The organism is Leptospira barantonii (genome assembly GCF_002811925.1).
Classification (GTDB): domain Bacteria; phylum Spirochaetota; class Leptospiria; order Leptospirales; family Leptospiraceae; genus Leptospira; species Leptospira barantonii.
In genome coordinates this window covers 1-57,671 of record NZ_NPDS01000006.1, presented here as the reverse complement: position 1 = coordinate 57,671, position 57,671 = coordinate 1, and the positions used below count along the sequence as shown (strand labels likewise).

General features: G+C 44.7%; 52 protein-coding genes and 1 pseudogene (1 of these 53 running past the window's edge). 25 read left to right on the top strand and 28 right to left on the bottom strand.

The window, feature by feature from the left end:
* The 5 genes from fliP to asd form a co-directional block, all read right to left on the bottom strand.
* A protein-coding gene (gene fliP, locus CH367_RS13745) for a flagellar type III secretion system pore protein FliP (protein ID WP_208862003.1) crosses the window boundary here: on the bottom strand, positions 1-249 show its 5' portion. Its footprint begins 549 nt before the window's first position; the window shows 249 of its 798 coding nt (coding positions 1-249); its start codon is at positions 247-249; its stop codon lies off the left edge, out of view.
* A gap of 39 nt (positions 250-288) precedes the next feature.
* A complete protein-coding gene (gene fliO / locus CH367_RS13740) occupies positions 289-1,104 on the bottom strand; it encodes a flagellar biosynthetic protein FliO (protein WP_100763314.1) in 816 nt (271 codons plus the stop codon).
* A gap of 2 nt (positions 1,105-1,106) precedes the next feature.
* On the bottom strand, positions 1,107-2,171 hold the full coding sequence (gene fliN / locus CH367_RS13735; RefSeq protein WP_100763082.1) for a flagellar motor switch protein FliN: 1,065 nt from the start codon (positions 2,169-2,171) through the stop codon (positions 1,107-1,109).
* A 267-nt stretch (positions 2,172-2,438) separates the two neighbouring features.
* Positions 2,439-2,768, bottom strand: coding sequence for a DUF971 domain-containing protein (locus CH367_RS13730; protein ID WP_100763081.1), 330 nt, complete (start codon positions 2,766-2,768; stop codon positions 2,439-2,441).
* Positions 2,765-4,996, bottom strand: a complete 2,232-nt coding sequence (gene asd / locus CH367_RS13725; protein WP_100763080.1) for an archaetidylserine decarboxylase — start codon at positions 4,994-4,996, stop codon at positions 2,765-2,767. Before asd ends, CH367_RS13730 begins: the two co-directional genes overlap by 4 nt.
* Positions 4,997-5,059: 63 nt before the next feature.
* Here asd and CH367_RS13720 point away from each other — a divergent pair, with 63 nt between their 5' ends.
* Complete coding sequence (locus CH367_RS13720) at positions 5,060-5,941, top strand: LIC_11366 family protein (RefSeq protein ID WP_100763079.1); 882 nt, start codon at positions 5,060-5,062, stop codon at positions 5,939-5,941.
* On the opposite strand, the gene CH367_RS13715 is transcribed toward CH367_RS13720, so the two are convergent.
* The 3 genes from CH367_RS13715 to CH367_RS13705 form a co-directional block, all read right to left on the bottom strand.
* Positions 5,938-8,064: a 7TM diverse intracellular signaling domain-containing protein gene (locus CH367_RS13715; protein WP_100763313.1), complete on the bottom strand. Its 2,127-nt coding sequence runs from the start codon at positions 8,062-8,064 to the stop codon at positions 5,938-5,940. The two genes, CH367_RS13720 and CH367_RS13715, sit on opposite strands and share 4 nt — an antisense overlap.
* An 80-nt stretch (positions 8,065-8,144) precedes the next feature.
* Positions 8,145-9,341 (bottom strand): sterol desaturase family protein, encoded by a 1,197-nt coding sequence (locus CH367_RS13710; RefSeq protein ID WP_100763078.1) that lies wholly within the window; start codon positions 9,339-9,341, stop codon positions 8,145-8,147.
* Between the two features lie 6 nt (positions 9,342-9,347).
* On the bottom strand, positions 9,348-10,133 hold the full coding sequence (locus CH367_RS13705; RefSeq protein ID WP_100763077.1) for an SDR family NAD(P)-dependent oxidoreductase: 786 nt from the start codon (positions 10,131-10,133) through the stop codon (positions 9,348-9,350).
* Between the two features lie 175 nt (positions 10,134-10,308).
* Here CH367_RS13705 and CH367_RS13700 point away from each other — a divergent pair, with 175 nt between their 5' ends.
* Positions 10,309-10,974 (top strand): glutathione S-transferase, encoded by a 666-nt coding sequence (locus tag CH367_RS13700; protein ID WP_100763076.1) that lies wholly within the window; start codon positions 10,309-10,311, stop codon positions 10,972-10,974.
* 76 nt (positions 10,975-11,050) lie between these two features.
* Complete coding sequence (locus tag CH367_RS13695; RefSeq protein ID WP_100763075.1) at positions 11,051-11,287, top strand: hypothetical protein; 237 nt, start codon at positions 11,051-11,053, stop codon at positions 11,285-11,287.
* Between the two features lie 10 nt (positions 11,288-11,297).
* Here CH367_RS13695 and CH367_RS13690 read toward each other — a convergent pair whose 3' ends face one another.
* Positions 11,298-13,253: a M3 family metallopeptidase gene (locus CH367_RS13690; RefSeq protein WP_100763074.1), complete on the bottom strand. Its 1,956-nt coding sequence runs from the start codon at positions 13,251-13,253 to the stop codon at positions 11,298-11,300.
* On the opposite strand from CH367_RS13690, the gene lsa23 reads away from it, so the two are divergent.
* Together lsa23 and CH367_RS13680 are read left to right on the top strand one after the other, a co-directional pair.
* The gene (gene lsa23 / locus CH367_RS13685; RefSeq protein ID WP_100763073.1) at positions 13,237-13,956 is read left to right on the top strand and encodes a surface adhesion protein Lsa23; all 720 of its coding nucleotides are present in this window, start codon (positions 13,237-13,239) and stop codon (positions 13,954-13,956) included. The two genes, CH367_RS13690 and lsa23, sit on opposite strands and share 17 nt — an antisense overlap.
* A 121-nt stretch (positions 13,957-14,077) precedes the next feature.
* Positions 14,078-15,256 carry a MaoC family dehydratase gene (locus tag CH367_RS13680; RefSeq protein WP_100763312.1) on the top strand — a complete coding sequence of 393 codons (1,179 nt, stop codon included), beginning with the start codon at positions 14,078-14,080 and terminating at the stop codon, positions 15,254-15,256.
* Between the two features lie 264 nt (positions 15,257-15,520).
* Here the strand turns inward: CH367_RS13680 and CH367_RS13675 are convergent, their stop codons facing one another.
* A complete protein-coding gene (locus tag CH367_RS13675) occupies positions 15,521-16,120 on the bottom strand; it encodes a TetR/AcrR family transcriptional regulator (RefSeq protein ID WP_244284579.1) in 600 nt (199 codons plus the stop codon).
* 121 nt (positions 16,121-16,241) lie between these two features.
* On the opposite strand from CH367_RS13675, the gene CH367_RS13670 reads away from it, so the two are divergent.
* Positions 16,242-17,024: a crotonase/enoyl-CoA hydratase family protein gene (locus CH367_RS13670; protein ID WP_100763071.1), complete on the top strand. Its 783-nt coding sequence runs from the start codon at positions 16,242-16,244 to the stop codon at positions 17,022-17,024.
* A gap of 37 nt (positions 17,025-17,061) precedes the next feature.
* The gene (locus CH367_RS13665) at positions 17,062-18,090 is read left to right on the top strand and encodes a zinc-dependent alcohol dehydrogenase (protein ID WP_100763070.1); all 1,029 of its coding nucleotides are present in this window, start codon (positions 17,062-17,064) and stop codon (positions 18,088-18,090) included.
* Positions 18,091-18,385: 295 nt separating this feature from the next.
* Here CH367_RS13665 and CH367_RS13660 read toward each other — a convergent pair whose 3' ends face one another.
* From CH367_RS13660 to metK, 3 genes are all read right to left on the bottom strand, one after another.
* Positions 18,386-18,706, bottom strand: coding sequence for an ATP-dependent Clp protease adaptor ClpS (locus CH367_RS13660; RefSeq protein ID WP_100763069.1), 321 nt, complete (start codon positions 18,704-18,706; stop codon positions 18,386-18,388).
* A 116-nt stretch (positions 18,707-18,822) separates the two neighbouring features.
* A complete protein-coding gene (locus tag CH367_RS13655) occupies positions 18,823-19,785 on the bottom strand; it encodes a transketolase family protein (protein WP_100763068.1) in 963 nt (320 codons plus the stop codon).
* A gap of 7 nt (positions 19,786-19,792) precedes the next feature.
* The gene (metK, locus tag CH367_RS13650) at positions 19,793-20,953 is read right to left on the bottom strand and encodes a methionine adenosyltransferase (protein ID WP_100763067.1); all 1,161 of its coding nucleotides are present in this window, start codon (positions 20,951-20,953) and stop codon (positions 19,793-19,795) included.
* Positions 20,954-21,141: 188 nt separating this feature from the next.
* On the opposite strand from metK, the gene CH367_RS13640 reads away from it, so the two are divergent.
* From CH367_RS13640 to CH367_RS13620, 4 genes are all read left to right on the top strand, one after another.
* Complete coding sequence (locus CH367_RS13640; RefSeq protein WP_010574461.1) at positions 21,142-21,540, top strand: ParB N-terminal domain-containing protein; 399 nt, start codon at positions 21,142-21,144, stop codon at positions 21,538-21,540.
* 223 nt (positions 21,541-21,763) lie between these two features.
* Positions 21,764-22,582 carry a major surface lipoprotein LipL32 gene (lipL32, locus tag CH367_RS13635; protein ID WP_100763066.1) on the top strand — a complete coding sequence of 273 codons (819 nt, stop codon included), beginning with the start codon at positions 21,764-21,766 and terminating at the stop codon, positions 22,580-22,582.
* A gap of 339 nt (positions 22,583-22,921) precedes the next feature.
* Positions 22,922-24,682, top strand: a complete 1,761-nt coding sequence (locus tag CH367_RS13630; RefSeq protein ID WP_100763065.1) for an acyl-CoA dehydrogenase family protein — start codon at positions 22,922-22,924, stop codon at positions 24,680-24,682.
* Positions 24,683-24,948: 266 nt separating this feature from the next.
* Positions 24,949-27,267, top strand: coding sequence for a SpoIIE family protein phosphatase (locus tag CH367_RS13620; RefSeq protein WP_100763063.1), 2,319 nt, complete (start codon positions 24,949-24,951; stop codon positions 27,265-27,267).
* Here the strand turns inward: CH367_RS13620 and CH367_RS13615 are convergent.
* Positions 27,235-27,894, bottom strand: coding sequence for an oxidoreductase (locus CH367_RS13615; protein ID WP_100763062.1), 660 nt, complete (start codon positions 27,892-27,894; stop codon positions 27,235-27,237). The two genes, CH367_RS13620 and CH367_RS13615, sit on opposite strands and share 33 nt — an antisense overlap.
* A gap of 185 nt (positions 27,895-28,079) precedes the next feature.
* Here CH367_RS13615 and CH367_RS13610 point away from each other — a divergent pair, with 185 nt between their 5' ends.
* Complete coding sequence (locus tag CH367_RS13610) at positions 28,080-29,363, top strand: adenylate/guanylate cyclase domain-containing protein (protein WP_244284577.1); 1,284 nt, start codon at positions 28,080-28,082, stop codon at positions 29,361-29,363.
* Positions 29,364-29,457: 94 nt separating this feature from the next.
* Here CH367_RS13610 and CH367_RS13605 read toward each other — a convergent pair whose 3' ends face one another.
* From CH367_RS13605 to CH367_RS13580, 6 genes are all read right to left on the bottom strand, one after another.
* Complete coding sequence (locus CH367_RS13605) at positions 29,458-29,943, bottom strand: hypothetical protein (protein WP_100763060.1); 486 nt, start codon at positions 29,941-29,943, stop codon at positions 29,458-29,460.
* Positions 29,944-30,207: 264 nt separating this feature from the next.
* Positions 30,208-30,807, bottom strand: a complete 600-nt coding sequence (locus tag CH367_RS13600) for a HEAT repeat domain-containing protein (protein ID WP_100763059.1) — start codon at positions 30,805-30,807, stop codon at positions 30,208-30,210.
* Entirely contained in the window at positions 30,808-31,122 is a 315-nt protein-coding gene (locus CH367_RS21015; RefSeq protein WP_244284576.1) for a hypothetical protein, read from the bottom strand. It abuts the gene before it with no gap.
* Between the two features lie 141 nt (positions 31,123-31,263).
* Entirely contained in the window at positions 31,264-31,608 is a 345-nt protein-coding gene (locus CH367_RS13590) for an Mpo1-like protein (RefSeq protein WP_100763058.1), read from the bottom strand.
* A 70-nt stretch (positions 31,609-31,678) separates the two neighbouring features.
* The gene (locus CH367_RS13585; RefSeq protein ID WP_100763057.1) at positions 31,679-33,310 is read right to left on the bottom strand and encodes a TPR end-of-group domain-containing protein; all 1,632 of its coding nucleotides are present in this window, start codon (positions 33,308-33,310) and stop codon (positions 31,679-31,681) included.
* Between the two features lie 143 nt (positions 33,311-33,453).
* On the bottom strand, positions 33,454-34,974 hold the full coding sequence (locus CH367_RS13580; RefSeq protein ID WP_100763056.1) for a deoxyribodipyrimidine photolyase: 1,521 nt from the start codon (positions 34,972-34,974) through the stop codon (positions 33,454-33,456).
* Between the two features lie 209 nt (positions 34,975-35,183).
* Here CH367_RS13580 and groES point away from each other — a divergent pair, with 209 nt between their 5' ends.
* The 9 genes from groES to CH367_RS13535 all read left to right on the top strand — a co-directional run bounded on the left by groES (position 35,184) and on the right by CH367_RS13535 (position 44,164).
* Positions 35,184-35,474: a co-chaperone GroES gene (gene groES / locus CH367_RS13575; RefSeq protein ID WP_010574451.1), complete on the top strand. Its 291-nt coding sequence runs from the start codon at positions 35,184-35,186 to the stop codon at positions 35,472-35,474.
* A gap of 14 nt (positions 35,475-35,488) precedes the next feature.
* Positions 35,489-37,126: a chaperonin GroEL gene (groL, locus tag CH367_RS13570; protein ID WP_100763055.1), complete on the top strand. Its 1,638-nt coding sequence runs from the start codon at positions 35,489-35,491 to the stop codon at positions 37,124-37,126.
* A 103-nt stretch (positions 37,127-37,229) separates the two neighbouring features.
* A complete protein-coding gene (locus CH367_RS13565; protein WP_100763054.1) occupies positions 37,230-37,901 on the top strand; it encodes an SIMPL domain-containing protein in 672 nt (223 codons plus the stop codon).
* A 94-nt stretch (positions 37,902-37,995) separates the two neighbouring features.
* Positions 37,996-38,493 (top strand): DUF1579 family protein, encoded by a 498-nt coding sequence (locus CH367_RS13560; RefSeq protein WP_100763053.1) that lies wholly within the window; start codon positions 37,996-37,998, stop codon positions 38,491-38,493.
* Positions 38,494-38,639: 146 nt separating this feature from the next.
* Positions 38,640-39,101, top strand: coding sequence for a hypothetical protein (locus tag CH367_RS13555; protein ID WP_100763052.1), 462 nt, complete (start codon positions 38,640-38,642; stop codon positions 39,099-39,101).
* 44 nt (positions 39,102-39,145) lie between these two features.
* On the top strand, positions 39,146-40,405 hold the full coding sequence (locus CH367_RS13550) for an ATP-grasp domain-containing protein (protein WP_100763051.1): 1,260 nt from the start codon (positions 39,146-39,148) through the stop codon (positions 40,403-40,405).
* Positions 40,392-41,048: a class I SAM-dependent methyltransferase gene (locus CH367_RS13545; protein ID WP_100763050.1), complete on the top strand. Its 657-nt coding sequence runs from the start codon at positions 40,392-40,394 to the stop codon at positions 41,046-41,048. Before CH367_RS13550 ends, CH367_RS13545 begins: the two co-directional genes overlap by 14 nt.
* A complete protein-coding gene (locus CH367_RS13540) occupies positions 41,024-41,911 on the top strand; it encodes a class I SAM-dependent methyltransferase (protein ID WP_100763049.1) in 888 nt (295 codons plus the stop codon). The genes CH367_RS13545 and CH367_RS13540 overlap by 25 nt, the downstream gene beginning before the upstream one ends.
* Positions 41,912-41,914: 3 nt before the next feature.
* Entirely contained in the window at positions 41,915-44,164 is a 2,250-nt protein-coding gene (locus tag CH367_RS13535; RefSeq protein ID WP_100763048.1) for a YhjD/YihY/BrkB family envelope integrity protein, read from the top strand.
* Positions 44,165-44,170: 6 nt separating this feature from the next.
* Here the strand turns inward: CH367_RS13535 and CH367_RS13530 are convergent, their stop codons facing one another.
* The 6 genes from CH367_RS13530 to CH367_RS13505 all read right to left on the bottom strand — a co-directional run bounded on the left by CH367_RS13530 (position 44,171) and on the right by CH367_RS13505 (position 49,566).
* Positions 44,171-44,659 (bottom strand): rod-binding protein, encoded by a 489-nt coding sequence (locus CH367_RS13530; protein WP_100763047.1) that lies wholly within the window; start codon positions 44,657-44,659, stop codon positions 44,171-44,173.
* The gene (locus CH367_RS13525) at positions 44,656-45,798 is read right to left on the bottom strand and encodes a flagellar basal body P-ring protein FlgI (protein ID WP_100763046.1); all 1,143 of its coding nucleotides are present in this window, start codon (positions 45,796-45,798) and stop codon (positions 44,656-44,658) included. The genes CH367_RS13530 and CH367_RS13525 overlap by 4 nt, the downstream gene beginning before the upstream one ends.
* Entirely contained in the window at positions 45,795-46,529 is a 735-nt protein-coding gene (locus tag CH367_RS13520) for a flagellar basal body L-ring protein FlgH (protein WP_100763045.1), read from the bottom strand. The genes CH367_RS13525 and CH367_RS13520 overlap by 4 nt, the downstream gene beginning before the upstream one ends.
* Positions 46,526-47,422, bottom strand: a complete 897-nt coding sequence (flgA, locus tag CH367_RS13515; RefSeq protein WP_100763044.1) for a flagellar basal body P-ring formation chaperone FlgA — start codon at positions 47,420-47,422, stop codon at positions 46,526-46,528. The genes CH367_RS13520 and flgA overlap by 4 nt, the downstream gene beginning before the upstream one ends.
* A gap of 18 nt (positions 47,423-47,440) precedes the next feature.
* Entirely contained in the window at positions 47,441-48,235 is a 795-nt protein-coding gene (gene flgG, locus CH367_RS13510) for a flagellar basal-body rod protein FlgG (RefSeq protein WP_002619713.1), read from the bottom strand.
* A 179-nt stretch (positions 48,236-48,414) separates the two neighbouring features.
* On the bottom strand, positions 48,415-49,566 hold the full coding sequence (locus tag CH367_RS13505) for a class I SAM-dependent methyltransferase (protein ID WP_100763043.1): 1,152 nt from the start codon (positions 49,564-49,566) through the stop codon (positions 48,415-48,417).
* A 259-nt stretch (positions 49,567-49,825) separates the two neighbouring features.
* Here CH367_RS13505 and CH367_RS13500 point away from each other — a divergent pair, with 259 nt between their 5' ends.
* The 4 genes from CH367_RS13500 to CH367_RS13485 all read left to right on the top strand — a co-directional run bounded on the left by CH367_RS13500 (position 49,826) and on the right by CH367_RS13485 (position 56,361).
* Complete coding sequence (locus tag CH367_RS13500) at positions 49,826-50,344, top strand: hypothetical protein (RefSeq protein WP_100763042.1); 519 nt, start codon at positions 49,826-49,828, stop codon at positions 50,342-50,344.
* Between the two features lie 15 nt (positions 50,345-50,359).
* Entirely contained in the window at positions 50,360-51,214 is an 855-nt protein-coding gene (locus CH367_RS13495; RefSeq protein WP_100763041.1) for a penicillin-binding transpeptidase domain-containing protein, read from the top strand.
* An 86-nt stretch (positions 51,215-51,300) separates the two neighbouring features.
* Complete coding sequence (locus CH367_RS13490; RefSeq protein ID WP_100763040.1) at positions 51,301-53,529, top strand: cation:proton antiporter; 2,229 nt, start codon at positions 51,301-51,303, stop codon at positions 53,527-53,529.
* A gap of 153 nt (positions 53,530-53,682) precedes the next feature.
* The gene (locus CH367_RS13485) at positions 53,683-56,361 is read left to right on the top strand and encodes an ATP-binding protein (RefSeq protein ID WP_100763039.1); all 2,679 of its coding nucleotides are present in this window, start codon (positions 53,683-53,685) and stop codon (positions 56,359-56,361) included.
* Here CH367_RS13485 and CH367_RS13480 read toward each other — a convergent pair.
* Entirely contained in the window at positions 56,304-57,536 is a 1,233-nt protein-coding gene (locus tag CH367_RS13480) for a multiheme c-type cytochrome (RefSeq protein ID WP_165783294.1), read from the bottom strand. The two genes, CH367_RS13485 and CH367_RS13480, sit on opposite strands and share 58 nt — an antisense overlap.
* A 41-nt stretch (positions 57,537-57,577) precedes the next feature.
* Positions 57,578-57,671: pseudogene (locus CH367_RS21170) on the bottom strand (alpha/beta hydrolase); the annotation flags it as partial.

Genomic DNA, 57,671 nt, shown 5'->3' with positions numbered 1-57,671 from the left:
CGTGAAAGAAGTTAAGGACATCACGATCGCGGGCGCTAAGGAAAGAATGGTGACCAGAAAGAGAACCATCAAAGACAAACTGGTTTCTCTCGGACTCTTCGCCTCGTTTACGTTGATGTTTAGGTTCGGAATCGGAATCCGAGTTCCCGAAGATTGCGCTTCCAAAGAAAAGAATGAGGAACCCAAAGACAAACCTGCGGCTAGCAAGAGTATCCAGGTTATGTTCTTTATAAATTTTTTATGTCTCATTCTCACTTGAAAAACAATCCTTTCTAATTCCTTAACAGGCTATCTCAAATCGAAAAGCCCGCTTTCGAGCGAGCTTGTTTTTTCTTTGAGTTCATCCAACTTCTTGCGGGCCTGCCTTCGTTTTTCTTCCCGATTAGCCCCGCCCTTCTCGCCCGTATCCGGCGGACCCTCTTGGGTTCCGGAAATCCGAGAATTCAAGTCCTTGATTTGCTCGAGGACCGTTACTAAAAATCCGCCTTCGGGCGGTTGAAAGCTTTCTTTCTTCTGAAGAATTCTGTGTTTTACTTCCGGATCTTCGATCTCCGTAATCAGATTGATCCCGTTGTCCGCGACTCCGAGAACCAACAGTTTTCCCGAAATCTCCACGATCTGGAGTTGTTTGTTCTGCCCGAGCATCAGACTCGAAAGAACGTTCATCTCGCCTCGAACCGGAAGTCTTCCTTCCCGATTCTTAGATACGTATTTTAGAATATAATAAAGTGCCGCACAAAGAAGTCCTAATATAAAAACGACTCGAAACAGGGTTCCTGCGATACCGGGCCCCTCGTCGCTCGGACGGTATCTTTCCTCAACCGGGTTCGGTGCGGTTTGGGTTTCCGATGCGGGAGTTTTTGCGCCCGCATTTCCGGTCGTGCCGGAGGTCGAGGAAGAATCGGTCTTCTTTTCTCCCGAATCCGAACTTTTCTTTTCGTCCTTGGAGGAAGGAGATTGACCCAATTCTTTTTTGAGGGCCTCGTCCATAAGCTCCCTTTCGGATTGAGCCGATAGGGAAACAAAAGCAATATTGAATATAAGAAATATCGCAAGAACGGATGAGAAAACTTTCCCGTCCGCCGCTCGGAAGGCCCCGAAAATTTTCACTTGCCCTCCGGCTTGATCCGATCGGTGGGGCTTACGATATCCGTTACGCGCACACCAAAGTTTTCGTCGATGACCACAACCTCGCCCTTGGCGATCAGCTTTCCGTTTACCAAAAGATCGACCGGTTCACCCGCGAGTTTATCCAACTCGATGATAGAACCTTCTCCCAAACCCAGAATGTCCTTGATATACATTTTGGTTCTTCCGAGTTCCACCGTGACGCTCATCTGAACGTCCATGAGAAGGTTTAAGTTCGGAGTGTTGGAAGCGCCGCTCGCGGTTCCCAGATTCGGGAACGCAACGGACTTAACGGACATGGAACCTGCGGACATTCCCATTCCGCCCATGCCCCCCATTCCCATTCCGCCCATATCTCCCCCCGCACTTCCGGAACGACGATACAGGTTTAAAAGATCGGCGGCCGTAGAAAGGGAGAGTAAGAATTGAACTCTAAAAGAAGGAATACTTTCGATCGTAAGATTGAAAAATACACGAACGATACTTTCTCCATCCGGCAAAACCAAGGCCGCTGGAGAAGTTACGTTTCTTGTTTCGGAAGGAGATCCGTTGACCCCGCCCCCGGTTTTGGTGCTGATCTGAGAAATCAAAGCTCCCATTACTGGCGTAAGAGAATCGCGAAGAGTTTGCATCTGCGCCTCGTCCAATTCTCCCGAATCAAAACCGCCCATCATGGAGTTGGCGATCTTTACCGCGTTTTCCGCGGACATGGCGAGAACCACTCTACCGTTTACGCTTCCGGATAACGTGGAATACAAAAGAAAAGAACCCGACTTGAGTTCGGATTCGATATCCTTACGAGATTTGGATTCTACGTTCGGATTTAAGAATGCGGAGGATCGGGAAAGAACGGCGCCTAACGTGTTCCCGGCGACTTGAAAACAGGAAGCTAAAAGATCCGACAGGATATCCCGGTCCACGGGTGACATCCCCGGAACGTCTTTTTGCGCGGCCGCAGATGCTACCGCCCCCGGATCAAACGAATCGCTCGCTCCGGCTAATAATGCGTCTATCTCTTCCTGTGAAAGGGAACCTTCGCCCATTTTGGGAACTCTCCCGGGAATTTTAGTTAATGGGACATAAGAAAAGAGTTTTTGTCACTTCATTTTTTTCTTCCCAACTTGATTCCACCCAATTTTCGGGGTAAAACAACCTTTTTTCGGAAAAAAACCAAAAGATCGCCGACCGATGAACGATTCAGGACAAAATTCAACGGATCTTGATTGAAACTTGTCCTTTAACATTAGAAATGTATGAGTTCCCACAATCGATCTTCGTATTTCGCAAGACTTCGACCAACTCCAAAAAATCTAAAGAGTCAGATCGCCACCCAAACCATCCGCGAGCATTCGAAGTGCGTCGAAGGAATAAATTCCCGTGATATGATTGTCGCTCCAAACGGGATTGATCGCATATCTTCCGACTTTATTGATCGAATAGAGTTGGATCGATTGGATTCCACCCGTGGTAGTTCCTACTTTTCCTCCGTGTCCGCCCTTGCATACGACGCACGGACAACGTTTTCTGAGATCGAGAAGTTCGAACGTGGACGTAACTCCGTCCTTCCAGGTGATTTTTAGATGATTCTCATCAAAATCAATTTGGTCGGGAGTGGTCGCCTTTAAACTGAGTTGGGTCATTTCGGAAGATTGCACTTCTTTGCTAAAAACTTACCGATCGTTGTCCCGTAGAGGATCTTCTCGTTTACCGACAACGTATCGAACTGAAAGGTATCTTTTTCCATTAAAAGAATCACGGTCGAACCCATCTCAAAACGACCGAGTTCGGCGCCCTTGTCGATCATGATCGAAACGTCCTTGTATTCGACCGTCCTTGCGGTTCGGATGAGTGTGTTCGTAACGATCCTGTTGTCGTAAGTCACACGAATTCTCCCGACATTCGATGCCCCGACCTTGATGACCGCGACCTTTCCGTATTCGGTTTGCAGATACGTAATCAATCTTTCGTTCTTCGGAAACAGTCCTCGAATCCCGAAAACCGCGAGTTCGTTCACCGGAAATAATTTTCCGGGCTCGTAGTAATAACCTAAAATTTTTCCATACGCGGGAGAATGAATTCTATGATAATCCTGAGGAGAAAGATAGAAGGTGATGTATTTCCCGTTCGTAAAATCGTCGATGAACTTGGAAGCGCCTCCTCCCAAAAGTTCCTTGAGATTGTAATCCACACCCTTCGCTTGAATGATGATTCTTTGGTTGATATCTCCGTAACCGGTGATCTTTGCGTCGACGGGAGAAACCATTTCGTTGTCCGCGGAGTCGATGATTCTCGCTTCCGCCTTTAAGGCTCTTGTAAAGAATGCGTTGAGAGAATTGTATTCTTGGATTTCGAGTTCCGCTTCGTCGACGTTGATCTTGTAAGCCCTTGCGAACGCCTTCAAAATCGGAATCAAAAGAAAACGAGGAAGTCTGGAAGAAGCCAAAAGTCCGAACAGTCTCGAAAGTAAATTCTTAGGAACGACGGAAAGAACGAGAAGATAAAAATCCTTCAAGACTTCGTATCTCGCTCCGCTTTCGGTTAAGAATCGTTTGAGTTCGGTTCTTGCTATCTTTTCCAAAAGAACCAAAGAAATCAAAACCGGAACCGCTGTGATGATCGATAGAGAATATCCGAGTCCGAACGCTTCGAAAAGAATTTGTTCTCCGTTCTTTACGTAAAGATAAGCGACCGCGAGAATGGTGATCAAGAAGAGCATTCTGAAAAAGTTCGCAAACTTTTCACCGAAGACGTAGAGAGCGTTTTGTTCTCCCGTATAGAACCAACCCGTAATCGAAACCACTCCCAACAACAAAAACGAACCGAAGAACGCGAGGTTTACGGGATTGGTGCTTCCTTGGAAGAGAGCGTTTACGAACAACATCTGTTCTTCCATCTTAAACGCTCCGTAAGAAGAAAGAGCGTAGATCACAAGAGTCGATACGATAAATCCTTCGAAGAAGGTGGCAAGCATACTTACCAAACCTTGTTTCGCAGGGAAATCGGTTCTTACGACGCCGGACAAACCCGCGCTTTTTCCGATTCCGGTTTCCGTGGAAACGAAAAAGATTCCCGAGGCCATGCTGTAAGTTCGAGCGAGAACAAAACTTCCACCCGCAACCGCGGTCAAGGGTTGAAACGCTTCCTGAAACGAAAGCCAGAGAAAGTCCTTAAAGTTCATTAAAGAATTCTTAAATAAGAAAAAATAACCCGCAAAAAATAACAAGATCGCGATCGGAGCCAGATACGCGGAAATTTTTCCCACCCTTCTCACCCCGCCTAACACGATGAATACGAGAACCACCGCCAACAAAAACGGAACCGTCATCCCGGTCACGTCGAACGCACGATTCGCGATATGAGTTACATACAACATCGGAACCGCTCCGCCCATCACAAGAACAGTCAAAAGTCCGGCGATCGCAAAACTCACCGCGAGCCATCTCGCTTTGAGAGCGCTTTCGATAAAATACATTGGACCGGAAAGATATCTCCCCGATGCGGTTTTGGTTCTAAAACGAATCGCAAGCGTGGAAGAAACAAACCGAAGAGGCATGATAAAAAAGGAAGAGATCCAAATCCAAAATAAAACCCCTGGTCCTCCGATCATCAAGGCCAGAGCCGAACCGATCACCGCTCCCGGAACGAGAGAGGACGCGGTTCCCGAAAAGAACGCCTGAGAATGAACGAGTCTTCCCCGGGAACCCTTGTAGTCCATGTTGCCCGAGAAAATTTTTACGGCAAGAAAGAGGAACCTAATCTGGGGAAACCGGAGTCTGAAGGTCAGATAGATCCCGATAAAACTCAGGAAGTAAAAGAAGGGTTTGAGTAAATCCCAATCGAAAAATTGAAAAAAATGAAATTGCAACATGGCCCACCCGATCGAAACGAAAATCCGCTTTTTTTGGAAGTCCTTGCTAGAAATCCTGTAATTATGAGGGCTACCAGCAAAATTTTCGGGATCTCATTCTGTGTTATACTTTTTTTCCCATTCTTCCCTTTTCCAGAATCAGAATTGAAGGCTGAGGGAGAACTTCCCAAAACCAAGGCGCATTCCACAAAACCGGCGCTGGAAATCCCCACCGAGGAAGAACTCTACTGGGAACTCGGCCTCAGGGCCGGAATCGGCTATAAGGGGGAAGACAGACTCAATTCTTTCCTTCGGGGTTTTACGGATACGTATGATCCTCGGGTCGCATCCAAAACCAAACTCAATCCACCAAGCAATGTGTCTCAGGGAGAATTGTTTCTCCGTAGAAAGATCAGCTCCGAAAGCCGGGTCGGTTTTATAGGCGGTTATAGAGAATGGCAGAAGTTCGGATTGAAACAGGTTTCTTCCGAGCCGTTTTATACCGATCTCAGTTTTAAACTTTCGAACCCCTATTTTCTTTTGATGTATTGGTATGAATGGAATTACAAACGCTGGATCTTCCAAGGTGGTCTCGGCGTCGGGATGTCTCAGGTGTATTGGGACTCCAAGGGTTACGCGACCTCGGGAAGAGAAACCTTTCGTCAGGAAGGTTCTTTAACCGGAACCGGAATCGAGTTTCGTTTGGAAGGAACTGTCAACCGAAGAATCACCGAGTCCACAAGTCTTCAACTGGGAGTCGCGCTTTCTTGGATCAACATTCCTTCTTTGACCGGAACGTTCAACGGACAAACGGCGAGTTTTTATCTGAGAGAAGACGGACGTGTTACTCCTCTTACGGAATCCACGAATCAAACCGCGATCTTAGTCACGAATCAATTCTCGCGTAAATTGGAATTTCAGGTTTTGACGACCACCTTGTTTCTCGGAGTCGCTCAAAAGTTTTAAACGTCGAAAGAAGTTTTTTCCCGTTTATATCGAAGCGGTTTTTTGAGATATTTAATGAGAAGAACTCGGTTTCCTTTTTCGTTAAACCGAACTATATCAAAAACACGACGAGTCATCACGATTCCTCTTCCGTGGGTCAAACTTGTTTCGTTCAACTTTTCGATGTCTAAGTTTAGAATTTTCTTATAATCGAAACCTTCCCCCTCGTCGGTGATGAGAAATCCGATCCTTCTCGCGTTTAAGGAATACGAAACCTTTACGGTTCTATAGTTGTAGAAAGTTTCTTTCTGACGTTCTTGTATGAATTCGAGATAACGTCCTTGGTTCAACGCTTCGGTCTTTTCGTCAAAACTGATCGCGAGATTTCCGTGTTCTATGGAATTGATTACGATCTCCCGAATACAGGTTCGGATCGCGATCACGATTTCGGTTCCCACAAAACTCGAAAGATTCACCGTAAGAAGCCTGCTCAAAAGATCCGCGTTTCGAAGATAATTGTTCAAAGTGAAGTGCATGGATTCGCTTACGATGAACTTGGAAAGAATGTCCTCGTTCAATTCATAAGCCTTTCCTAATATACCTTTACGGTCCCCGAGATCCAAAAGTTGAAGACGAACCCGGATCTGTCTCGGTTCCAAGACGAACTTCTGCCTGAATTCAACCGCGAACTCGGAACTTTTTCCTCTTTTTAAAAGTTCTTCGATCTTATCCCGCGCCAAAATTTTTGCGTAGGACGCGTCTCCACCCGTGGGAACAAAGATGAGATCCAAAAAATCCCAGCCGATCACTTCTTCCGGATCGAAACCGAGCAGTCTTCCGAGGGATTTATTCGCGTTTCGGATCTTTCCGTTCGTATCCATCGTGAACAGAAATTCTTCCGATTCTTCGAATAGATTCTTAAATCGTTTTTCGGAACGTTCCGCTACGAGTTTTGTGCTTCCGAGTTCCTTGATCTTCGAGGACAAAACCCGAGACAAAACCTTCACTCGATCCGCAAGACCGATTCCCATAAAAACGACGTGAAACAAGGAAGAGATTTCTATGATCCATAGACGCAGACTCCAATCCTTCATCCATTCGCTTTGCAGGAATAAAAACAAAACCGCTCCCGAAAGTAAAACCGCCCAAGCAGAAAGGAAGTAGAACGCGCTCCCTTGATTCCAGGCAATACTTCTAATACCGTTGATAAAAAGAAGAATCACAAAACCGAAAGACAAAATCAAACCGATCCAGATTCCGAAACGTTCGGGAATCAAAAGGGAACTGAGCGCGAAAAACAACAACAGAAATTGATAATATTTGAATATTCGAAAGGAAAATCTCGATCGATTCTCCAAATCCAGATAAACCGTTACAAAAAGGGACATCAACGAAAGAGAAACCATCAAAAAGAACGGAACGCTCGAATTGGTCCAAAGAACCGCGTTCGGCCATAGAATCTGAAAGCCGAATCCTTCCAAAACGAATTGAAAGAACGAAAAGCCCGAGATATAAAGCGCGAAGTAGAGATAATTCCATTCTTTCGTATATGCGTATAAAAGAAGATTATAAAGCGCTAATATGAGCATCGAACCGAAAAACAATCCGAACAAAAACTGCTCGAAGATCACTTTTTGATAAAACCCCAGGGCGGAATAATAACGAAGCGAAAGTTGGATTCTGGAATCGGATTTGATTTTTAGATATACGGACTTGTTCGTTTTGGCAAGACCGACCGAAGGAAACGCGGGATTTCGATATTGAATCGGACGAACCCCGAACGGAAGAACGTCCCCCGCCCTGTAAAACGGGGATTCTCCCTTTTTTAAATCGTAGTATTCGACAAGGTCGACGTCCGGGAAACGGTATTCCACGATCCAACGGATCGGTTTATCGGAAGAATTCTCCACGTTCAAACGAACCCAAACGGAAGCATTCGTATATCCTAATGAATGAATATTCGAAGAATTGAACTTACCCGTTTCGGCCAATGTTCGAATTTCGGCAAAGCTCAAATTGCCCGTAAAATCCTCGTAGTATTCGTAGGAATCCTCGAATCCCGAAGAAGAATCGTCCAAGTTTACGAGATCGATTCCGAACACGGGCCAGGTCAAAAGATAAAGACAAAGCGCCAATGCCCGGATTGTTTTTTTTTGTTTCAACACGACTTGCCGATCCCGTTCCAGGTCATGATTTCAAATTCTTCTTTCGTTACAACTCGGGTTCAGACGAAAAATAGAATCCAGAAAAGAATCGCCCCTCCGAACAAAAGCAAACCGTGTTGTATTTTTCCCAAAGGACCTCCGTCCAAAACGATTCCCGCATGTCTGAATCCGTAAAAGACGTATAAGATCGTGGGAAGAATTTTCCAAAGCTCCAGAGTCCCCGATTTAAAATATCGTACGAGCGCAAGGGAAACGATTGTAAAGAAAAGAAATTCTAAAACTCCCAAAACGGTTCTTTGTTTGGATACGACCGGATCGAACTTCAGATAATTTTTTCGATCGATTTCCTCCGGAAGAAGAGACGGTCCGATGCTCGAAGGTCTCCAGCCCGGTGGTTTTAGAAGAATCAGAATCTTTTCCTTAAAACTTTTTGTCTTTTGCATCAAGGAAAGAATTTCCTCATACACATGAAAGTTCGTATAAACCGGATCGAATGTCGTCACGGGTTTTGTTAATCCGTAAATCGGCTCCTCTTCTTCCCTGGAAAACGAACCGAAGATCCGATCCCAAAAGATAAGGATTCCCCCGTGATTTTTATCGATGTATTTCGGATCTCTTCCGTGATGTACTCGATGATGCGCGGGTGTCACGAGAATTTCTTCCAAAAAACCGAGTTTGCCGATCAATCTTGTGTGCACCCAGAATTGATAGATCTTGAGAATTCCGTGCGCGAGTAAAAACGCCTGCCAAGGAACCCCGCAGAACGCGATCGAAAGGTTGAACCCGTATTCGAAAATTCTTTGGAAGCTGGATTGACGCAAGGCAACGGAAAGATTGAATTCTTCGCTGGAATGGTGCGTAACGTGGCAGGCCCAGAGAAAGTTGATTTCGTGCGTGGCTCTATGAAACCAATAATAGACGAAGTCCACAGCCAAAAACACGAACAACCAACCGGCCAGACTTTTATAGTCCGCGTGCCAACCCACGTGGTCGGCCCAGATCGGAATCCTCAAGGGAATTTCGGGAACATTAAAAAGAGTCTGCAAAGAATAGAATATTCTAAATTTTTCATATACCCAAAGAGAGCCGATCGTTACGAGGACCCCAGTCAATGAAAATAGGATTCCGGTACTTAGATCCGCGACCGTATCGTTCCATCGATATACTTTTTTACCGGAAACTCGGGAGTAAAAAACCTCGAGTCCGATCAGAACTATAAAAAACGGAACCGCTAAATCGATGATGGAGCCTTGCATTCTTTCTTAACCGTTTTGATTCAAAAACTTGGCGATCTTTCGGATGATAAATCGCGGTGTGATTCGTACGCTTTGCGCGAGAATCTTGTTCAAAATTCCGGAGACAACGACGGGCCTTCCTTTCTTCAAAGCGTTGTATCCGATTTCCGCGACTTCCTTTGCGCTCATGATCGGAGCCATCGGGTTGTTGAGAAGTTTCGACTTCGTGATTTCGGCTCTTTCAAAAAATTCGGTTTTGGTCGGCCCGGGACAAAGTGTGGTTACGGTTACACCGTCCTTATAAACGTCCTCGTGAATCGCTTCCGATAAGGAAAGAACGTAAGCCTTTGTCGCATAATAATTGGCCATGTTCGGTCCGGGTTGAAACGCCGCGGTGGACGCGACGTTCAAAATCTTTCCATTCTTCCGTTCCACCATACCTTGCAGAAATAGATGTGTCAACTCGGTCAAAGAGGTTACGTTGACTTGGATCATATCGAGTTCTTTTTTGAGTTCCATTCTATCGAATCTTCCGCTGGTTCCAAAACCCGCGTTGTTCACGAGAATCTCGACGACCGCTTTTGATTTTTTTGCGAAGTCGAAAATTTTCTTGGGCGCCTTCGGATCCGCTAGATCCGCGGAAAGAATGTCCACCTTTACCTTGTTCGAAGTTTCGATTTCCTTCTTCACTTTTTTCAAAGTCTTTTCGTTTCTCGCCACAAGTATAAGATCGTATCCGTCTGCCGCGATGAGTTTACTGAGTTCGTATCCGATGCCGACCGTTCCGCCGGTGATGATTGCCGTTTTTGCCATTTGAGAATTCCTTTGACGGTCGAAAATATTCTCTGGAAAAAAAGGAGAAAGACTTTTTTGAAAGGAATTTCAGAAGAGCGAACCGTTTTCCGAATCAATCAAAAAGTATTCTTTGGAATTATAACAAGGCAAAAAACACTTTCCCAAAGACCCGAGCCGATTAGGATTCCTCCTCATGATCAAATTGCACGGCGCAAGCATCAGCAACTACGTAAACAAAGTAAAACTAGGGATCTTAGAGAAGGGATTGGAATACGAACAACTCAGGGTAGCGCCTTCTCAAGAGGAAGAATTTTTAAAGATCAGTCCGATGGGAAAAATTCCCGTGTTGGAAATCGACGGGAAGTTTCTCTTCGAGTCCGGAGCTATTTTAGAATTCTTAGATACGATTTATCCGCAGGAACCGAAACTGATTCCGGAAGAACCCTGGGAGGCCGCAAGGGTCCGAGAGATCACTACGATCATAGAAATCTATCTGGACATTCCCGCGAGAAGAGTTTATTTACCCGCGTCGAGAGGAAAGGAAGTTTCACCCGAACTCGTGGAAGAGATACATCCGATTTTAGTCAAAGGAGTAAAGGCATTACAAAGAGTCGCGAAGTTTTCTCCATACATCGCAGGAGAAACGTTTACGATGGCGGATTGTTCCGGCTTTGCGAATTTATCCGTGATCGACGAGGAGCTCCGAATATTTTATCCGAACAATCATCCCTTGGACCAACTCAAAGGTTGGAAAGAATACTTCGAATTTATGAAATCCAAACAAGGGCCGGCCTTGGTGGAAAAGGAAAAACAAACTCTGAAAAAAATCATCGCAAGAGCGAAGGTGAAAGTCGAATGAACGACTGAAATTCTTAACCGGCCTTCCAAAATTGATTTGACTCTCCCGGTACGGGAAATAGCCTGCTCTGGTCTTTATGGAACCAGAAAAAGTAATTTCGATCCCGATCCGGGAACTTCCCCATCTTAAAGTTCTCTTGGCCGGCTGGTATAATTTTCTAAAAGAAAGTTACGATCAAAAAGTGATCAACCAGAACGAATTCAAAGACGCACTTCGTAGCAACGTCGTTTACAATATCGACCAAGATCAAGTGGAAGTGCTTTTGGCGGGAAAGGAATCTCTGCTTCAAAATTTCAGAAAAAGCCTTTCCTAGGTTTCAAAAATTAAGCCGCGTTTTTCAAACCGTAAAGTTTAAGAAGGGAACCGACTTCCGGATCTCTTCCTAAAAATCTTTTGAAAAGAACCATCGCATTTTCGCTTCCGCCCTTTTCCAAAATCTCGCTGAAATACGCATCGCTCAAAGTAGGATCAAAAACTCCACGATCGACAAACGCGAAGAATGCGTCCGCGCTCATCACTTCCGCCCATTTGTAACTGTAATAACCCGCGGCGTAACCCCCGGAAAAGATATGGGAGAATCCGTTTTGAAAACGATTGTATTCCGGAGGAATCACCACCGAAACTTCCTTGCGAACATTCTGAAGAATCGAATGCACCTCTTCTTCCGTATGATTTTTTTCGTGGATGAGAATGTCAAAAAGAGAAAACTCGAGTTGTCTTACGATTCCCATAGCGGAAAGAAAATTCTTCGTCTCGTTGAGTTTGGCGATCATAGAATCCGGAATGGTTTCTCCGGTTATATGATGTTTTCCGAATATTTTAAGAACGCTCGGAGTATATGCGAAATTCTCCAGAAACTGGGAAGGGAATTCTACAGCGTCCCATTCCACGCCGTTGATTCCGCTGACGGGAGGTTCTTCGATCTTCGTACAAAGATGATGGAGCGCGTGACCCATCTCGTGAAAAAACGTAACCACGTCGCTGTGTTTTAAAAGAGAGGGAGAATCCTTCGTCGAAATCGGAAAGTTGCAGACTACAAACGCGGTCGGATGGACTTCCTTACCCGCGATTCGATTTCTGGAATACCAGTTGTGCATCCAAGCCCCACCCTGTTTGTCCTTACGCGCTTCGAGATCTAGATACAAACGGGAAAGAAGTTTTCCGTCCTTATAGAGGTCGTAAACCTGAACCTTTTCTTCCCAAATCTGCGCCGTAGTTTTTCTGAATTCCAAACCCAAAAGTTCATTCAAAAATTGGAATGTACCCGAAACCACCTTCTCCTTCTCGAAATAAGGACGGGTTTGTTCCTCGTCGAAATCGAATCTCGATTTCATCAACTTCTCGCTTACGAACGCGGTGTCATAGGCCTGCAGAGAATCGATTGAAAGAGTTTTTGCGAAAGTAGAAAGATCCAAAAATTCTTTTTCGGCGATCGGCTTTGCTTGTTTTGCAAGATCTCTTAAAAAATTCAAAACCGTTTTACCGGAATCCGCGACCTTGGTGGCAAGGGAAAGTTCGACATAGTTCGAATAACCGAGAAGTTTCGCCAGTTCGTTTCGAAGCGCGAGAATTTCCTCGATCAACTTTCCGTTCTGCGGCGCCTTTGTGGTATAAGCCTTATATAACGTTTCTCGAATGGAACGATTCGGACCGTGGGTCATGTATGCGATATAACTCGGCATCTGAAGAGTAAAACGATATTTGCCTTCCGGCGTTTTCGCGGAATTCAGATCGGATTCCGGAATTCCTTCCACGTCCTCTTTGTTGTCTAAAATGAGTTCGAACGAATTCGTCGCGTCCAAAAGATTTTGGGAGAATTGATTGTCCACGTCCGCCAAACGGATCTGAATCTCTTGGATTCTTTTTTTGATCCGAGGATCCAAACCGATCCCGCTGAGTTTAAACTGTAGAATGGAATCCTTAAGAACTTTTTTCTTCGGAACGTCTAAAACCGCTTCTTCGTTCTTTAGGATTTCCTGATATACCGAATTGAGTTCCTCGTTCTGACCGAGATCGGAATAAAAAGCGGTGATCTCGGGAAGGACTTCCGTATAAAGCGCCTGAATTTCCTTTGAATTCATCACGCTGTTCAAATGAGAAAGGACCGTATAGTCTACCTGCATTTCCTGAACAAGATCGTTCAATGGACGTATGACGTTCTCGTACGTTCTTTCCTTTTTGGAAAGAAGGATCGGAAGTTCCTTTCGAATCGTTTTGATCTTTTCTAAGATCGAATCCTTGGTATGCTCTGGAGAGTCCGCTTTGAATTCTGGTAACATCACCGTCAATTTCCTTCTTCCCTTCGAAACTTCATCCACTTTTTCCGGTTTGACTACGGACCTCCGCGTATTAAAACACGGATCTATGTTCGATTCTAAATTGCTCCGATTCGGGTTTACCATTCTCCTGTTCACCGCTTGTTCTTCGGCAAAAAATGAACTCCCCACATTCTCGCAAAATTTGGAATGTACGAAGGAAGAAATTCCGCTCTGGATTCAACCGGCCGACGACATCAACGCGGGGAACGATTTGGAAATCATTTATTGCAACCAAAGGGAAACTCCGAACGGAAAACGCATAGAACTCAGTCTCGTGTTTCGGGATGAAAGACATCCTTCGTTTTGGAAGGACGCGGTGTATAGAATCTATCGAGGTTTTAAATACGGAAGACACAAGGACATAGAAAGTCTTCGTTTGCAATTTTCAAAAACGGGAGAATTGTCCACGGTTCATCTCAAGAACGTCTACTCGGGCGATCAAATATTCTCGCAAGATCCGGTGCAACATTTCGATTCCGTTCTAAAGGCGGATCAATTGACGAAAGAGGAAAAGAAACCGGTTCTTTATATCAACACTTGGAATCATATGTTTTCCGAGAAGGATCAGAATCCGGCGCTTTCCAAAAAGAAGTTGGACAACGTAGAACTCCGGACCGGAAGCAGAGAGGAACTCGACGCGTTTTACGGCGGATCTCAAAACTGAACAAATCGCTTGAAGGCAACTCAAGCGTCTCGGTCCCTACGGGTTGCGCGACAAGAAAAAACTTTTCCTTTAAATGACGGACAAAACACTGGAAAAAACCGAAAACACCAAGAGGCCTTATATGACTAAAGTTCCAAACAAACCTTTTGCGGAGCTGGCTCCAAGCACTGCAGTTTCCAAAGATCAGGTAAAACGGAATATTTACGGAAGATATCTGGAAGAATTCACGGAAGGGGAAATTTTCGAACACCCGAGAGAGATCACGATCGACAGAGCATTCGCTCAGGAATTCGCAACCACGTTTATGGACGCGAACCCTCTCTTCTTATCTTCCGCTTATGCGCAAGCGCACGGCTTTCAAGACATGCTGGTTTCTTCTCTGCAAGTTTTTAACATCGCTCTTTCACTCGGAGTTCAGAACGATTCCGAAAAGGCGCTCGCAAACTTAGGCTATTACAACGTTCAATTTTTAAAACCGGTTTATCCCGGAGATACTCTTTCCGCTAAAACAAAAATTCTCAAAGTGGACGACAAAGGTCCGGACAAACCGGGAATCGTAAGCGTTCGTACGATCTGTTTAAACCAAAAGAAAGAATTGGTTCTTCAATACGAAAGAAAGATCATGATCTATCAATCCAACGGAAAACCGAAAGGAAACCCGAAGCCGGTCGTTAAGGAAGCATTTTTTCCCGAAACGGACGCGCCCGTGATCGAACTTCCTTCTCTTAAATTTCCAACCGAGTTTAAGTCCGCGACTTGGTCCGATACGTATTTTGAAAATTTCAAACCGGGTCAGATTTACATCCACCAAAACGGAAGAACGATCACAGACGAACATTTCCCTTGGACATATAGAGTCGGAAACACACACCCACTTCACTATGACAAACTTTATTCTGCGGGTATATCCGGTCCAATGGGCGGAGAACCTGTCGTTTATGGCGGTCTCGTATTCGCGTGGTTATGCGGAATGGCTTCCAGAGACATCACCGAAAACATGATCTGGGATCTCGGATTCACCGAAGGATATCACACCCAACCTTCTTTCAGCGGAGACACCGTGACTGCGATCACTCGAGTGATTTCTGTGGAAGATCGCGGAAACGATTTCGGAATTCCTGCGGGAGCGGTTCATCTTCAGATCATCGGTCTGAAAAACATCAAGGCGAACGACGCGTTTGATAAATTCGGCGAAGATCTTTTCTTAAAGGAAAACGATAAGAAAAAACTCGGTAAGGAAAAACTTCCGGAGAAAATTTTCGAAATCGAAAGAAAGATTCTCGTTAAGAAAAAAGGTTAATTCCTAAAGAGGTCTCACGGATCGTACATGCGATAAATTGCATGTGTTCGAAACGAAGAGCGCGTTCGTTTATTAAAAATACGAGCGCGTCCGATCCGACCAAAAAACCGAAACGCTTCCGGTAAAACGGAGGCGTTTTTTATTTTGTCGAGGTGCGGAATGTAAAAATTCTGTTTTTTGAATGTACGAATTCCGCTTTGTCAATGTGAAATTCAAAACTTGTTCCGACAAACGATCACAAAAAAAGAATCGACGAAATCGAAATTATTTTCTTTTTCCACCGAGCGTTTCGATCATCTCCCCTTCGAGTTCGAGAAAGTAATCGGTTTTACCGGTGATTCTAAAAAGTTGAGAACTCCCTTGAAACAATTTGAGAATTTTCCGAGAAGCCGCAAGCGCGTTCAAAGAAGAATCCAAATGTCCTTTTTTCTTTTCAGATTCGAAATAAGATTCAAAAATTTGAATCCATCCGTGCAGAATTTTATCCGCTACGATTTCGAAGTCCTCGTTTTTTTCCTCGACGCTGTTTAAGAAACGGGCGATCGGACAACCGATAAACTTACCGCTTTTCACTTGTTTTAAAAGGACGGACGTCCATGTATGAATGAATTCTTTCCAAGAAGGGGAACGTTCCATCATTCTTTGCAGACCGTTTTCAAAATTCTCCCCTTGGAGTTTTAAATATTCCAAAGCGATTTCTTCCTTTGATTGAAAGTAACGATAAAAACTGGCCTTATGTGTGCCCGAATCCGCGATCAACTGATTCGTGGAAGTTCCCGAATAACCCCTGCGATAAAAAAGATCCAAGGCCGAAGTCATCAGGCGATCATAGGGATTGGTTTGTTTGTCGAGATTCGGAGCCACTCTAAGAATCAGAATCCACAGGCCCGAAAAAAGTTCAACAAAAACTAAAAAAATGATAGACTATTAAGTCTATCTAGATCTTTTAAAAGATAGACCAAATAGTCTATCAAGGAAATCGACCATGTCCGAACTCATACTCACCGAAAAAAAAGGCCGAATTCTCCATATCATCATCAATCGCCCCGAAGAAAGAAACGCGTTCAACGTAGAAATGCTCTACGCATTGAGCGGCGCCTACGACCAAATGGAAGCCGATCCGGAAGTTCGAGTCGGTCTCGTATACGCAAACGGCAAACACTTTACCCTCGGCTTAGAATTGAACAACATCGTCGATTTCTTAAAAAAGGAAAAAAGATTCCCTCTTCCTCAAGATGGAATCAATCCTTGGGGAACTTTCGGAAAAAGGAGAACCAAACCCGTGGTCGTCGCGCTTCACGGAATGTGCATCACTCTCGGAATCGAACTCGCGCTCGCGAGCGATATTCGAATCGCGGCCAAACGCACCGTCTTCGCGCAGATGGAAGTCCAGCGAGGAATTTTTCCGTTCGCGGGAGGAACCATGCGCTGGCCCTCTCAATGCGGTTGGGGAAACGCTATGAAATACATTCTTACTGGAGAACCTTTCGAAGCCGACGAAGCTCTCAGAATCGGACTCGTGCAGGAAGTTGTTGAAAAAAGCGATCTCATTTCCAGAGGAATCCAACTCGCGGAAAAGATCGCGGCGCAGGCCCCGCTCGGAGTACGCGCAACGTTAAAATCCGCCTTGGAATCCGTCGCCTACGGAGAATCAAAAGCCGCCGAAAATCTTTTTCCTCAACTTTTGGAACTCATGGAAACGGAGGACGCGGAAGAAGGTTTGAAATCCTTTTTGGAAAAACGCACCGCAGTATTTCATGGAAAATGAATATTCTAAATTTTAAATATATTCAGAAAGGTCAGTTATGAAACGAATCGTATTCAAAAAAAGAAACGTTCTGGAATGGGAAGAAGTTCCCGAACCCAAAATCCAAGGTCAAAACCAGGCCATCGTAAAACCGCTCGCAGTTTCCCGTTGCGATTTGGATCTTCCGATCGTAAAGGGTTACACTTTGTTTCGTCCCGGAATTCCGATCGGCCACGAATTCGTGGGAGAAATCGAGGAAACGAGTCCCGAGATCGCAAACGAATATCCGAAAGGAACCAAGGTGATCATTCCGTTTCAGATTTCCTGCGGACTTTGTCCGGATTGTATGGGAGGTCGTTCCAAGGCATGCACTTCCATTCCTTACGCGAGTCATTACGGAATGGGATCTTCCGCAAAAGAATTCGGCGGCGCCTTATCCGAAAAAATTTGGATTCCGTTCGCGAAACAGATGTTAATCCCTATGCCTTCTTCCCTGGATGCGATCGCTCTTGCTTCGATCAGCGACAATATCGTCGAGGCTTGGAAACTGATCGGAAAGTGGCTGGAGAAAAAACCGAATTCTCCCGCGATGATTTTGGGTGGAGCGGCTTCCAGCATCGGTTTGTATTCCGCGTCACTCGCGGTCGGAATGGGCGCATCCGAGGTTCTTTATCTGGATGACGATCCGGAAAGATTGAAGATTGCGGAGAATTTAGGAGCCACTGCGGTTCCCTACACGGTTCTTCCCAAGGCCTGGGACAAAAAATTTCCTTTGATCGCCGATTGCCACGGTTTGAAGGAAGGGATGGATTTTTCGTTTAAGTCGCTCTCCACCGAAGGAATCTACGGAACCGCATCTATATTCTGGAGTAATAAATTAGAAATTCCTTATTTAGATTTATACAACACGGGTGCAACTCTTAAGATCGGGCGCGTGGATTCGAGGGAACATATCCCGCAGATCCTAAACAAGATCGTGGAGAAAAAGATAGAACCCGAAAAGATAGTCACCAAAACCTGCTCGTTCGAGGAAGCGTTGGACGCCTGGGTCGAACCGGCGATCAAGTTGGTCGTTAAGATGAATTGAATTTTGATCCTATCCTTAGATCGATCTCAACTGTGCGAACCGTGGTAAAACATGGTTCGCGGTTTTTTCCCTCTCGCATTCATTCAAGGAACATTTTACCCAATTTAGGGACCGTAACCGGTCCCGTTTTTTTTGTCGGAGGTACGACAAGTTGCTAACGACGATTTGTACTTTACAAAAGTTGAATTTTCTGATATAGGAAATTCGTCCGGAATTCTTCCCGCCACCCACCCCTCCACCCTAAACGCGGGTGGGGCCAGCGACTTCTACAAAATCGTCGGAGCTACGACGAGTCTCATTTTTCTAGAGTGGCGCTCATGGAACCTTTCGAGTTGGACATTCTCGGATCGGCTCCATAGGTAAGAATTCTTTCCTGAACGTGTTCCGCGTGTTCGAATTCTCCCGAAAAGACGACCGTCTTTTTTTCCTGATCTACTTGCACCGCGTGTAAGAACGCTTTCTCCACGGACATCGTGCAGATTTCCATCAACATTTCGATTACGTATTCGTAAGTGTGTTCGTTATCGTCCCAAAGAACCACTCTCCAGGGTCCTCCGGTTGATTTTGTGGATTCCTCGGTAATCTCGTTTAAGTCAGGAGTTTGTGTGCTCGCCATCTTGTCTTACCAGGAAATTTGAATCGGGAATTTCTTTCCAAGCGGATCTTTCGCGAAAACCTTTTCTCATAAAAGAGAAAAGATTATGCGAAATTTTAGATCCGTTTTCAAGAATTTTATTTTTTGAGGGCGATCGCCTTCTTTGCGGTTTCCACTATATTCTTAGAACGAAGACCGAAATAATCCAAAAGTTCTTTCCAAGTTCCGGATTTTCCGAACTGATCCTTCATTCCCACTTTCAGAACGTGAACCGGATATTCTTCCGAAAGAAACTCGCTGACAGCAGAACCGAGACCGCCGATCACGTTGTGTTCCTCACAAGTAACAACGGCCTTACATTCTTTCGCGTATTTGAGAATCGCATCCTTGTCGATCGGTTTGATCGTCGCCATGTTCAAAAGGGTGGCGTTGATTCCTTCTTTGGATAATTCCTCGACCGCTTTCATCGCTTCGTTTACGAGAACTCCGTTCGCAATCACAAGAACGTCCTTACCTTCTCGCATCACTTCCGCTTTACCGATCGTAAACTTGTAGTTTTCTCTTTCGATTACGGGAACGTTCGGACGACCCACACGCACGTAAACCGGACCTTTGTAATCCGCGATCGCGTGAATGATCTGTTTGCATTCGTTGTAATCCGAAGGACAGATCACGGTCATCTCAGGGATAGCCCTCATGATCGCAAAGTCTTCGATACATTGGTGAGAAGCTCCGTCCTCGCCGACGGTAACTCCGCCGTGTGACGCCACAAGTTTTACGTTTAAAAACGGATAAACGACGCTGTTACGAACCACTTCCCAAGCTCTTCCCGAAAGAAACATCGCAAAGGAAGAAGCGAACGGAACCAAACCGGAAAGAGCCAAACCGGCCGCGTGACCGACTAAGTTCTGTTCGGCGACGCCTACGTTGAAAAAACGTTCCGGAAATGCTTTCGCAAACTTATTGGTTTTTGTGGAACCGGAAAGATCCGCGTCCAAAACCACTACGTCCGGACGGGAAGCTCCCAGTTCATGCAGTGCGTCCCCGTATCCGTCACGAGTCGCCTTTTCGGTTGCAGTTGATGTGCTTGGAGCTCCCATTCTTATCTTATCCCTTTAACGCCGCGGCTTTGTCAGTTTCTTCCCAGGTGAAAGTGGAACCTTTTCTTCCGAAGTGACCGTAAGAAGCGGTTTCTCTATACTTTCTTCCTTTTTCGAGAAGTTTGAGAGATTCGATGATTCCGCGAGGAGTCAGTTTGAAGTTCGCGCGGATTCTTTTTACCAATTCGTCTTCGGAAATTTTTCCGGTTCCGAAAGTGTCTACGTGAACGGAAACAGGTTCCGCAACGCCGATCGCGTATGCAAGTTGAACCTCACATTTGTCCGCAAGACCGGAAGCTACAACGTTCTTCGCGATATAACGTCCCATATACGCCGCAGAACGGTCCACTTTGGAAGGATCCTTACCGGAGAATGCTCCTCCTCCGTGTCTTCCGTATCCACCGTAAGTGTCTACGATGATCTTTCTTCCGGTAAGACCCGCATCTCCGTGCGGACCACCGACGATGAACTGACCGGTAGGGTTGATGAAATATTTCGTATTTACGAGAAGATTCGCAGGAATCACCTTCTTGATACATTCTTCGATCAAGGATTCTTCGATTTGTTTATGAGTTACATCGGGAGAATGTTGTGTGGAAATCACCACGGTGTCGATACGAACCGGTTTTCCGTCCTTGTATTCGACGGTTACTTGGGATTTTGCATCCGGTCTTAAGAATTTCAGTTTATTTCCGTGTCTGAGTCCCGCTAAATGTTTTACCAATTCGTGAGAATAGTAGATCGGCATCGGCATGAGTTCCGGAGTTTCGTTGATCGCAAAACCGAACATCAAACCTTGATCCCCGGCTCCTTGTTCTTTAAAAAGACCCTCTCCCTCGGTCACCCCTTGAGAGATGTCCGGGCTTTGAGCGTGAACGTGAGCGGAAACAACCGCGAAGTCCGCGTCGAATCCCATCGTAATATCGTTATAACCGATATCTCGGATTACGTTTCTTGCGATTTCCTGAGCGTCTACCTTCCCCTTACTTGTAATTTCACCTGCGATCACGACCAAATTCGTAGTCACTAAGGTTTCACAAGCAACTCGAGATTTTGGATCCTGCTCCAGATAAGCATCTAGAATTGCGTCGGAAATTTGGTCACAGACCTTATCCGGGTGGCCTTCGCCGACCGATTCCGAAGTAAAAATAAAATCTTTTAAAGACATCTGTTCTTCCTGATGGGTGAAAATTGACGGGAAGGTCCAAAGGAAACCCGCTCTGATCCCAAAAACCTGCGGATTCCTTCAGTGTCAAGAAGATCCAAACTATGTTCCCTGCGGGTTCTAGAACAAATTGAACGATTTAGATCAGAATTGAATTGAAGCAGAGACCCGCCGAATATTTTTGATAAACAATGAAAATTCGAGTTTCGGACATCAAAGTTAAGAATCGCATCCGCAAAGATCTCGGGGATCTCCGCCCTCTCAAAGAATCCATACAGAAACTGGGGCTTTTGCATCCTATCTTGATCGATCTAGACAACACCTTGATCTCCGGAGAAAGAAGACTCGAAAGTGTAAAGATTCTCGGTTGGGAATACGTGGATGTTCGGATCGTGGATATTCGGAATAAAAAAGAAAGAGTTCAGATGGAAGCCGAGGAAAACAATATTCGTTTAGAATTTACTTCCGAGGAACAGGATCGAGTCCAAGAGCTCTTGAAACGATATTCATACACAACCATCTTTGGGAGAATCTTTGCTTGGATTTTAGATCTGCTCGATTGGTTGAAGCGGTTTTTTCAGAAAAAATAAGTTTCCTGGTAAGAATCGGATCGATTCTTCTTTGAAAAAATTCTCAGGCCAAAATGAAGAGCCATTCGGGCTTGGGAACAAACGACGAAAATTCATGCTCAATCTCACTCCCTATTTATCAAATAGAACTCAAAACGCCCACTTTCAGGCAAAAAATTATTCAATATTGATTTACAAAAAGTTCGTGAATCCATACCGTGATTTTCCTAACTAAGGAGAGTCTATGAAAAAACTTTCGATTTTGGCTGTCTCCGTTGCACTCTTTGCAAGCATTACCGCTTGTGGTGCTTTCGGTGGACTTCCAAGCCTAAAAAGCTCTTTTGTACTGAGCGAGAGTACAATCCCAGGGACAAATGAAACTGTGAAAACACTTCTTCCCTACGGGACTGTAATCCATTACTATGGATACATCAAGCCAGGACAAGCGCCGGACGGTTTAGTCGATGGAAGCAAAAAAGCATACTACCTCTACGTTTGGGTACCAGCTGTGATCGCTGAAATGGGAGTTCGTATGATTTCCCCAACAGGCGAAATCGGTGAGCCAGGCGACGGAGATTTAGTAAGTGACGCTTTCAAAGCGGCAACTCCAGAAGAAAAATCAATGCCAAGTTGGTTTGATACCTGGATTCGTGTTGAAAGAATGTCTGCGATTATGCCTGACCAAATCGCAAAAGCTGCGAAAGGAAAAGCACTTCAGAAGCTTGACGACGATGATGACGGAGATGATACTTACAAAGAAGAGAGACATGCAAAATATAACTCTCTTACAAGAATTACCATCCCTAATCCTCCAAAATCTTTTGACGAACTGAAAAGTATCGATACTAAAAAACTTTTAGTAAGAGGTCTTTACAGAATCGCTTTCACTACCTACAAACCAGGTGAAGTGAAAGGATCTTTCGTTGCATCAGTTGGTCTGCTCTTCCCACCAGGTATTCCAGGTGTGAGCCCACTGATTCACTCAAATCCTGAAGAACTGCAAAAACAAGCAGTAGCAGCTGAAGAGTCTTTGAAAAAAGCCGCAGCTGACGCAACTAAGTAATCTACTTAGAGCTTAAACAGTTCATTAAGGTGAAAAGCCACCGAAAGGTGGCTTTTTTATTTCCATTTCCTTCCGAAGAATTTTTCCCCTTCTAAATCCGGTTGATTCTACTTGCAAAGTCCCTATTTTATAGGATAAAATCGAAACCTAGTTTCCAAACAACGAACACGACGAGGGTTTTCTATTTCCATTCTCCTGAGAATGGAAGATCTCGGAAATCGGAACCGTTCGTCTAAACGCTGTTCGATACGAAGAATTTCGGTTTTCACGGATTCTACGCGCGTTCTCTGTGGTTAAGAAACTAAAACAACCTGAACAAAAGTTCACAAAGGAATTGAAATGATCGAGAATAATTACTTTTTAGAAAATCAAGACTTGCAGGAAAACTTTCAGTCCATCGTAGACTGGAAAGAGATCATAGACGGTTTCGAAGGGGATTTCGAAGATCATAAGGAATATCAAAAAAACGGTAAGGATTCCCTGGCAATGGCGCCCGGTTCCTACGAAGACGCATTAGAATATTATAAATCTATATTGGAGTCCGGAGGTGATATCGCCGGAAAACAGATCGCCCCTCTCGCAAAGGACATGGACGTGGAAGGTCTGAAATATTCTTCCGGGAAAGTCACTTTTCCCGAGTCCATGGTGAAAGCGGTCAATCAGGTGAAAGACGCGGGAATTCTTCCTTACAGCATCGGCAGAAAACACGGAGGACTTGGAATCCCTGCGACGGTTCAAACGATGATGATGGAATTATTCTCCAGAGCCGACGGTTCCTTTGCGATCACATTGGGTTGTTTGAATCTCGCCGAAACGATCGAACGATTCGGTTCCAAGGAAATGATCGAAGAATACGTTCCTAAAATGGCAAACGGAGAAATTTTCGGCGCGATGGCGCTTACGGAACCGAACTACGGATCGGATCTTCCGAATCTTCAAACCAAAGCGATCAAGGACGCGAACGGAGTTTGGCGTCTAACGGGCGCTAAACGATTCATCACGCACGGTTGCGGTTTCGGGGAAATTCCCGCGGTCATCTTAACACTCGCAAGAACCGGAACTCCTACAAGCGGAGCGAGAGGCCTTTCCTTTTTCTTGGTAAAAAGTTCGGACGTGTTTATCGCCGGAATCGAAAAGAAAATGGGGCTTCATTGTTCTCCCACCTGCGAGGTCGTTTACGAAAACAGCCCCGGGGTTCTGATCGGAGAAGAAGGTTACGGTTTGGTTCGTTATTCCATGGCGATGATGAACGGCGCAAGACTTTCGATCGCGGCACAAGCGATGGGAATCGCAACCGCGGCTTATATGGAGGCGAAAAAATACGCTTCCGAAAGAGAACAGTTCGGTAAAACGATTCAGAACATTCCCGCAGTCAGAAAGATGCTTTCTTCGATGGATCGCGAAATCGCCGGGATGAGAGCGATTCTTATGGAAGCTTCTCGTTCCATCGATCTTTACCATTGGAAATCGGAACGTTTGAAAGAACACGGAGTCGACGAAAAAGAAATCCGTAAGGACGAAACGATCAAAAAATGGGAAAAACTGGCCAACCTGTTTACTCCATTATCAAAGTATTATATTACGGAACTTGCAAATAAGATCGCATACGACGGTCTTCAGATCCACGGAGGAGCCGGATTCACATACGACTACGACATCTCCAGGATCTACAGAGACGTAAGAATCACGAACATCTACGAAGGAACCACACAACTTCAGGTTGTAGCCGCGATCGGAGGAATCGTTTCCGGAATGTCCGCAAAAGGACATTTGCGTCAATACTTCGAGGAAGAATTTTCCAAAATCGGCGGGGGTTCCTCGTTGTTAAACGAAAACAAGGACGCTCTGGAAAAGATCGTAGAAGCCTACTCCGCGATCGAAAATTCTTCTTTGAGAGACGAGGTAGCTTTCGAAGTAGTTCAATCCACGGCGAGAATTTTGATCGGCCTTCTTATGGAAAGAGGAGCTTCCCGTCAAAAAGGAGAGAAAAAGGATAAGAGAGACATTCTTGCAAAAGAATACAACTTGGAGTCCAAGGCGATTCTTCTTTCCAATATCGTTACGATCGAGAACCGCCAGTCTCAATTGACTTTCGCGTAAGATCCTATAAACGTTCGATAAAAGTTCTCCGAATTCGATCCTTTTCGGATTCGGAGAACTCTTTCGGGCCGTGCGCGTTTCCCGTTTCAGCTTCTTTTTTCGTAAATTCCCAAAAATCAAAACCTTGCTTTCGAAGGATTCACTCCGTTCGATCGTCTCATTTTTTTATTTCCTAAGCTCAATTTCTTTTAAAAAGAAGTTGGAAACAAATCGCATCCGTGTTGGATCGTTGCTACAAACCCATTTCGATTCGGATAAAATGAACAATGGTTTACAAAACGTTCGACTTTCTTTTTGAACTGATTTATAAAAAAGTATCTTATACGTTTGCCGTCGCGGTGTTCGCATTAACCGGAGCGTATTTCGGTGCGTTTTACGCGTATATTTTCGGTTCTTCCGTGATTCCGGATTTTACGGCGGAGAATCATAAAGAAGTCTTTTTCGTTTTTATCGTTACTACATTCACCGCTTCGATCGGACACAGCATTCAATACGGACTTTTGGCAAAAATTTCTTCTCCCGGAATCGAACGATCGATTCAAAAAATCAATACGTTCATCCACCCGAACGTAACCTTACGTCACAAGAACACGCTGGAACTCGAATCACTTTTACGTTTTTTGATCCAACTCCCCAAACACAATATGCTCGCGTCTTTGGGTTATGCGAGTTTCGTTTTTCTAAGCGTTTTGATTACGCACTTCCTGAGCAAAAAACCCGCTTGGGAATTGATCTATATATTTCTGGGTTGGAGCGTTGCGGTTTTTGTATATTGCGGTTTTTCATATATCATAACCGATTATTTCACGGGACCGAAACGCGTTGAGATCAAGATCATTCTCGCCAAAAAAAACGTACGAATCAATAAGGAACACGGAATTCTTAGCTTAAAAGGAAAGTTCGTTTTTCTTTTAACCCTGATTCTTCTTTCTCTCACGATTCTTTCCGTTTTTATCTCCTTCGGGAATTCCACTCCGATCACGATCGGCGTTTTTATCTTTATGACGTTTTTGGAAAGTTCCCTTTTGACGTTTTTGTATTTTCAATCGATCAATCTCACCTTGGATCAGATCAACCTTTCCGCAAAAAATCTCGCGTTAGGCGGAACTGGTTCCCTTCCCCTTCTTTCCATCGATAGGGAGTTCATTCGTTTTGCGGAGAATTTCGAAAAGGCGGCGTCCGAGGTCGGAAAGATCCGCGACAATCTGCAACAACTCGTGGACGAAAAAACTTCCGAACTTAGAAACTCGCTGGACGTTGTGGAAAAACTCAAATCGCAACAGGACGGGGATTACTTTCTCACTTCTCTTTTGATCCAACCCTTAAGCCTGAACAAATCCAACGGCGATAAAGTACATGTAGATTTTCTAATGAAGCAAAAGAAAACATTCGTCTTTCACGGAAAGGAAAACGATATCGGCGGCGATATTTGTATCGCGAAAAGCGTTTCTTTACGAAACCGTGATTATACGGTTTTTTTAAACGCGGACGCGATGGGAAAATCGTTACAAGGAGCGGGAGGAGCTCTCGTTTTGGGCGCGGCGGTTCAATCGATCTTGGAAAGAACGGTCGTGGTCGAATCCGTAAAACAACTCTACGCGGAACGTTGGCTCAAAAACGCATTCTTAGAATTGCATAGACTTTTCGAAGGTTTCGATTGTTCCATGCTCGTTTCCCTTGTGATGGGATTGATCGACGACAAAACCGGACTCGTATATTACATAAACGCCGAACATCCTTGGTCCGTTCTTTACAGGGACGGAAACGCGGAGTTCATCGAGAAATCGGGACTGTTCCGCAAATTAGGAACCCCATTTTCCGACGAGGCGTTTCAGATCCGCACGTTTCAGTTGAAGACGGGCGACGTTCTCATCTTAGGTTCGGACGGAAGAGACGATATAGAAATCGATTCGGAGAACGGTCATCGAGTCATAAACGAGGACGAATCCTTATTTTTAAAACATGTGGAGAATGGAAAAGGAAAACTGGAAAGTATCTATGAATCCATTCTCACCAAGGGAAAACTCACGGACGATTTTTCTTTATTACGACTTTCTTATAAAGAAAACGAAACCTCCGTATCCAGGGCGATCCGAAAAGAATCTCTGGATCTTTTGAGAAAGGCAAAGACGTTCGTTAAGGAAAAGAATTTCGATTCCGCGATTTCCTCTTTGGAAGACGCTTTAAAAATACATCCGGACTCGGCTGAAATACGAAGGGATTTAATCCGACTTCATTTTAGAAATAAGGATTATAAAAACGCGGCTTCCATTTTAAACGAATACATAGAGGATTATCCGGGTGACACCGATATGATTTATCTCGCATCGTATTGTTTTAAGAAGAATCAAGAACTCGGCAAGGCGATCGACATGGCGGAAAGAATTCGTCTTCGAAACCCGGGACATCCGTCCAACCTCGTTCAACTCGCGGAACTGTATCTGAAGGTAGGAAACATTTCCAAGTCCGAGAAAATTCTTTCCTTTGCGAAAAGCGCGGATCCGGATTCGAAAGGGTTATCCGATCTTACCGAATCCTTAAAGAAAGAAAAATCAATTTCCGCCAACGGATTCGATCCGGTCTGATTCTAAAATACGAACTCCGGCCGGTTCTTTTTGTGCGATGGAAATCATAGCTTTCGCAACCGTTCTTCCGTGGATCGATCTGTATTTTCTCGTTCCACCGAGTAAAAACGGATTTATGATTTTTGCAAAAAATTGACCAACCGCTTCACCGGTTCGGGCCTCTTCTCTTTCCCCTTCGAGAAGAGAAGGTCTAAAAATTCCGAGAAAAGGAAAACCGATTCCTTCCAAGTCTCTTTCGACTTCACCCTTGACCCGATTGTAAAACACGAACGACTTCACGTCGGCGCCGAGTGCCGTGACGACAAGAAAGGATCGCGCGCCTTTTTCTTTGGTCAACTTCGCGATCTTCAACACATATTCGTAATCCACTTTTTTGAAATTCTCCTGACTACCCGCCTTGGAGATCGTGGTTCCCAAACTGCAGAAGACGTCCGTAATTCCTTTCGGAATGGAAGAAGCGGATAACGTGTCATAATCGGAGACGATTTCGTCCGCACCTTGAACGCTCCCCGGCTTTCGAACCAATGCATACACTTTACTATAATTGCCGGAAGACTTTAATTCTTCCAAAAGATATTTCCCGATGAGCCCAGTCGCTCCCGCGACTAAGGCAACTTTTTCAGCCATAACGAATCATTCTCCCCGAGATTTGCGAAAAGAATGTCCGCATCCCTTATTTATGAAAGAATTTTTTTCAAAACGACCCCGACTTCTCGGAAAGAATTGATCTGAGATCCGTAAATTTCTATCCTAACCCTGTGAATCTTTTCCGATCGATCAAAAAAGCGCTTCAAACGTTGGATAGAAAATCCATGCCCGACTCCGTTTTGGAGGTTCTCAAAGCCGAGGAAAGAAACGGAATCATCATCACCAATTATTTTCGATATCTGATCGCTTTGTTTTTTTTGGTTCAGATCATCGTAAACGTTCGTAGCGGCGACAGCGAATTCAATCTGATCGCGTTCGGCGTTTATATCATTTTAACTTTTTCTCATACGATCGTGATCCGAGTCTGCCCTCCCTCTATCGTCAGCGTTTTCAATTACGTTACCTTGTTCGCCGAATACATTCTCATCCTCGGAGTTCTTCTTTTTTATACGTTTACGGTTAAGAATGTGGATCTGGGTTTTGCGCTTAAGAATTCGATCAATCTATTCTTTCTTTTTCCGATCATCTATTCTCTGCTTCAGTTTAGAATTCGTTTTGTTTTTATCGGTTTGTTTCTTTTTTATACGATCTACTTTACGATTCTTTGGATCGCGGTTTCCACAAATCAAATCACTTATACGAAGGACTGGGGAGAATACGTCAGCGGTCCGGCCGTGTTGATCGAAGACGCGATCGCGGGCAAACCCGGTTTGTATTTTTGTTTTGCGATTATGATTTCGATGGGTATCTTTCGAACGGTTTCCATGGTACGAAGAATCGGAATCGCGGAAGGTCAAAAGACCGAACTGTCCCGTTACTTTTCTCCGAAGATCGTAAACGAGATGATGGAAAACCCCGGAACACTTCAGAGTGGGAATCGTCAGATCGTCAGCATTCTTTTTTTGGATATCAGAAACTTTACAGCCATGTCCGAGAACATGGACCCTAAGGAACTCGGAGAGCTTCTATCAGAATTTCGTAAAATTATGATGGAATGTGTTTTTGAAAACAACGGAACCTTGGACAAATATATCGGAGACGCGGTGATGGCGACTTTCGGTACTCCACATCCTTCCCCTTCCGCAGAAGTCGATGCGCGTAACGCGGTCGGTTGCGGAGTCATCATGCAAAAACGTCTTGCGGAATGGAATCTCTTACGCAAATCCGAGGGTAAAACTCCGATCGCGATCGGAATCGGAATTCATACAGGAGAAGTTTTTGCCGGAAACATCGGAAGCGATCTTCACAGAGAATATTCCGTCATCGGTGACGCGGTCAACACCGCGTCCCGCATCGAATCGCTCTGTAAGGTTTTGAAAAAATCCTTTTTGATTTCGAAAGAAACGATGGAACTACTCGGCGGTAAGTATACCCTCAATCGAATGCCTCGTGTCAAGGTCAAAGGCAAAGAAGAACCATTACAAGTTTATGAAGTGATGTGGGGTTAATTTGCACCCCATAGGAAGCAAATTAAGCTAAAGCGAAGCGACAGCCTTTGCGAAGCAAAGAAATGCGATCCACAGAGAGCAACGCACATCTCCCTCAATACGAACCGTTTTGAAGGGAATAAACTTTCCGAATCAGATTCTTAACTTCGAAAAATTCTCCCGAAGAATATATCAAAGCGTCGGATTTTTTTGCGAGATGCGCTTCCAAAGAATCGACGACCCGCCAATCCTCCTCTTTTATACTGACGGGATCGACTTCCACAACGAACATCTGAACGGATTTAAGAACTTGATCCAAAACTTTCTTTACGGGTGCGCTTACGGGTTCCCCGTCTAGGACCTCTAAAATTTCCCGTTTTGTTTCCGTAAAAATCTCGTGTTTGTCCGGATAAAACGAAACGATAAACGGTTTCTTTTTCGGTTTATAATGGATTTCCAGATCAAAGGAACCCGACGAGGACGGATTCCGTTTGTATTTCGGATCGGGTTCCCAATAGGATCCCTCTTCCAAAAATTCCTCGATGTCTTTGGGTTCAACGCGGGGATTCTTTTTACAAAATAGAAAAATAGAAACGCTCATGATTTTGTTTTAGAAATTTGAAATTCTACTCGAATACGTAACATTTCTAAAACGTAAGTTTGAACCCAAAAAACGGAAATGTTCCGACAAAATCTTGGTTTTTTGATTGAGAATATTAGAATTTTCTGATAAAGGGAAGTTATCCGAAATTTCCCACAAGGCCCACCACCGCCACCCAAATTCGGGCGGGGGCCGCCTTTGTCTATCAGTATAAAATCGTAGGAACTGCGACAAAATCCTGGTCCACCTTTCCTTAGAGGCGGGCTAGCGAGTTTTAACTCCGAGCATTCGACTTCGCATTAAATCTACAAATGCCAAAATTGTTTTTTCATCAGGATCACAATTCTCGTCCTGTTTCATCAAAAGACAAAATTTCCCGTAAGCCAAAAAATTTTCCGAAGACCACATGAATTCTTTCGGTAGCAAAGCCAAGGAAGCGGCAAGTCGAACTCCAAACTGCGAATCGTCCAAGGCGTACATCAACGTTTCCCGATCCGATTCGTTTTTGGAATAACCGAGAAAAAGCGCCGCCCGAATTCTTACTTTTGGATTCGGATCTTTCAAAAGAACTTCGCGCAAAATTGGTCGATAAAACACGATCTCACTCAAAGATTCCTCGTATCCGTAAGCATGAGCGCCTAAACCGAACGCCACTATGGACCGAGACGAATCATCGAAAGAATCCATTCTCCATCGGGAAAGAAGATATTGAGGACGATACCAAAACCAAACAACGGATAAAAGAACGGTCACAACCGCAAGGATCCATTTTATTTTTACGGAAACACGAACTAAGATCACGATACAAAAAACGAGCATCGCTAAAAACGGAAATGAGAATAGAAGTTTCTCTTCAATCATCATTCAGTCGAAGCTCGCCGCAAGCACGGTCATACCTTCGATAACGAGAGAATGAACGGCCACAAATGTTGCAAATCCGATCCACGGATAATATTTAGATTCCCGGAAAAAAAGACGGATAAGAATCAATAAGATCGTCGTAGGTAGCAAGCCGATCAAAAAGAACGTTCCGAAATAGAGTAAAAAAAGGGAAACGTTTAAAAACATCGGATCTTGAAATTCAGGAGATGATTTCGAAAAGATTCGCAGAATGCAAGCGACGCATAAGGAAGTTGTGGAGAATTTTAGATAATCGAATATCGGATGGGTTGGCTTCACAATTGGAAACGGCTCACCGGGGAATTCAGGTTCGCAAAGACAATCTGAATATCAGAATTTTATAAACTTTGAATATTCTATCGCTTAAAAGATTCTTCAACGAAATAGAATCCAATCGAAATCCGGATTGTCTTTTTAGGATTATTTCTTACCGATCTTGTCGAGTTCCTTACCGATTTGTCCGGTGAGAATATAAAAATACATCAACCAATCGCCCATAAAGGATTTAAAAGGGTAAGTGAAAGTTGCGGGACGATTTTTCTCCACGAAGAAATGCCCGATCCAAGCGAAGAAATAGCCGGAAAACAAGGCCGCTAAAATGTAATACGGATTGAGATTGATGATTGCGGTCAAAATCCAACCGATCGCAATCGAAGTACCCACGAAGTGAAGCCCGCGGTTCACCGGATGAGAATGTTCTCCCAAGTAAAAGGGCCAGAATTCCTTAAAAGTTGTATATGTTTTTGGAGCCGCATCGGTTGTCATAATCGTTCATCCTCTTTTCTCCGATTTTACCGATTCCTGTTTTAAAAATCAAGTCATTTGAACAAGACGCCTAACTTCGATTTGAATGCTCTTGGTAATACTTTTTGAATAAGGTCGAAAATCGTTCCTCTCTTCGAAGCGGATCAAAGTCCGTTTCGTTTAAGATATCCTCTTTTTTGGCTCCCCTTTCCATAGCGAGTTTAAGAAAAAAATAAGCGGACTCGAAGTTCCCCATCGTCGTGTAGATACACGCAAGATTTCGCGCCAGCCTTTCCGCTACGATCCGAACCGCGCCGTTCTCTCGAACGATGGGCAGAAATTTTTTCTCGAGAAGATTTAGAAATTTACGATTGATCTCATCGTTCGAATGAATCAGACAGAGTGCGTTCGCAAACAATTCCTCGTACGCCTTTCGATCCAAATATCCCCAGGAAGGTTTTAGCAGATCCAAACGATTCGAATAAACCTGAATCAAAGCCCGACCCGATTCGATTTCTCTTTTTTTAAGCAAGGAAAGAAGAGCGTCGTTCATAACGGCGAAAATATTACTTTTATAAATATCCAAAGCGTATCCGCCTTGGTCGATCTTATGAAACTCGAGATGAAACCGATGAAAGTCATCGGATGCGATCGCAGACTTCATACGTTCGATCGTATTTTGAAACCCGTTCAGAGCATCGTTTCTTTCTTCGATCAAAGCGATCATGGATCGAATCTGCCCGTTCCCAAGTTCGGAGGAAGAATTTAAAATCTTAGAAAGATCTTTCAACTTAGAAGGATAAGAATCGCAAAAAGTTTCGATCCAGTTTAGAGCTTCTTCGTTGTTTCTTTGGATCAACCCGAGAATCAAAACTTTCAACAACTCGAAGTTTCCATCTTTCAAAGAAGAGGATAGGACAGAAAAACTTTGTCTCGCGTGTTCCAGATACCAATTGGGATGGTTCGAGGAGACTTTCGCCTTCAGGTCGGCTTGTTTGGCAACCGAAATCATAACCTCAAAATCGGTGATCGAGGATTCGACTTCGTTTAACAAAAATCCGTTCACACTTTTATAGGACAAACACTCGATCTTTCCGCAGATCACGGAATAGACGTCAAGCAAGGGTTGTTCCGCTTCGAGCAAAATCTTTTCGCACAACCTGGCAGTTTCCCGATGATCCTCGGATTCAAAACTTTTCTTTACGGATGAAAGTCTCTCTTGAAAAAATTCGCTCGCGTAGACAACGTAAGGAAACTCATTCCACAACTCATATAAATCCCAAATGTCTTTTCCTTCCTCAATCGGTTCCCACTGAGAACACAAATATCGAACGGGATCTTTGGAAATATCTTTCCAACCCGTATCGGGAAACAGATAGGATTGTTCGTGTTCGTCGTCCCAACTCGCAAACGTTTGCAGGGAAGGAATCCATACAAAAATTTGGCCGTCGAAAATTCCTTCGTCATTGTAATCACAATCGGCCAAACTCAGAGCTTCACAAATATACCTTCCGTTGTGTTTATGTTTCGGTTCCTTACGTAACTTTTCCGGATTTTTAGTTTCGTTCAAATAGGTAAGTTGAACCGCACAAAGACTTTCTCCTCCCAAACGCAAACGACCGGCGACTTTTGTATCAAAGAATTTTTCCGTAAGAAGATCTTCGATCGCTTCGTCAGGAAGTCGAAATCGATTTTTCAATTCTTCGGCCGTAAACTGGGACATGAAACTTTCCTTAAAACGGCATCGGATTTAAAAAACTTCCTTCGCTCGTTCTAATAGAATTATAGTTCCTCATCGAGAACTTGTATAGTCAGACAATCAATCAAACTATAATATGATTCTTCCGTATTTATTTTAGAATCCGATCAAAGAGTGGGTTCTTCCAAGGATCTGATGTAATCAAAGTAGGACTGCAGTTTGAATTTTTTCTTCGTGGAATCCGATGACATATAACGGATATTTCCGAACACATCCCGTTCCGGAAACCAAGGCCGATCAAACAAACCGAAACACCAAAGAATTCCCGTATAAGAATTCGGATCCCTTCCGTCATACGCGTATTTGTTGTTGAAATCCTCGAGAATTTCAAACGCCGTTTCGTAATCGGCGGTCCACTCGATCACCTTTTTTCCCCAGAGCATTCTCAAATAATTGTGCATAGTGCCAGTCAAAACGAGTTCCTTCTGCGCCGCATTCCAAACCGCGTCATGTGTCACCGCATTCTCCAGTTGATTTTTCGTATAAAGAAAAGGGCGCGAATCGCGTCTGTGAAAATCCAAATTCTTTTGAATCCAATCGGGAAGGATTCTCAAATCCTTGTTAAACGAAGGTTTCTTCCAAAACATCAGAAAACCCACGTCCCTCCAAGTAACGAGTTCGTCCAAAAAAGAATTCACGTTATCGTTCGGATGGAAATAACCTTCCTTTCTGTTTTTGTTTTCGGGCACGATCACGCCGGGATCCCAGGGTTCGTCCAAGTCCCAATTCAAAACCGCACTGACAACTTCTTCCTGTGAAATATGACCGAAGTGAAGATACGGAGACAAAAGAGAAGAATACGAATCCTTCGGAGATTTCGGTTGGCTTCTCAGTTCCGCATAACCTTCGATTCCTCGTTTCAAAAAATTTCCGAGAAGTTTCAGACCTTCCGCTCTTCCTCCGATTTTTCCCTCGACGGGAAGAATATTCGAAAAAATAAAATTAAATTTTTTGCATATATCCTCGATCGATTCCGGATTTCCGTCGAACCAGGAAATTTGATTCAGGGGAGAATTCGGATTCTCCAGAAGCCAAGAACTTCCCTTTTCACGATACGGCTTTTCGGGTTTTGAGGAGGACCTGAACTTCCATGCTTCCGGAAAAAGTTTATGAACTCTCGGTCTTAAGATTCTCGCGGCGGACGCAAATTCTCCGTAAAGGGAAAGAGGTATGATGGAATTGGAATCTACCGCGAGAAGTTTACATTCTACTTTTTCGGATACGTGTTCGAGCATCGCGGGAATGATATACGCGGGATAATCATCGGTAACGATCAGCGCCGCATTCGAAGCGATTTTTCCCAAAACCTCCGAAATCGGATTTTCGATCGTTTCCACAAAGGCTCGATAATGAAGTCCGAGTTTTTTTGCGTCTTTCGCATTGGAACACATTCCTTCCAAGATAAACTTGTGAAGTCTGGGAGAACTCCACGGATAATCCATCTTTACGGGTTCGTAGATCAGAAGTTCTTTCTTGTATTTTTTAGAAAGATGAATCGCATAATCCAAGGAATGATTCCAGGCAAACCTTCTCGCCATGGACATCCAATAGAGAATATACGGTTTTTCCTCGAGAATCGGCTTCTGATTTAGATCTTTGACTCGAACGAGATTTTCTTTCGAAAACATGATTTCCTTGGGGACGAATTTTCCTTAGACGCACTCGGAATCGATCTGTTTTGAAAAATGTTCCGTTTTCCATTCTTTCTTCGGATTGTATTTTAGCACTCTCCCGTCCAAAGTGCTTGACCGTTTTGGTGTGAATTTTTTTAATGAAAAACTATACAAGCACTCTTCTTCACAAAGTGCTAAATCACATTATTGCAAGGAGTTAGTCTATGGCATCGATTAAACCTCTGGGTGACAGAGTCCTCGTAGAACCAAGACAGGAAGCCGAGGAAAAGATCGGTAGCATTTTCGTTCCTGATACGGCAAAAGAAAAACCTCAAGAAGGAAAAGTCGTCGAAGTCGGAAGCGGCAAATATGAAGACGGGAAACTCGTTCCTCTCGAAGTTAAAGTAGGCGATACCGTCCTTTACGGAAAATATTCCGGAACTGAAATTAAATCCGAAGGCAAAGAATACCTCATCATCCGTGAGAGCGATATTCTCGCCGTTGTTAAAAAATAATTTAGGAGTGAATCATGGCTAAAGATATAGAATACAACGAAACAGCAAGACGTAAGCTCCTCGAAGGCGTTAACAAACTCGCAAACGCGGTGAAAGTTACCCTCGGGCCAAAAGGGCGTAACGTAGTGATCGATAAAAAATTCGGCGCGCCTACCATCACAAAAGACGGCGTTACCGTTGCGAAAGAAATCGAACTGGACGATCCATTGGAAAACATGGGCGCTCAAATGGTGAAAGAAGTTTCCACTAAGACAAACGATGTCGCCGGTGACGGAACTACCACCGCTACGATTCTCGCTCAATCCATCATCAACGAAGGTTTGAAAAACGTAACCGCGGGCGCAAACCCTATGTCCCTCAAAAGAGGAATCGACAAAGCGGTTGCCGCGGCAGTGGAAAGCATTCAAAAAAGAGCGGTTAAGATCGAAAACAAAAAAGACATCGCAAACGTTGCGACGATCTCCGCTAACAACGATACTACGATCGGAAATCTTATCGCGGACGCGATGGACAAGGTCGGAAAAGACGGCGTGATCACCGTTGAAGAAGCGAAGTCCATCGAAACAACGTTAGACGTTGTGGAAGGGATGCAGTTCGACAGAGGATACATTTCTCCTTATATGGTGACCGATCCGGAAGCAATGACCGCTACTCTGAACGATCCTTTCATCCTCATCTACGACAAAAAGATCGCTTCTATGAAAGATCTGATCCACGTTCTTGAAAAAGTGGCGCAAGCGGGTAAACCTCTCGTGATCATCTCCGAAGAAGTGGAAGGCGAAGCGTTGGCTACGATCGTAGTAAACACTCTTAGAAAAACCATCTCTTGTGTTGCAGTTAAGGCTCCCGGTTTCGGCGATAGAAGAAAATCTATGCTCGAAGACATCGCGATTCTTACCGGCGGACAAGTGATCTCCGAAGACCTCGGCATGAAACTGGAAAACGCAACTCTTCAAATGTTAGGACGCGCTAACAAAGTGACCGTAGACAAAGAAAACACTACGATCATCGAAGGAAAAGGCCAGACCAAGGACATCCAAGGAAGAATCGGCCAGATCAAAAAACAAATCGAAGACACTACTTCCGAATACGACAGAGAAAAACTTCAAGAAAGACTCGCGAAACTTGCGGGCGGTGTTGCGGTGATTCACGTCGGTGCGGCTACCGAAGTGGAAATGAAAGAGAAAAAAGCGCGTGTTGAAGACGCTCTTTCTGCGACTCGCGCGGCGGTTGAAGAAGGAATCGTTCCAGGCGGTGGTTTGACTCTTCTCAAAGCGCAAGAAGCTGTTTCGGCTCTCAAGCTCGAAGGCGACGAAGCAACCGGTGCAAAAATCATCTTCCGTTCTTTGGAAGAACCGATTCGTATGATCACGAACAACGCAGGTCTGGAAGGATCCGTAATCGTAGAACACGCGAAGGCTAAAAAAGGAAACGAAGGTTTCAACGCACTGACTATGGTTTGGGAAGACCTTCTCGTAGCCGGAGTCGTTGACCCTGCGAAAGTGGTTCGTTCCGCTCTCCAAAACGCGGCTTCTATCGGTTCCATGATCCTGACTACTGAAGTTACGATCACCGATAAACCTGAAAAAGACGCTCCAAACCCGATGGCGGGAATGGGCGGCGGTATGGGAGGAATGGGCGGAATGATGTAATTCATTCTTCCGATTCTTTTACAAATCGCAAAAGGCGGTCGAGGTTTTCCTCTTCCGCCTTTTTTTGTTTTCAATCCGACGGACCGTAGAAAACCTTCCTTCCATGATCCGAACAAAAATAGCAACCCTACTTCTTTTATTTCCAGTATTGGGAATTCATTCAGAATCAAAACAAATCATAACCGTCTCCGGAACCGGAATCGCAGTCGTGGAAACGGATTACGTTCAAATGACCTTCGCAGTCGAAGTCGAAGACAAGGAAGCAAAAATCGCACAGGAAAAAAACCTTCAAAGAGCGGCTAACGTAATCCAGGCGCTTTCCAAAGAATTTAAGATCGCGTCCAAGGATATTTATACCACCGATTACACGTTACAAAGACAATACTTGGAAGAAGGAAAACAAAGACCTTATCTCGCTTCCTCCGGAATTCTTTTGAAGCTACGAAACCTCAAAGTCTATAAGGATCTGCTTTTGGAAATTCAAAAGTTGGGAGTCAACAGCGTGAGCGGAATCGAATTCAAATCCGATTCCACAACCAAACAGGAAAAGGAAGCATTAGTCGCCGCTTATCAGGACGCAAGGGAGAAGGCTTTGATTCTCGCCAATTCTCTCGGTAAAAAAGAAGTCGGCGCGGTAAAGATCATCGAATCCGATTCTTTCGTAAACCCGACGGTCGTTTACCAGATGAAAGGTAGGGTCGAAGATTCTTCCCCGATCTCCGTGGGTGAAAGAAAAATTCAGGCCCGCGTTACGGTGGAATTCGAAGCGAAATAAATTCTAAGATCCTTTCGGGCGAATCTGAATATCCGGGAATTTTCCCCTCAATTCTTCTTGACCGATTGCCCGAAGTCGGTCCCACTCTTTCGCCATGAGTAAAGAAAAGTTTGAAACCTCGAAACGAGAAGGCGTCCACAAAGAATTCGAATCCTATACGGGCAATTGGAAAGGCGTCAACCAGATGATGTTCAAAGAGGGAGAGGTCACCGACGAATCTCCGATCGCCGGAACCATCAAACTCATATTAGGCGGGAGATTTCTTCTCCACGAATACAAGGGAAGTTACGGCGGAGAACCCTTCGAAGGAATCGCGATCTACGGATATCATATCGACAAACAAAGATACGAAACCGCTTGGGTCGAAAGTTTCGGAATGGGAAGCGGAATCCTTTTTTCCGAAGGAGTTCCCGGCGCGAAGGAATGGTCCGTCACGGGACACTACGGAGGAGAAACTCAGGAAACAAGCTGGGGTTGGAGAACGAGTTTGGAAAAAGACGGGAACGACAAGCTGATCATATTCTCCCAAAACCTCAGACCGAACGGTGAAAAAGCGGGAGGAGTTCGAATCCTTTACGAACGTGTTTCCTAACTTTCGAAAACGACGTAACACGGGAGCTCTCGTACTCTTCTTATAAAAGAGAGAAACAAATTCTTTCCCGATCCGGATTTTTGACGACCTTCGCCCATCCGTTCTCCGTCAAACTCACACGCGCAAAGAAGCGCAAAAGGAGACGGATGGAAACCGCAAAAATTACCAAAACCGAATGGTTCCCCGAGCAAAAATTAATTTCCACAAGAATCGGCGGCAAAGTGGAAACCGAAGACGTTGAGACTTGGGAAAAATCCCTGATGGATTCTTTGGCGAAGATAGAAGACAACGGAACGTTTAAGATATTCGTAAACCTGCACGGATTCGAAGCCGCGGACTTAAACGCGCACAAACGGTTTCGGACGATCATTCCCCAAACCCTTTCCGATTACGGATGGAAGGTTGGTTACGTGAATCTCTTCGAAGAATCCAAACAGATGAGTTTTCAAAATCTAAGAGGCATTCGATGTGTGGCCGCGGTTCACGTTCATCAAGACGCGACTAAGATCGATTCATACGAAGAAAAATTCGGAAAGGAAAACGAACACTTCTTCACCGATCCGAACCGAGCGTCGGAATGGATCGAATCGTATAACATCCCCTCTTAAAAATCCTTTGACTTTCTCGGCCTCTGAAAAGAAATCTACGGAGGATGAAACAAAAGGGATATTTTCTTTCCATCGGCGCGGGAACCAATCAGGTTCCTTTGATTTCCGCCGCGATTGACTTGGGTTATTCCGTGATCGCGGTGGATCAGAACGATCGCGCACCCGGTTTGGGAGTCGCCTCCCTCCGAATTATGGAATCCGTAACAGAATATCGTAAAATTCTAAAGACGGTTTCCGAAATCCCAATGCAAGGAACCATCCTAGGAGTCGGCACTCGCTCCTACGGAAAGGCGACCTACACCGCGTCTTACATCGCCGAAAAATTAAAACTACGTTATGCTAGCCTTGACTGCGTCGAAATCTGTTCGGATAAAAATCTATTAAAAGAAACGGCGAACAAGGTCGGAATTCTAACTCCCGAAAGTTACGATCCAAAGTCTCCCATCGCAAAAAATCAGTTCCCGTTCGTTTATAAACCTTCGCGCGGATACGGAAAAGAAGGAATCAGAACCTTTCACGATCCGGAAGAATGGGAACATTTCTTAAAATCAAAAAAGAAAACCGCAAAGCCCAAAACTTCTTCCGCGAAAAAGAAGACAAGTGCGCATAACGTAGAAAAGAACGATTGGATCGCCGAGGAATACATTCCCGGCTTTGAAATCACCGTTTGCGGCCTTGTTCAAAACGGAGAATTTTTCCCCGCATCCATCTCGCATAAGGACGTCACGAAATACGCGCCTTATTTAGAAATCGCTCATACACTTCCGTTCTTACATTCCGAATTGATCGGAGAAATTCTTTTGAATTGCAGAGCTTTGATCGCCGCGACAAAGATGAACAACTGTCCTTTTGTGGCCGAATTCAGAATCAACCCCGAAGGCGAAATCTATCTCATCGAAGCGGTTCCGGAAGTCGGCGGTGAATTTTTAGCGGACACATTGATTCCGAATTACTTCGGCTCGTCCTACTTCGAGAACTTGGTCAAACTACTCGTTGGCGAAAAAATAAAACCGTTTGCGAACTACTCTTCGATTCCGAAAAAATACGCGGGAATATTCTTCTCCGCTCCTCCCGAAGGAAAATCCAAACTCGCTGATCATTCCGAGTTTGTTTCAAGCGGGAAAGAAAAAATACTCTTCGATCGCAAGTTCAAACAACACGGCGAAATTTTAAAAACGAACGATGGAAACGGGGTCCGCGCGCGAAGCGTAGGAATCTTAGGACCGGAACAAAACAACCAAAGTTTGGAACAATGGAAAGAATCGGTCCTTCAAAGACTGGAAGGTAAATTTGAATCCGTCTGAACCTTCTTCCCAATCGGCATGGAACGTTCATTATACGAGAAACAAATCCAGACTCGGATATCCGGATGAAAATTTGGTGAGAATGCTTTCCAAGATCGGAACCGTTTTCTCCGAACAATCTCCGAACACGAACGAACGAAGAGCTTTGGATTTCGGCGCGGGTTCCGGAAGACATTGTGTTTTGTTAAACGAATTCGGTTATCAAACCTACGCGACCGATTATACCGAAAACTCGGTGAAGACGATCCAAGAAACCTATCCTTTCGTCAAAACGTCGTTCGGCGAAAAACCTCCCCTCTCCTATGATGATCATTTTTTCGACGTGATCGTAAGCTGGGGAGTGCTTCACTACAATTCCGTAGAAGCGGCAAAAACGATTCTCGCCGAGAAAAAAAGAATTCTGAAAAAAGGCGGATTTCTCGCCGGATCCGTACGCGCGGTCGGCGATACTCACTTACAGGCACAAGGAACCACGATCCAAACACAGGATTTAAAAGGCGCTTATTCCCGTTTTTATACATTAGAAGAATTGAAAGAAGATTTAAAGGATTTTTCCGAAGTAGAATTCGGTTACACCGAAAGAACCCCGCTCGGAAAATTGGAAGAAAGGATCTGTCATTGGATTTTTCTGGCAAAACTATAGACGAGACCTGTCCTTGTTGCCAAACGAAAGATTGGAAGTTCCTATACCATTCTTCCTTTCAAAATTATAATATTCCAATTTATTTATGTAGTTCCTGCGGACTTCAGACCCAATATCCCAGACCGGAAGCGTCTTCTCTTTACACCGAAGAATACTATTCCGGTGGCGCGGACTTTTCATACCGGGACGAAAGACAAACCGAACGTTTCGATCGTTACGTTTGGAACGCGCGTCTCAAAAACATACAACGTTTCAAACGAACGGGAGAATTTTTGGACGTCGGCTGTTCCTTCGGAGGATTTTTAAACTGCGCGAAAGAAGCCGGCTGGAGAGTAACGGGCGTGGAAATTTCCTCCTATTCGGCCGAGGTTTCAAGATCGAGAGGGTTTAAGGTTTATCAGGGAGAATTTTTGGACGCGGATCTACCCGAGAATTTTTTCGACGTTGTGACTCTTGTAGAAGTGATCGAACATCTTTCCGAACCTTCAAAAGTATTCCAAAAATTGAATCGAATTCTAAAACCCGGCGGTCTTCTGCTTTTACAAACCGCGAACTTCGAAGGTTGGCAGGCGATCGATTCGGGACCGGCGTATCACTACTATCTTCCCGGACATTTTTACTATTATTCGGAATCGAATTTGAAAAAAATTCTTGATCGATCGGGTTTTCAAAATCATATCACTTATCCCGGAGTCGATTTTTCTCTCTTCGCAAAATTACTCAAATCCAGGGGAAGTTTTCGTTCCTGGAGAGAATATTGGAAGTGGATTCGAATCGGCGTTTATCACTGGAAAAGCAAACTCAAAAAACAAGGCAGACCCTTGACCTCGTCCATGGTTCTGTATAGCTTTAAGGCGGAATGAACGATGAAACATCTTTTAAAACCGGGTTGGCTCACCGATTCGGATAAGATTCCCGAAAAAGGTTTTTTAAGAATTTTCGTTCTCTCGATTCGAATCATCGTCGGTTCCGCGTATCGTTTCATCAAAGACGATTGTCTCATGCAAGCGTCCGGAATTTCTTACACGACGATCGTATCCTTGATTCCCATGCTTACGGTCGCGTTGTCCCTGATTACGATCACGTCGGGATTAGAAAATCGTAAAGAAGAAATCTTTGATACGATCAACACATTCATTCTTCAGAGCAACATCAACGTCGACATCAACACGTATTTGGAAGCGATCGGAGACTTGATCGACACCGCGACTCAGATCGGAGCGATCGGTTTTGTGATCTTGGTTTTTTCCGCGACCGCGGTTTTGCGTTCTTTGGAAAATGCGTTTAACGGAATCTGGAGAATCAGCTCCAACCGTTCCCTCTTTCAAAAATTAGTATTCTATTTTTTTGTTTTGGCGATCGGCCCTCTTCTTTTTGTGATCGGAGAAGGAGTTGCCGAGAAGACGATCGATTTTTTCAGACCTCCTCACTACTTTTCGATGGAACGGGATCCTCTCGGAAAAATATGGATCAGCGGCGAAAACGGAACCCTATTCCGCATGGATTCCAATCTAAAAAAAGAATATTCCATTCGGGAAGACGAGATCGATTTCGAAAACATGAAATGTCTCGATAACCTCGGAGGCCGTTTGGACTTCTGCAAAAAGCCGGACATAGGCGCTTCCGATTTTATCCGGATCAAAATCAAGGAAGGAATGATCTACGTTTTGTCGATTCGAGGCGCGCTTTTGATCAAACCGATCGAATCTTCGGTCTGGACCCTGACCTCTTTCGAGGGTGTGGAACTCAAGGACATAGAAGTCGTAAACCAAAATAACATTTTCATTATATTCAAAAACGGAGAAGTTCTCCATTACATTCCGGAAGGAATCTCGTTTAAACCGATCTTCAAGGATCGTCTGAAGATGAACGCGTCGAAGGTTTATTTCCCGGACGCGCTGAACGGCTATATACCCGACGAATCGGGAACCGTATGGACGAGCAACGACGGGGGTTTCAACTTTTATCCGAACCGTCTGACTCATTTAGCATTTCATGATATTCATAGAACCGAAAACGGAGAAATCTTTTTAGCCGGGGAGCGCGGAGTTCTCTATCGTTCTCGGGACGGGGGAAACAGTTGGATCGAACTGAGTCATAAAAGATATAATTTCATTCGTATCTGGTCGTTTTTAGGAACCGATACGATGGAACTATTTCTGATGGATAGTCTCGGACACATTCTCATCTCCACGGACGGAGGAGATCATTGGAATCCTTTTTACATTCCGATGAACGGAAAGATCTGGGCCAATCTTCTTTTGGAAAGAAAGGAAAACGGAAAGATCAAGATGTTAAACGTCGGCGAATACCGCACGATCAGCGTCACGGAATCCAAGGATCAAAAGTTCTCAACTACGGTAATCACGGGAGGAGACAGCGTATTTTCGATCTATTCTTTCCTGAGAATTTTATTTCCTCTTTCCGGGATCTGGCTTTTTTTCCTAAGTCTTTATTCTTTGATTCCGAACACGAAGGTTCCGTTGAAAGCCTCGGCAGTGGGCGCGGCCGTAACGGGAGTCATCTTTTTGATCTTTCTCTGGGGGTTTCAGGTGTATCTTTCCTCCTTCAGCGAAACTACGATGATCATCTATAAGGCGTTGGCCGCGATCCCGATCTTTCTTTTGGGAGTATATTCACTTTCCTTAATAGTCTTATTCGGAGCCGAAATCACGGCCTCTCTTCAGTTCCGAGAAAGATATCTCGCACCGCTTCATTCTTTAGACGAGATGCATACTTCTTCGAGCAACGAGTTTAGAAAACTGATTCTAACCTTAAAAACTGCGTATAAGATCCAAAAGGAAAAGAAAATTCCCTCTTCTTCGACGGAACTCGCTTCGGTTTCAAGATTGAAGGAAGAGGAAATTCCGGTTCTTACTAAAAAATTATGCGAGCTTGAATTCTTATCGGAAACGAGGAAGAATGAATTCGTTCCGATCATCGCGCCTGCGGACCTAAGCGTGGGAGACGTGTACCGGAAAATCCCGGAGCCTCTTTTAACGGGGGATAAGGAGCTGAAACTTTTTCCGGGAAATTTGAATTCCAAGATCGAAAAAACGGAAGAAAAACTCCAGAACGATCTGGATGGAATCAAATTCCTCGATTTACTCGACTAACGAAGATTAGGCTTTACGATCCGTCTTCTGAGCCGGGTTTACCGGGGGAAGATTGGAGGACAGGGATTGATAGATCTGTTCCGCGAGTCCCAAAGACGAGTTGGAGGAAAGATTTTTGGAATATTCGTCGTAGAGCATGTCTTCGAAAATTTCTTCCGCGTGACCGCCGTCGATCAGGCCGGATTTAGAAACCGTCTTTTTCATTTCGGTCAACATCATCTTCACGAAGATAGATTCGAATTCAACGGAAGCTGAATATAGTTTTTTACGATACGGGTCCGCGGAAATTTCTTCCTTGATGTTGTGAGGAAGACGAATCTCGGAAGAACTGATCTTACCGGAAAGTTTTTCGTTGAATTCTTCCCTGAGCATATCGGGAAAGGAAGAATTGGTTTTGTTCTTATTCGCGTTTTCGAAATTGAGAAGACTTTTGACCTCCGGTTTTTCAACCAGATTCAATCTGTTCGTATAATCTTGAATGGAATCGATCATCACTGTATCTCCAATTCCGCGTGTAACGCGCCCGATTTTTTAAGAGCTTCTAAAATCGCTATGATATCTTTTGTTGACGCGCCCACTTTGTTGAGCGCTTCGACCACGTCGCCTACGCTCGTGGATTCTTCGATCAAAAAGGAACTTTTTACGGGCTCCTGTTCTTTACCGAGCCAGTTGCGTCTTCTATTTTTATCCGTTACGGAAAGATTGAGTCCCGAGCGCGACACGGCGACTTCTTCGATCGTTATGTTTCCGCCCATCACGATCACGCCGGTTCTTTCGTTGATGACCACCTTAGGTCTTACTTGGGTTTCCACGCTTAGATTTTCGATGTCGCTTAACAAAGATAAGAATGCGTCCGATTTGTTTTCGAATGTTTTTCCGAGTACGATATTGATTTCGGTCGGAGAAACGGGAACCACTGTCTCCGGCCCGATCCCGTGTTTGCCGGGAAGAATGGAACGAATCTGAGAGATCACCGCGTTTAACGTTGTGAAGTCCTGATTCTCCAATTGAATTTGAACTCGTTCCGAAGCGTAAAAATTCTGATCGAGTTCTTGTTCTACGATCGCTCCGCCGTGAACGAGCCCGACGGTTTTTTTATTTCCTCTCGCGCTGTTTCCTCTTTCCTGTTCCTGTCTTCCGCCGAAGGAAATCACACCCGAAGCGACCGCGAAGGTTTTATCTCCCGCGGTCTTCAAAGGAGATTGTAAAAGAACCCCACCTTCCAAAGACTTTGCGTCTCCGATCGAAGATACGATTACGTTTAACTTATCACCTTTTCTCGCATACGTAGGAATCGTCGCGGTGATCAAAACGGAAGCGATGTTGCGGGTTTGATCCGGCTTGAGGTTCGCTTCCACTCCGAGATTCTTCAGATAATTTTTCATACTTTCCGAAGTAAAAGGAGTTTTGCTATCTCCCGTTCCGGGAAGACCCACCACGATTCCGTAACCGGTGATTTGATTTTCTCGGATTCCTTCGATTTTCGCGATGTCCTTCAGTCTGAGTTCCGCGGCGTTTAAGGAAGAAAAAGGAAACGCAAGCGCTACGATCGAAGCCAAAAAAATCATAAAGGACGCGCAAAACAAAAAAACGTCCAGCAAGAACATGCAAAGAATGGAATATTTGAATTTCATTGTGATTCTCCCAAAAGCCGATTGAGTTGGTTTAGAATCAGTCTCTGTTTTTCCTCTTCCGAAAGTTCGGCTTTGACCGTCACGGAACCGTCCGGGTTCGTAACCGATTTGAGTGCGATCGGAGGATTGACTTGTTTTGGGTTGATTCTTCCGTTGAAGTTCACCTGAAGATTCGCGATTTTATCCGCGTCGATCGAAGAATCCTTTTCCACGAACTCGGGAGAAACGGTTCCGGACAACACGAGACTGTTCTCCTCGCCGTTGATCACGTTCACTTTTTGGCCTTGAATCGTCAAAAGCCCGGTGTTCGGGTCGACCGCGGTGACGAGAGCGGTAAGATTCCCTTTTATCTTTCCGAGGGATTTGATCTTTCCCTTATTCTTACGCGTAATCGTACGATCGTTGTTATACGAGGGCATATCGGGGATGATTTTTTTATCCGGCATGGACTTAAGTGTGATCGTTTCGTCCGCATTCGATTCGAGTTCGAATTCCGCTTGTAGTCCGTTTCTGATTTTTACGTAGAGAGGAGAACCGACCTTGATGCTCTGACGCACAGAATACGGATTCTTATCCGTCCAAAGAGAAGCGTCCTGAGCGTTCAATCCCGTATTTTTTCCATACAAAAGAAAGAATATTATAAATATAAAATATACGATTCCTATGGTGAGAATTTTCGAATTTCTCGCGCAGTAGTCTTTGAAATCGGTCGGATTCAAACGTTTTTTCATTCCGTCACCACCGTATTCTTATCCACAACCTTGACCTTCATCTGACCTTCTCTGGAATGTGTGGTCACCTGAACTTCTTCGCCTATGTTTCCGGAACTGAGAGCCTTTACTTTCGTTTTGAGGACGAGACTTCCTTTGTGATAGATCATCAGAATCTCGCCTCCTCTTTGAACGTCTTGGATCTTACGAACGTGTTTCTTTCGGAAAATTTCTCCGTCGTTCATGTCCTTTAAAAGTGTGGAACCGAGCAGATCTCCTCCGGGAGAATCCAAGATTTCCTCGTCTGTTAAGGTTTCCTCTTCCTTAAAATCCTCGGTCGTAATTTTGATTCCCTTGTTTAGAGGACGACTCGCTTTGAGAACTTTTACTTTTTGTTCCACTTGAAAGCGGATTCTCAAGGTATGAACCTTTTGGTTCTGAAAAAATATTTCGAGGGAAGCCATCAGTTGTCCCGGATGCAAACGGGAGGATAGATTGGCCCAGCGGAGTTGAACCCCTTCCGAAGGAACCTTGGTTTCTCCGGAGATAAACGTTAGACGAAATTCTTCGTTCGGATGTTTCTTTTTGATTTCGTCCGAAAGAGAATCCGTGATCTCGCTCGGTTCAAGCGCGTGATTCAAAGGAAGAACCAGGGTTTCTTTTCCGGTTACGATCGGATCCAAGTCCGCATATACTTTTTGGATTTCCTTGGAACCGACGAACACGGGACGCGTAAGATTCTTCATAAGAATCCGATCTTCGAATCCGTCCGGAATCCGAGCGACTGAGGAAAGACGAACTTCTTCCCCTTCTACGATCGCTCTTCCTTTGAGATAAATTCCGGACACCCCTCTTCCCCAAAGAGGGTTTAAGGTCAAAAGCAGAAGAAGGAAGAGTATCCGAAAAAGATTCATAAGAAATTTATAAAATTCTTATCTCTTGAGGGAAATGGCCGTGGACAACATGTTGTCCGAGGTTTGGATCGCCTTGGAGTTGGATTCGTAAGCTCTTTGAGCCACGATCATGTTCACCATTTCTTCCACGATCTTTACGTTACTCATTTCCAAAAATCCCTGGAGTACGTTTCCGAATCCTTCCATCCCTGGCGTTCCCGGAATTTCAGGTCCGGACGCTACGGTTTCTTGAAATAAGTTTTTTCCGATCGCTTGCAAACCAGCCGGGTTTACGAAACGGTATAATTCCACCTGACCGATTACGATGGGACGGATATCCGCTCCCACTTTTACGGTGACTTCTCCTTGTTCGGAGATCATGAGTGTGTTTAAGATCGCACCTTCCGGGAGAATCAAAGGAGGCTCGAGAAGATATCCGTTAGACGTCACCACTTGTTGGTTCGAATCGATCTTAAAAGATCCGTCTCTGCTGAACGCGAAACTTCCGTCCGGCATTTGGATTTTGAAAAATCCCATTTCTCCGGTGATCGCCATATCCAATTTATTTCCTGTGGCTTGAAAGGAACCGATCTCGAAAAGTTTTTGAGAAGCCGCGGCTCGAACCCCGTGACCTACGTTGACTCCGGTGGGAATTTCACTGACGGATGTTGCGGGCGTTCCTGCCAGAACCTGGTGTTGATACACCAAATCCTCGAAGTCCGCGCGATTCTTTTTAAATCCAGTCGTATTTACGTTTGCTAAGTTGTTCGATATCGTATCGATATGAAACTGCTGGGCAATCATTCCAGTTGCCGCAGTCCAGAGTGAGCGCATCATATTCCGGTAACCCTCTTCTTCCTTGAAGGTCGGTCGTTTTTGGAATTTGGTGAAGAGGAATCCGCCCGTTTTCGAAGAAAAAGCGACAGAATTCGGAAAATGTGTAAGAGATCCAACAATTTCAGGAACCCTCAACGCACGCGGCGATTTTGTATGAGTTCCTACATTTTCTTTTTTTACTTGTAATTCCGAAACACGACACAGCGGTTCGAGTTCGTTCCTTTCTCGTTGTTCGAAACGTTCCAGCAATTGGAAAGTTTCGTAAACTTTTGATCGTTGATGAACGTGGTTTCCCATTCCAAACCGGAACCATTGGCCGCTTGAATCACATATTCGTCCAGATTGAAAACGGTAGCGCCCTTCTTAATGTCTCCGACTTCCATCACACAAACGCCTTCCGGCTTTAAAACTCTGGAAAGTTCCTCCAAGGTTCCGTGAATGAAATCGGTCCACGCGGAGAGCGTCGAAAAGATGCTCGGCTTTTTGTGATCCGGAAGTTCGATTTCCAAAAACCAATATCTCAGCCAATTGTCTTCTTCGTAGTTCACCTTATCGAGAAAAGGCGGTGACGTAACGACCAAATCGGCAACGGAATCTTCCAGCGATTCCAAATGAAGAGAAGAATGATTCGTATAACGGTTTCTTCCCGAGAACTCGTGATAAAAAGGTGGCAGAGGAGTTTTTAAATCCCGTTTCATCTTCTGTAAAATTCTGGATTTGACTTCCTTGTATTCCGGTTTGATTCCTTTTTTCTCGTTGTTGCGTTTCTGCGCGGAAGGAGGAATCGAAATCTGAGGAAAACTATACACCGAAAAGAATCCGTCGCTGTGACCGTGCAATCTCGAAAGAGCAGTCACCCCTATGTATTGAATTTCCGGGGAAGCGTCTTGGGAAAGAATTCTTTTTAAGTTTTTGATTTCGTTTAACGTGTCCTTGTGATAAAAGGCGAGCAGATCCTTGTCTTCTTTTTCTTCCTTCGTTTTCTTTCTCAAATCCAGACGATCCAGAATTCTTTCCATACTTTCCATGGAAGGAATCGTTTGTCTCGACTTTGCAAGAAACAATGACATCGGACTGATATCGTTGTGAATCGCCGTATGACCTTCCAAGTTCGCTTGAATCGAAGTGGTTCCCCTTCCGCCGAACGGATCGAGAACAACTCCCTTGTGTTTGGAAAGATATTTGTCCAAAAAGAACGCGGGAAGTTCCGGTTTGAACGAGGCGCGATAACTAACGCTATAGTGAATGGAGTGAGATTGTCTCTGGCGTGAAGTCCAGAATTCTCCGGTTTGAATTTTTCTTTCTTTTCTTTTGAGTACAGTCGACATCCAGGAAGCCTCGTATGAAAAGATTTTCGGTTTAAACCTCGGATTCCCCCCGAAGAAAAAAGATTCTTCTGAAGTTGGGATGTGACATAGACAAAATAGATCAACGGAAGTTGGTTCGGTAATTGGCACTTACCGAATTCGAAAGAATCGGGACGGCCCGACGGAGTTTATAGACTTTCTCCAAAACGATTTTCTTGTCATTTTGCGGGCGCAATTTTGCATGGATAGAGGGGAGAATATTCTCTTTTTTGAATTTACCATGTCAGAAACAAAACGCACGACTCTATCCGTAGAAACCCTCGATTTAGAATTCGAACAAGAGGTCTTTTGGAGCCGATTTTTGGGACGAGCGGGACTGATCGTCGGATACGGAGCGTATCTGATTTGTTTTATCATCGTCTTCGGTTTAAAAATGGAGGCGGTCAAATACGCTTCTCTTTTTTACTTGGGACTTTTTACCCGATTTTCAAGTCTTCTCATCGGAAAATTCTACGAGATTCCGAACGTGTTTAGAAATCTATTTTCAAAGAACGAGGAACTCCTCGTTGTAAGTAAAAAATACTTGGATATACACAGAGAAAAGGCCTTCAAACGTCTGGCCGCTCACCTCTACGGGATGAACGATTCTTCCGAGCTGTATCAAGCGGACGAAAAAGAACTTCTGGAAATCCTTCGACCCAAAATGGAGAAACCATGGAAGAAGGCGGGAAAGATTTATTTCTTCTTCTTTTACATTCCGGTCGCATTAATTTTGATTTGCATCTCCCTCATGAACTGATTCGCTTGAATTCAAGTGAAGAATTCATTCTCATTCCTATTTTTGGTTCTCATCTGGATTTTTTCCTGTAAAAGCGATCCGATCATTCCTTCCCTTCCCCCCATGCCCTTTTCCGAAAAAAGTATAAACGGAGAAGGTAAATTCCCCTGTGCGATCCTGATCAACCGAACCACAAGAAACAAAATCTACTTTCAAAAAGATGAATGTTTTTATAAAACTCCGCCTTCTTCCCTGTTTCATTCTTATCTCGCTTTGGTCGCTCTGGAAAACGGTTATCTCAAGGAAGACCAATCCCTTTTTTTCTGGGATAAAACGAGACATCCATACATTCGATGGCAAAAGGATCAGAATTTAAAATCGGCCCTTGAGTATTCTGTGCATTGGTATTTTACGAAACTCTGGAACGACATCGGACCCGAAAAAGGAAAAACACTTTTGGAAAAAACGGGAGCGTTTTCGAATCCGATTCCCGCCACACGAAATTCATTCTGGCTTGACGGTTCGTATAACGTGTCCCCTTCCGAATTTGCGGATTTTTTAATCCGACTTCAGGAACCGGCCCCGCCTTTTCGAGATAAGACGATCTCCACCGTTTTGAATCTTCTCAAAAGAACTCCCGGTTCGCTTTCCAACGCGAGCGGAAGTCACGATCTTTCGGGAGATTGGAACGGTGTGGAAGATTACAAATCGGATTCCGCGTTTCATTATACTCAGGACGAAGCGAATTCTTGGTTTTGGGCCTCGTTTCAAAAATCGAACGTACATTGGATTCTTCTTACGAGGGTGAGAGTCACCGGACAACCCTCCACTCCTCTGGAAGCCGCGAAGCTCGCTTCTAAAATTCTTCAGGAAGAATCGATCATCCAGTAACGCTCTTTGGGAAGAATCGTTCGTTCAAAAATCTGAATGACGAAACCGGAAATCGGTATGAGAATGCCTTAAAACGAGGGTTCTCGATGAAAAAAATATCCCTATTTTACATTTTTCTAATTTTCTTATTCATCATCTCTCTGGGTTTCATCCTTCAGTTCGGAAAGGGTTTGGAACTGAAAAAAGAAAGTTATCATTCTTCCCAAATCGAAGAACAAAAAAATCCGCAGGCGCAAAAAGAAACACCAAAACCCGCACAGACAAGACCGGACTTTTGGGACTTTGACGCCGTTGGAAAAATGTTTTCCGGTCATCTCAAACAACCTCTTTCCAGACTTTTATTCCAGTTGATCGTAATCATCATCGCTTCCCGCGTTTTCGGAAAGTTATCCACGATGCTCGGACAACCTTCCGTGATCGGGGAGATTCTCGCGGGGATTCTTCTCGGCCCTTCTTTACTCGGATTGCTCTTTCCCGAAGGTTTCCAACTCTTGTTTCCCAAGGAATCCCTTTCCACGCTTCAGATCCTGAGTCAACTCGGGCTTTTGCTTTTTATGTTTACGATCGGGATGGAACTAGATCTGAAGATTCTAAAAAACCAAGCCGAGTCGGCCGTCGTAATCTCACACTCAAGCATCATGTTTCCGTTTTTGTTGGGAGCGGGTCTTGCTTATTTTATCTACGTTCCTCTGGCTCCTCAAGGTGTGGACTTCATCGCGTTCTGTCTTTTTATGGGAATCGGAATGAGCATCACCGCCTTTCCGGTTCTTGCGAGAATCATCTTAGAAAAAGGTCTCACCAAAACCACGTTAGGCAGTCTTGCTCTTACCGCCGCGGCCGCGGACGACGTCACCGCTTGGTGTGTTCTTGCGATCGTGGTTACGATCGTAAACGCGGGATCTTTTTCTTCGGGAATTCTCATGATTCTCATGTCGCTTTCGTATATGGTCGTGATGTGGAAGGGAATTCTTCCTTTGATGAGAAGAGCCGGAAACTTATACACGACCAAGGAATCGATGACCAAAACGATCACCGCTTCCTTCTTTTTGTTCATCTTTCTTTCGGCTTGGGTCACCGAAGCGATCGGAATCCACGCTCTTTTCGGAGCCTTTCTTGCGGGAGTTGTTATGCCCGACAAAAAGGAATTGAGAAGCAACTTAGTCGATAAGATCGAGGACTTCAGTCTTACCGTTTTACTTCCACTCTTCTTCGCGTTCACAGGTCTGAGAACCAAGTTCGGTCTTTTATCCAGTTCCGGTCTTTGGCCGATCTTTTTCGTGATTCTATTCGTAGCCATACTCGGCAAGTTAGGCGGAAGCGCGATCGCGGCCCGTTTGTCCGGAAAAAATTGGAAGGATTCTCTTGCGATCGGAATGCTCATGAACACCCGCGGTCTGATGGAATTGATCGTGCTCAACATCGGTTACGATCTCGGCGTTTTATCCGAGGAAATTTTTTCCATGATGGTTCTTATGGCGTTAACCACCACTGTGATGACAGGGCCGGGACTCAAACTCGTGGAACGTATTTTTGCAAGGGGAGAATTCATCGGCAAGATCGGATCGAACACTTCCGGGATGCTCATCTCCTTCGCGCAACATTCCAGAGGTCTGGAACTTTTGAAAATCGCATACGGACTTTTTCCCGAAAAGAAAAAGGAAAGAGCGGTTACCGCGGTTCATCTATCACCGGATTCTAATATATCCGAAACACACGCGGAAAAATACGAGTCTTCCAGTTTCACTCCTATGAAAGAACTTTCCAAGGATTTGAACATAGACCTCAAAACGATTTATAAAACTTCGACGAACATCACGAAGGACATCGTTCGAATCGTGGACGAAGGAAATTACAAACTTCTTTTGATCGGTGCGGCTCGTTCTTTTTTCTCGGACGATATTCTCGGAGGGAAGATTCGAACCATTCTGAATGAAACCGATTGTAACGCGGGAATTCTTTTTTCATCCCAACTCGAGAACGTAAAAAACATTCACCTTCTTTTCGGAAGGGACAAGGACCTCGAACTTTTGCAGATCGCCAAAAGATTGGCGGTGAATTACAACTCTAAACTTTCCATCGTGGACCTCAACGGTTCGGTGGATCAGATTCCGACTCGGATCAAACAAGGTCTGAAAAAGGATAAGGTAAAAATTCTTTCCTCCGATACGGGTTCCGCGGATTGGAAACAATTCGATCTGATCCTATGCGATTTGGATCTTTGGGAGAATCATCCCGAGTTCCGGGTCAACGAACTTCCCAAAGGAGGCGGTCTTCTTTTGATCCGCTCCGTGGACGGTTCTCTGCTGGAAAGCTGAACGATTCGTTTGCGTAAAGCCCGTCTATAAAAAAACGGGCTTTGCATTTCCTTCCTAAGCGGTATAAAATCAGACCTCGTTTCGAAAATGATTTTACATTCGTCGAATTCCGGTAAGAATCTACGATCTTCCAGGAATTGAAAAAGATCTCTGATGAGTCTCCGAAAAAAAATCACACTCTATCTTTCCGGCGCCGTGTTGGTTGCGTTTCTGCTCATCACGATCGCTCAGTCGATTCTTACCTATACGGAATTTAAAAAGGACGAAAGAAGAATCGTTCTCATCGAATCCCTTCGTATACAAAGAGAAGTGGAAAGTTCTTTCGGAAGACCGTTCGATCGTTTGATGGGAATCAAGGACGTGGTCCAAACCTCCAAACAAAACCGCGCCGAAATTCTCGAACTCTTAAAAAAACTTACGCTTGAGAATGATCTCGTTTTCGGAACCTGGACGATCTTCGAGCCGAACGCGTTCGACGGTTTGGATGCGCGGTATAAAAATACGTTCGGTCACGATTCCACGGGAAGATTGATCTACTACGTGAACAAATCCAAGTCGCCCACGGAACTCACCGTGGATGTAAACGTAAACTTCGAAAAAGATACGAACGAAACGACCTATTACTTCACCCCAAAAAAAACGAAACGGGACGTAGTGATGAGTCCGTATCTTTATTACGCGGGCGGGCATCGGATTTGGATCGTATCCCTGATCGCGCCCGTGATTCGAAAAGGTGTTTTTGCGGGCGTGATCGGAATCGATTTTACGTTGAAGGATTTCTCCGAAAAGATAAAGTCCTTCAAACCCTTGCAGGGAAAGGGTTACGCGAGAATCATCTTTCCGGATTTCAGTTCTCTTCCTCCCGCTTCCGGAGACGAACCTCCGATTCCTTCTTCCGATTTTATTAAGAATGAAATCAAAAGCGCGTCCACGTTCGACGAGGAACGTTATTATAGAGCGATTCTTCCGATGCGTTTTTCAAACACCGGAACCGAATTGTTTATAGAAGTCGGAATTCCGCACTCCATATTCTACGAGGAACTCGCGGGTTTGATCCTGAAAAACGCGATCCTTACGTTTTTGTTTTCTTTGTTCGCCTTGGGCTTCCTCAACTTCGCATTAAAAAAATGGTTTTTAAACGGACTTTCCAAAGCGGAAGCCTTCTCGAGAGAAATCGAAAAGGGAAATCTAAACGCCGCCATTCCTTATACCGAGGACGACGAGTTGGGAACCTTGGTCCATTCCCTCGATTCGATGCGGAGAAGTTTGAAAAACGTCCTCGCAGAATTACAACTTTCGAATACGATCATCGGTAAAAACAATCAGAAGTTGAGAATGGCGTTATTGGGCGCCGGTATGGCGACCTGGGAACTCGACTTTAAAAGTGGGATCGTATTCTTTCCCGAGGGAGAAATCTCGGGCTTATCCGTGGACGAAACGAGAAAGATGCGGATCAAGGATTTTCTTAAAAGATTCCATCGCGGGCAAAGAATGGAAATGCTTCGTTACGTTCAAAAATTCGTGTATGGAAATTCGAACGAAATCGAAATCCTTTTTCCGAACGTATTGCCCGAAGGAGTTCGTTGGTTTCGAGCCAGGGGCGGATGGGGAATCTCGGAACCTCCGAATGACGAAAAACTTTCGGGAACCTTGTCCGGGATCGTATTCGACGTCACCGATTGGAGACAAGCCGAGGACTTGAGAAAGGCGAACGGCGAAATTTTAATGCGAACTCGGATCATCGAGATCCAGAAAAAGGAACTCGAAGACGCTCTTCAGGAATTGAAAAACGCGCAGAACAAACTCATCTCTTCGGAAAAATGGGCGAGTCTCGGACAACTCGTAACGAGTATCGCGCACGAGATCAACAATCCGCTCGGTGCGATCAAGGCCGGTTTACAAACCATAGAAGCCGTTTCTCAATCCTTCCAAAACAAGATCTTTCAGGTTTCGGTCACGATTCCTCGTTTGAACGAAGAGGATCGGAATTCCTTTTTTGAAATTTACGCCATCGCTATGGATTCCCAGGAACCTCCCCTCGGCTTCAAGATGAGACAACAAGCCAAGTCCCTGGAAAGAACATTAAATTTTTATCATATCATTCACGCGGAAAGAATTTCGATCCTTCTTACCGAACTCGGTCTTCAGGACGTCCACGAACGATGGACTCCATTCTTGAATCATCCGGACGTGTTCGAACTCTTGGGTTTTATCGATTCCACACTTTCATTTTTAAGGAATATCAGCGTTATGCGTCTTTCCGTTGAAAAAACGAGAAAGACGGTTTTTGCGCTCAGTTCCTATTCTTCCCTTTCATCGAGTCGTTCGCCTACTCCGATTGTGATCGAAAGATCGATTCAAAAGGTTTTGGACAGCAATCTGAAACTTTCGCTCCGAGATACGGTCCTTCGTTTGAACCTCGCCAATCTTCCTCCGATCGACTGCGATCCCGAAGAAATCAATCAGGTTTGGACTCACATGATTTTAAACGCGGTCCAAGCGACGGAGGGAAATGGAAACGTGGACATCTACGGCTCGGTGATCCCTGATCGAAATCGGATTCAAATTTTCTTTCAGGACAACGGCCCCGGAATTCCCAAAGAGATCCAGTCGAAGATCTTCGATCCTTTCTTTTCCACAAAGGAACAAGGCGAGGGAATCGGTCTGGGTTTGGATATCTGCAAACGAATCGTCGAAAAATACGACGGCATATTAGAACTCGTCTCCTCCGCAGTGGGGGCTTGTTTCCGAATCGAGTTTCCAATCTCGGATTCTTATTTCGAAACCCTTAGGTCCGAGGAAAAAAATCCGTCCGTAAGAGAGGAAGTCTGAATCCTTTTCTCAAAGAGAACATAACGTGACGACTTTGCCTTTTTTAAGGCTTCTTCCAGTTGTTTTTCTTCAACTCCGGTGATTCCGAATTCATTTCGGCGATCCCAGTTATGCTGAAACATCCGAACATAAAACTCGTCCGGTTCTACGATCGCTGTGAATCGGATCTCTTCGTGAGTTTTAAAATCCATTCGCGTTAGTCGCGCTTTTATAACCATTTCTTCGTCCGGCAAAAGACGAGTGTCCTCGAATTCGTGTTTTAGATCCAGATCGGTCACTCTTCCGATCGTTTTTTCGGCAAGAATCCGTTTTTGTTTTCCGTTTTCGTAAACGGACAAGAATAGAAATATTTTTGGAACGGAATACGTCGGAAACTTATGCCCCACTCCCGTATTTTTCAAAGAAGCATAAACATACGATTCTCCCCCGATTGATTTAAAACCGAGCGTCGCCGTCACCGCGTTCGCCGTCATCTCAGGATCGTGAATTCCCTTCCAAGAATGGGAACGATCCGGCATATGACAATTTTGGCATGTGATTTGTTCCTTTGCATACCGACTTTGTTCCCATTCTTTGTAGGTTTCCATCATTCTTTTTCCGTTCACTGGCTTTCCGTATTCCGGTGTTTCGTGACAGGAGATGCAAAACTTTGAAGATTCGAATTCTTTCTGAACGACAAAACCTCCGTGGGCCTTACGGCCCGAGGAAGAATCGTTTTGTTTTTCTTCGCGGGGAGGAGGTCCGTAACGAACCTGATTGCGGACGTGACAGGACGCGCATGAAATTCCTCGTTCTGCGGTTTCTTTTTTTAAATAGGACAAAACCTCGTTCGGGTTGTTTGCAGTTTTGAATTTGGATTCTCGGATGAAATTCTGAGTTTCGATCAAAGGAGAATGGCAGGCAAAACAGGAGGAAGATTCTTCGTTACCGATCCGTTTTAACTGCCATTGTAAACCCGGTCCGCTCGCTTTCGAATGAAGACTCGAACTCCATTTTTCATACTGTTCCTTATGACAAACTCCGCAGTTTTCCGGATCCAAACTTTTTTCGAGTTCGGAATACCGAGAAGGCGGCTCTCCCTGAAAGGAGACCGGAGTCGCCCAATGCGACTCCAAAAATCCTTTTTTACAACTTAAGAATATTATAAAGATCCAAAGTATTCTTAAGTTTTTCAAACCGAAATGCCGGGTCCGATACGATCCCTTTAGCCTCCGCAAGCGTTTCCGCCTCCGCCCCCTCCGAGGATGTATTCCTTTTTGCCGGTAACTTTTTGAATTCTTGAGATTACGTCCGGAATCAGATTCTCCCCT

Coding starts and splice junctions, on each gene's coding strand:
- fliN (WP_100763082.1), bottom strand. CDS start 2,171: ATGGGCGAAGGTTCCCTTTCACAGGAAGAGATAGACGCATTATTAGCC.
- CH367_RS13730 (WP_100763081.1), bottom strand. CDS start 2,768: ATGACCCAACTCAGTTTAAAGGCGACCACTCCCGACCAAATTGATTTT.
- asd (WP_100763080.1), bottom strand. CDS start 4,996: ATGTTGCAATTTCATTTTTTTCAATTTTTCGATTGGGATTTACTCAAA.
- CH367_RS13720 (WP_100763079.1), top strand. CDS start 5,060: ATGAGGGCTACCAGCAAAATTTTCGGGATCTCATTCTGTGTTATACTT.
- CH367_RS13710 (WP_100763078.1), bottom strand. CDS start 9,341: ATGCAAGGCTCCATCATCGATTTAGCGGTTCCGTTTTTTATAGTTCTG.
- CH367_RS13705 (WP_100763077.1), bottom strand. CDS start 10,133: ATGGCAAAAACGGCAATCATCACCGGCGGAACGGTCGGCATCGGATAC.
- CH367_RS13700 (WP_100763076.1), top strand. CDS start 10,309: ATGATCAAATTGCACGGCGCAAGCATCAGCAACTACGTAAACAAAGTA.
- CH367_RS13695 (WP_100763075.1), top strand. CDS start 11,051: ATGGAACCAGAAAAAGTAATTTCGATCCCGATCCGGGAACTTCCCCAT.
- CH367_RS13690 (WP_100763074.1), bottom strand. CDS start 13,253: ATGTTACCAGAATTCAAAGCGGACTCTCCAGAGCATACCAAGGATTCG.
- CH367_RS13680 (WP_100763312.1), top strand. CDS start 14,078: ATGACTAAAGTTCCAAACAAACCTTTTGCGGAGCTGGCTCCAAGCACT.
- CH367_RS13670 (WP_100763071.1), top strand. CDS start 16,242: ATGTCCGAACTCATACTCACCGAAAAAAAAGGCCGAATTCTCCATATC.
- CH367_RS13665 (WP_100763070.1), top strand. CDS start 17,062: ATGAAACGAATCGTATTCAAAAAAAGAAACGTTCTGGAATGGGAAGAA.
- CH367_RS13660 (WP_100763069.1), bottom strand. CDS start 18,706: ATGGCGAGCACACAAACTCCTGACTTAAACGAGATTACCGAGGAATCC.
- CH367_RS13655 (WP_100763068.1), bottom strand. CDS start 19,785: ATGGGAGCTCCAAGCACATCAACTGCAACCGAAAAGGCGACTCGTGAC.
- metK (WP_100763067.1), bottom strand. CDS start 20,953: ATGTCTTTAAAAGATTTTATTTTTACTTCGGAATCGGTCGGCGAAGGC.
- CH367_RS13640 (WP_010574461.1), top strand. CDS start 21,142: ATGAAAATTCGAGTTTCGGACATCAAAGTTAAGAATCGCATCCGCAAA.
- lipL32 (WP_100763066.1), top strand. CDS start 21,764: ATGAAAAAACTTTCGATTTTGGCTGTCTCCGTTGCACTCTTTGCAAGC.
- CH367_RS13630 (WP_100763065.1), top strand. CDS start 22,922: ATGATCGAGAATAATTACTTTTTAGAAAATCAAGACTTGCAGGAAAAC.
- CH367_RS13620 (WP_100763063.1), top strand. CDS start 24,949: ATGGTTTACAAAACGTTCGACTTTCTTTTTGAACTGATTTATAAAAAA.
- CH367_RS13615 (WP_100763062.1), bottom strand. CDS start 27,894: ATGGCTGAAAAAGTTGCCTTAGTCGCGGGAGCGACTGGGCTCATCGGG.
- CH367_RS13610 (WP_244284577.1), top strand. CDS start 28,080: ATGCCCGACTCCGTTTTGGAGGTTCTCAAAGCCGAGGAAAGAAACGGA.
- CH367_RS13605 (WP_100763060.1), bottom strand. CDS start 29,943: ATGAGCGTTTCTATTTTTCTATTTTGTAAAAAGAATCCCCGCGTTGAA.
- CH367_RS13600 (WP_100763059.1), bottom strand. CDS start 30,807: ATGATGATTGAAGAGAAACTTCTATTCTCATTTCCGTTTTTAGCGATG.
- CH367_RS13590 (WP_100763058.1), bottom strand. CDS start 31,608: ATGACAACCGATGCGGCTCCAAAAACATATACAACTTTTAAGGAATTC.
- CH367_RS13585 (WP_100763057.1), bottom strand. CDS start 33,310: ATGTCCCAGTTTACGGCCGAAGAATTGAAAAATCGATTTCGACTTCCT.
- CH367_RS13580 (WP_100763056.1), bottom strand. CDS start 34,974: ATGTTTTCGAAAGAAAATCTCGTTCGAGTCAAAGATCTAAATCAGAAG.
- groES (WP_010574451.1), top strand. CDS start 35,184: ATGGCATCGATTAAACCTCTGGGTGACAGAGTCCTCGTAGAACCAAGA.
- groL (WP_100763055.1), top strand. CDS start 35,489: ATGGCTAAAGATATAGAATACAACGAAACAGCAAGACGTAAGCTCCTC.
- CH367_RS13565 (WP_100763054.1), top strand. CDS start 37,230: ATGATCCGAACAAAAATAGCAACCCTACTTCTTTTATTTCCAGTATTG.
- CH367_RS13560 (WP_100763053.1), top strand. CDS start 37,996: ATGAGTAAAGAAAAGTTTGAAACCTCGAAACGAGAAGGCGTCCACAAA.
- CH367_RS13555 (WP_100763052.1), top strand. CDS start 38,640: ATGGAAACCGCAAAAATTACCAAAACCGAATGGTTCCCCGAGCAAAAA.
- CH367_RS13550 (WP_100763051.1), top strand. CDS start 39,146: ATGAAACAAAAGGGATATTTTCTTTCCATCGGCGCGGGAACCAATCAG.
- CH367_RS13535 (WP_100763048.1), top strand. CDS start 41,915: ATGAAACATCTTTTAAAACCGGGTTGGCTCACCGATTCGGATAAGATT.
- CH367_RS13525 (WP_100763046.1), bottom strand. CDS start 45,798: ATGAAATTCAAATATTCCATTCTTTGCATGTTCTTGCTGGACGTTTTT.
- CH367_RS13520 (WP_100763045.1), bottom strand. CDS start 46,529: ATGAAAAAACGTTTGAATCCGACCGATTTCAAAGACTACTGCGCGAGA.
- flgA (WP_100763044.1), bottom strand. CDS start 47,422: ATGAATCTTTTTCGGATACTCTTCCTTCTTCTGCTTTTGACCTTAAAC.
- flgG (WP_002619713.1), bottom strand. CDS start 48,235: ATGCGCTCACTCTGGACTGCGGCAACTGGAATGATTGCCCAGCAGTTT.
- CH367_RS13505 (WP_100763043.1), bottom strand. CDS start 49,566: ATGTCGACTGTACTCAAAAGAAAAGAAAGAAAAATTCAAACCGGAGAA.
- CH367_RS13500 (WP_100763042.1), top strand. CDS start 49,826: ATGTCAGAAACAAAACGCACGACTCTATCCGTAGAAACCCTCGATTTA.
- CH367_RS13490 (WP_100763040.1), top strand. CDS start 51,301: ATGAAAAAAATATCCCTATTTTACATTTTTCTAATTTTCTTATTCATC.
- CH367_RS13485 (WP_100763039.1), top strand. CDS start 53,683: ATGAGTCTCCGAAAAAAAATCACACTCTATCTTTCCGGCGCCGTGTTG.